This is a genomic window from Lysinibacillus sphaericus (genome assembly GCF_006864135.1).
In the GTDB taxonomy this organism is placed as follows: Bacteria; Bacillota; Bacilli; order Bacillales_A; family Planococcaceae; genus Lysinibacillus.
In genome coordinates, this window is record NZ_SADV01000004.1 from 173,015 (window position 1) to 230,685 (window position 57,671).

The 57,671-nt window shown below is 35.5% G+C and carries 55 protein-coding genes, 1 riboswitch and 1 other annotated feature (1 of these 57 cut by a window edge); of the genes, 43 read left to right on the forward strand and 12 right to left on the reverse strand.

Annotation, left to right across the window (positions count from 1 at the left end; translation table 11 throughout):
• The 8 genes from queC to C7Y47_RS06940 form a co-directional block, all read left to right on the forward strand.
• Positions 1-608, forward strand: the 3' portion of a protein-coding gene (gene queC / locus C7Y47_RS06900; protein WP_142508096.1) for a 7-cyano-7-deazaguanine synthase QueC. The gene continues 55 nt to the left of window position 1, outside the view; only the last 608 of its 663 coding nucleotides appear in the window; the start codon falls outside the window, past its left edge; its stop codon occupies positions 606-608.
• A gap of 3 nt (positions 609-611) precedes the next feature.
• Complete coding sequence (gene queD, locus C7Y47_RS06905; RefSeq protein ID WP_142508097.1) at positions 612-1,085, forward strand: 6-carboxytetrahydropterin synthase QueD; 474 nt, start codon at positions 612-614, stop codon at positions 1,083-1,085.
• On the forward strand, positions 1,078-1,806 hold the full coding sequence (gene queE / locus C7Y47_RS06910; protein WP_142508098.1) for a 7-carboxy-7-deazaguanine synthase QueE: 729 nt from the start codon (positions 1,078-1,080) through the stop codon (positions 1,804-1,806). The genes queD and queE overlap by 8 nt, the downstream gene beginning before the upstream one ends.
• Positions 1,807-2,262: 456 nt before the next feature.
• Positions 2,263-2,766, forward strand: coding sequence for a hypothetical protein (locus tag C7Y47_RS06915; protein ID WP_255505052.1), 504 nt, complete (start codon positions 2,263-2,265; stop codon positions 2,764-2,766).
• Positions 2,747-3,478: a 6-carboxyhexanoate--CoA ligase gene (gene bioW, locus C7Y47_RS06920; RefSeq protein WP_142508099.1), complete on the forward strand. Its 732-nt coding sequence runs from the start codon at positions 2,747-2,749 to the stop codon at positions 3,476-3,478. The genes C7Y47_RS06915 and bioW overlap by 20 nt, the downstream gene beginning before the upstream one ends.
• Before the next feature lie 3 nt (positions 3,479-3,481).
• Positions 3,482-4,651: an 8-amino-7-oxononanoate synthase gene (bioF, locus tag C7Y47_RS06925; RefSeq protein ID WP_142508100.1), complete on the forward strand. Its 1,170-nt coding sequence runs from the start codon at positions 3,482-3,484 to the stop codon at positions 4,649-4,651.
• A gap of 825 nt (positions 4,652-5,476) precedes the next feature.
• The gene (locus tag C7Y47_RS06935; protein ID WP_142508101.1) at positions 5,477-6,034 is read left to right on the forward strand and encodes an RNA polymerase sigma factor; all 558 of its coding nucleotides are present in this window, start codon (positions 5,477-5,479) and stop codon (positions 6,032-6,034) included.
• A complete protein-coding gene (locus C7Y47_RS06940) occupies positions 6,000-7,430 on the forward strand; it encodes a DUF4367 domain-containing protein (protein WP_142508102.1) in 1,431 nt (476 codons plus the stop codon). Before C7Y47_RS06935 ends, C7Y47_RS06940 begins: the two co-directional genes overlap by 35 nt.
• 130 nt (positions 7,431-7,560) lie before the next feature.
• Here the strand turns inward: C7Y47_RS06940 and C7Y47_RS06945 are convergent, their stop codons facing one another.
• From C7Y47_RS06945 to C7Y47_RS06955, 3 genes are all read right to left on the reverse strand, one after another.
• On the reverse strand, positions 7,561-8,415 hold the full coding sequence (locus tag C7Y47_RS06945) for a transglutaminase family protein (RefSeq protein ID WP_142508103.1): 855 nt from the start codon (positions 8,413-8,415) through the stop codon (positions 7,561-7,563).
• 61 nt (positions 8,416-8,476) lie between these two features.
• Positions 8,477-9,442 carry an alpha-E domain-containing protein gene (locus C7Y47_RS06950; protein ID WP_142508104.1) on the reverse strand — a complete coding sequence of 322 codons (966 nt, stop codon included), beginning with the start codon at positions 9,440-9,442 and terminating at the stop codon, positions 8,477-8,479.
• Complete coding sequence (locus tag C7Y47_RS06955; protein ID WP_142508105.1) at positions 9,396-10,886, reverse strand: circularly permuted type 2 ATP-grasp protein; 1,491 nt, start codon at positions 10,884-10,886, stop codon at positions 9,396-9,398. The genes C7Y47_RS06950 and C7Y47_RS06955 overlap by 47 nt, the downstream gene beginning before the upstream one ends.
• Before the next feature lie 173 nt (positions 10,887-11,059).
• Here C7Y47_RS06955 and C7Y47_RS06960 point away from each other — a divergent pair, with 173 nt between their 5' ends.
• Both C7Y47_RS06960 and C7Y47_RS06965 read left to right on the forward strand, forming a co-directional pair.
• Complete coding sequence (locus C7Y47_RS06960) at positions 11,060-11,473, forward strand: hypothetical protein (RefSeq protein WP_142508106.1); 414 nt, start codon at positions 11,060-11,062, stop codon at positions 11,471-11,473.
• 348 nt (positions 11,474-11,821) lie between these two features.
• A complete protein-coding gene (locus C7Y47_RS06965) occupies positions 11,822-12,799 on the forward strand; it encodes a tyrosine recombinase XerC (RefSeq protein WP_142508107.1) in 978 nt (325 codons plus the stop codon).
• A gap of 57 nt (positions 12,800-12,856) precedes the next feature.
• Here C7Y47_RS06965 and C7Y47_RS06970 read toward each other — a convergent pair whose 3' ends face one another.
• Positions 12,857-13,726, reverse strand: a complete 870-nt coding sequence (locus tag C7Y47_RS06970; RefSeq protein WP_142508108.1) for a LysR family transcriptional regulator — start codon at positions 13,724-13,726, stop codon at positions 12,857-12,859.
• Between the two features lie 216 nt (positions 13,727-13,942).
• Between C7Y47_RS06970 and C7Y47_RS06975 the strand changes: the two genes are divergently transcribed.
• The 12 genes from C7Y47_RS06975 (at position 13,943) to C7Y47_RS07030 (ending at position 29,650) form a co-directional block, all read left to right on the forward strand.
• Entirely contained in the window at positions 13,943-15,052 is a 1,110-nt protein-coding gene (locus tag C7Y47_RS06975; RefSeq protein WP_142508109.1) for a Gfo/Idh/MocA family protein, read from the forward strand.
• Positions 15,053-15,120: 68 nt separating this feature from the next.
• Positions 15,121-15,633 (forward strand): DinB family protein, encoded by a 513-nt coding sequence (locus C7Y47_RS06980; protein WP_142508110.1) that lies wholly within the window; start codon positions 15,121-15,123, stop codon positions 15,631-15,633.
• A gap of 654 nt (positions 15,634-16,287) precedes the next feature.
• A complete protein-coding gene (locus C7Y47_RS06985; RefSeq protein ID WP_049665318.1) occupies positions 16,288-16,437 on the forward strand; it encodes a hypothetical protein in 150 nt (49 codons plus the stop codon).
• Between the two features lie 260 nt (positions 16,438-16,697).
• A complete protein-coding gene (locus tag C7Y47_RS06990; RefSeq protein WP_142508111.1) occupies positions 16,698-16,868 on the forward strand; it encodes a transcriptional regulator in 171 nt (56 codons plus the stop codon).
• A gap of 386 nt (positions 16,869-17,254) precedes the next feature.
• A complete protein-coding gene (locus C7Y47_RS06995) occupies positions 17,255-18,955 on the forward strand; it encodes a putative bifunctional diguanylate cyclase/phosphodiesterase (RefSeq protein ID WP_142508112.1) in 1,701 nt (566 codons plus the stop codon).
• 365 nt (positions 18,956-19,320) lie between these two features.
• Positions 19,321-20,166, forward strand: a complete 846-nt coding sequence (locus C7Y47_RS07000; protein WP_142508113.1) for a GIY-YIG nuclease family protein — start codon at positions 19,321-19,323, stop codon at positions 20,164-20,166.
• Positions 20,167-20,333: 167 nt separating this feature from the next.
• Positions 20,334-20,552, forward strand: a binding site (T-box leader).
• A gap of 63 nt (positions 20,553-20,615) precedes the next feature.
• Positions 20,616-22,052: a proline--tRNA ligase gene (gene proS / locus C7Y47_RS07005; protein WP_142508114.1), complete on the forward strand. Its 1,437-nt coding sequence runs from the start codon at positions 20,616-20,618 to the stop codon at positions 22,050-22,052.
• 779 nt (positions 22,053-22,831) lie between these two features.
• Positions 22,832-24,136, forward strand: a complete 1,305-nt coding sequence (locus tag C7Y47_RS07010; RefSeq protein ID WP_142508115.1) for a PQQ-binding-like beta-propeller repeat protein — start codon at positions 22,832-22,834, stop codon at positions 24,134-24,136.
• Positions 24,137-24,662: 526 nt separating this feature from the next.
• Positions 24,663-24,989, forward strand: a complete 327-nt coding sequence (locus C7Y47_RS07015) for an ArsR/SmtB family transcription factor (protein ID WP_142508116.1) — start codon at positions 24,663-24,665, stop codon at positions 24,987-24,989.
• Positions 24,986-25,402: an SRPBCC family protein gene (locus C7Y47_RS07020; protein ID WP_142508117.1), complete on the forward strand. Its 417-nt coding sequence runs from the start codon at positions 24,986-24,988 to the stop codon at positions 25,400-25,402. The genes C7Y47_RS07015 and C7Y47_RS07020 overlap by 4 nt, the downstream gene beginning before the upstream one ends.
• A 268-nt stretch (positions 25,403-25,670) precedes the next feature.
• On the forward strand, positions 25,671-28,841 hold the full coding sequence (locus C7Y47_RS07025; RefSeq protein ID WP_142508118.1) for an ATP-binding cassette domain-containing protein: 3,171 nt from the start codon (positions 25,671-25,673) through the stop codon (positions 28,839-28,841).
• Positions 28,842-28,960: 119 nt separating this feature from the next.
• On the forward strand, positions 28,961-29,650 hold the full coding sequence (locus C7Y47_RS07030) for a diphthine--ammonia ligase (RefSeq protein WP_142508119.1): 690 nt from the start codon (positions 28,961-28,963) through the stop codon (positions 29,648-29,650).
• A gap of 428 nt (positions 29,651-30,078) precedes the next feature.
• Here C7Y47_RS07030 and C7Y47_RS07035 read toward each other — a convergent pair whose 3' ends face one another.
• Both C7Y47_RS07035 and C7Y47_RS25510 read right to left on the reverse strand, forming a co-directional pair.
• Positions 30,079-30,195, reverse strand: coding sequence for a YjcZ family sporulation protein (locus C7Y47_RS07035; RefSeq protein WP_132362314.1), 117 nt, complete (start codon positions 30,193-30,195; stop codon positions 30,079-30,081).
• A 41-nt stretch (positions 30,196-30,236) separates the two neighbouring features.
• Positions 30,237-30,365 carry a hypothetical protein gene (locus C7Y47_RS25510; protein ID WP_255505053.1) on the reverse strand — a complete coding sequence of 43 codons (129 nt, stop codon included), beginning with the start codon at positions 30,363-30,365 and terminating at the stop codon, positions 30,237-30,239.
• Between the two features lie 292 nt (positions 30,366-30,657).
• Here C7Y47_RS25510 and C7Y47_RS07045 point away from each other — a divergent pair, with 292 nt between their 5' ends.
• Positions 30,658-32,466: a M3 family oligoendopeptidase gene (locus C7Y47_RS07045; protein WP_142508120.1), complete on the forward strand. Its 1,809-nt coding sequence runs from the start codon at positions 30,658-30,660 to the stop codon at positions 32,464-32,466.
• A gap of 573 nt (positions 32,467-33,039) precedes the next feature.
• Here C7Y47_RS07045 and C7Y47_RS25515 read toward each other — a convergent pair.
• Positions 33,040-33,243, reverse strand: a complete 204-nt coding sequence (locus C7Y47_RS25515; protein ID WP_255505054.1) for a hypothetical protein — start codon at positions 33,241-33,243, stop codon at positions 33,040-33,042.
• Between the two features lie 18 nt (positions 33,244-33,261).
• Positions 33,262-33,393: a hypothetical protein gene (locus C7Y47_RS25520; RefSeq protein WP_255505056.1), complete on the reverse strand. Its 132-nt coding sequence runs from the start codon at positions 33,391-33,393 to the stop codon at positions 33,262-33,264.
• A gap of 236 nt (positions 33,394-33,629) precedes the next feature.
• Between C7Y47_RS25520 and C7Y47_RS07055 the strand changes: the two genes are divergently transcribed.
• From C7Y47_RS07055 to C7Y47_RS07085, 7 genes are all read left to right on the forward strand, one after another.
• Complete coding sequence (locus C7Y47_RS07055; protein ID WP_142508121.1) at positions 33,630-33,938, forward strand: VOC family protein; 309 nt, start codon at positions 33,630-33,632, stop codon at positions 33,936-33,938.
• 100 nt (positions 33,939-34,038) lie between these two features.
• Entirely contained in the window at positions 34,039-35,034 is a 996-nt protein-coding gene (locus C7Y47_RS07060) for a hypothetical protein (protein WP_142508122.1), read from the forward strand.
• Positions 35,035-35,184: 150 nt separating this feature from the next.
• Positions 35,185-35,377, forward strand: a riboswitch (cobalamin riboswitch).
• 148 nt (positions 35,378-35,525) lie between these two features.
• A complete protein-coding gene (gene nikA / locus C7Y47_RS07065; protein WP_255505057.1) occupies positions 35,526-37,139 on the forward strand; it encodes a nickel ABC transporter substrate-binding protein in 1,614 nt (537 codons plus the stop codon).
• Between the two features lie 71 nt (positions 37,140-37,210).
• On the forward strand, positions 37,211-38,164 hold the full coding sequence (gene nikB, locus C7Y47_RS07070) for a nickel ABC transporter permease (protein ID WP_255505058.1): 954 nt from the start codon (positions 37,211-37,213) through the stop codon (positions 38,162-38,164).
• Position 38,165: 1 nt separating this feature from the next.
• Positions 38,166-38,978 (forward strand): ABC transporter permease subunit, encoded by an 813-nt coding sequence (locus C7Y47_RS07075; RefSeq protein ID WP_255505059.1) that lies wholly within the window; start codon positions 38,166-38,168, stop codon positions 38,976-38,978.
• Between the two features lie 10 nt (positions 38,979-38,988).
• Positions 38,989-39,762 carry an ABC transporter ATP-binding protein gene (locus tag C7Y47_RS07080; protein WP_142508123.1) on the forward strand — a complete coding sequence of 258 codons (774 nt, stop codon included), beginning with the start codon at positions 38,989-38,991 and terminating at the stop codon, positions 39,760-39,762.
• A 12-nt stretch (positions 39,763-39,774) separates the two neighbouring features.
• Positions 39,775-40,575: an ABC transporter ATP-binding protein gene (locus C7Y47_RS07085; protein ID WP_142508124.1), complete on the forward strand. Its 801-nt coding sequence runs from the start codon at positions 39,775-39,777 to the stop codon at positions 40,573-40,575.
• A gap of 251 nt (positions 40,576-40,826) precedes the next feature.
• Here the strand turns inward: C7Y47_RS07085 and C7Y47_RS07090 are convergent, their stop codons facing one another.
• A complete protein-coding gene (locus C7Y47_RS07090; RefSeq protein WP_142508125.1) occupies positions 40,827-41,741 on the reverse strand; it encodes a C40 family peptidase in 915 nt (304 codons plus the stop codon).
• 488 nt (positions 41,742-42,229) lie between these two features.
• On the opposite strand from C7Y47_RS07090, the gene C7Y47_RS07095 reads away from it, so the two are divergent.
• From C7Y47_RS07095 to C7Y47_RS07105, 3 genes are read left to right on the forward strand one after another with little or no spacing between them, the layout of a single operon-like run.
• Positions 42,230-42,595 (forward strand): DUF2089 domain-containing protein, encoded by a 366-nt coding sequence (locus tag C7Y47_RS07095; RefSeq protein ID WP_018393054.1) that lies wholly within the window; start codon positions 42,230-42,232, stop codon positions 42,593-42,595.
• A gap of 13 nt (positions 42,596-42,608) precedes the next feature.
• The gene (locus tag C7Y47_RS07100; protein ID WP_142508126.1) at positions 42,609-42,998 is read left to right on the forward strand and encodes an SHOCT-like domain-containing protein; all 390 of its coding nucleotides are present in this window, start codon (positions 42,609-42,611) and stop codon (positions 42,996-42,998) included.
• Positions 42,999-43,008: 10 nt separating this feature from the next.
• Positions 43,009-43,290, forward strand: coding sequence for a hypothetical protein (locus C7Y47_RS07105; RefSeq protein ID WP_142508127.1), 282 nt, complete (start codon positions 43,009-43,011; stop codon positions 43,288-43,290).
• Between the two features lie 816 nt (positions 43,291-44,106).
• Here C7Y47_RS07105 and C7Y47_RS07110 read toward each other — a convergent pair.
• On the reverse strand, positions 44,107-45,036 hold the full coding sequence (locus tag C7Y47_RS07110) for a hypothetical protein (RefSeq protein ID WP_142508128.1): 930 nt from the start codon (positions 45,034-45,036) through the stop codon (positions 44,107-44,109).
• 91 nt (positions 45,037-45,127) lie between these two features.
• Here C7Y47_RS07110 and C7Y47_RS07115 point away from each other — a divergent pair, with 91 nt between their 5' ends.
• The 5 genes from C7Y47_RS07115 to C7Y47_RS07135 all read left to right on the forward strand — a co-directional run bounded on the left by C7Y47_RS07115 (position 45,128) and on the right by C7Y47_RS07135 (position 50,507).
• Positions 45,128-45,370, forward strand: a complete 243-nt coding sequence (locus C7Y47_RS07115) for a hypothetical protein (RefSeq protein ID WP_142508129.1) — start codon at positions 45,128-45,130, stop codon at positions 45,368-45,370.
• Between the two features lie 62 nt (positions 45,371-45,432).
• The gene (locus tag C7Y47_RS25525) at positions 45,433-45,756 is read left to right on the forward strand and encodes an HTH domain-containing protein (protein ID WP_255505060.1); all 324 of its coding nucleotides are present in this window, start codon (positions 45,433-45,435) and stop codon (positions 45,754-45,756) included.
• Positions 45,757-46,013: 257 nt separating this feature from the next.
• A complete protein-coding gene (locus tag C7Y47_RS07125) occupies positions 46,014-47,675 on the forward strand; it encodes a hypothetical protein (protein ID WP_142508130.1) in 1,662 nt (553 codons plus the stop codon).
• A 608-nt stretch (positions 47,676-48,283) separates the two neighbouring features.
• Positions 48,284-49,189 carry a cation diffusion facilitator family transporter gene (locus C7Y47_RS07130; RefSeq protein WP_142508131.1) on the forward strand — a complete coding sequence of 302 codons (906 nt, stop codon included), beginning with the start codon at positions 48,284-48,286 and terminating at the stop codon, positions 49,187-49,189.
• Between the two features lie 961 nt (positions 49,190-50,150).
• Positions 50,151-50,507 carry a hypothetical protein gene (locus C7Y47_RS07135; protein WP_142508132.1) on the forward strand — a complete coding sequence of 119 codons (357 nt, stop codon included), beginning with the start codon at positions 50,151-50,153 and terminating at the stop codon, positions 50,505-50,507.
• 432 nt (positions 50,508-50,939) lie between these two features.
• On the opposite strand, the gene C7Y47_RS07140 is transcribed toward C7Y47_RS07135, so the two are convergent.
• Both C7Y47_RS07140 and C7Y47_RS07145 read right to left on the reverse strand, forming a co-directional pair.
• The gene (locus tag C7Y47_RS07140; protein WP_255505068.1) at positions 50,940-52,364 is read right to left on the reverse strand and encodes a VanZ family protein; all 1,425 of its coding nucleotides are present in this window, start codon (positions 52,362-52,364) and stop codon (positions 50,940-50,942) included.
• Between the two features lie 456 nt (positions 52,365-52,820).
• Positions 52,821-53,732 (reverse strand): DNA glycosylase, encoded by a 912-nt coding sequence (locus C7Y47_RS07145; protein WP_142508134.1) that lies wholly within the window; start codon positions 53,730-53,732, stop codon positions 52,821-52,823.
• 167 nt (positions 53,733-53,899) lie between these two features.
• On the opposite strand from C7Y47_RS07145, the gene C7Y47_RS07150 reads away from it, so the two are divergent.
• The 5 genes from C7Y47_RS07150 (at position 53,900) to C7Y47_RS07170 (ending at position 57,489) form a co-directional block, all read left to right on the forward strand.
• Positions 53,900-54,613, forward strand: coding sequence for a 2OG-Fe(II) oxygenase (locus C7Y47_RS07150; RefSeq protein WP_142508135.1), 714 nt, complete (start codon positions 53,900-53,902; stop codon positions 54,611-54,613).
• Positions 54,614-54,699: 86 nt separating this feature from the next.
• Positions 54,700-55,338: a bifunctional transcriptional activator/DNA repair enzyme AdaA gene (locus C7Y47_RS07155; protein WP_142508136.1), complete on the forward strand. Its 639-nt coding sequence runs from the start codon at positions 54,700-54,702 to the stop codon at positions 55,336-55,338.
• Positions 55,322-55,855: a methylated-DNA--[protein]-cysteine S-methyltransferase gene (adaB, locus tag C7Y47_RS07160; RefSeq protein WP_142508137.1), complete on the forward strand. Its 534-nt coding sequence runs from the start codon at positions 55,322-55,324 to the stop codon at positions 55,853-55,855. Before C7Y47_RS07155 ends, adaB begins: the two co-directional genes overlap by 17 nt.
• A gap of 220 nt (positions 55,856-56,075) precedes the next feature.
• Positions 56,076-56,894, forward strand: coding sequence for an SPL family radical SAM protein (locus tag C7Y47_RS07165; protein WP_142508138.1), 819 nt, complete (start codon positions 56,076-56,078; stop codon positions 56,892-56,894).
• Positions 56,895-57,285: 391 nt separating this feature from the next.
• Complete coding sequence (locus tag C7Y47_RS07170) at positions 57,286-57,489, forward strand: DUF6366 family protein (protein ID WP_142508139.1); 204 nt, start codon at positions 57,286-57,288, stop codon at positions 57,487-57,489.
• The last annotated feature ends 182 nt before the right edge of the window (positions 57,490-57,671 follow it).

The window sequence follows — 57,671 nt, forward strand, 5'->3', positions numbered from 1 at the left end:
GTTTGTTCTGGGCAAAAGAACGTTTTGAAGAAGTTGAGGCTGTTACTTTTGATTATGGTCAAAGGCATCGTCTTGAAATTGAATGTGCGAAGGAGATAGCAGGGGAGCTCGGTGTCAAGCATCACATTCTTGATATGTCACTCCTGAATCAGCTTGCTCCGAATGCATTGACGCGACAAGACATAAAGGTAGAAGACGGAGAAAATGGTGAGCTTCCATCGACCTTTGTACCTGGCCGAAATCTTCTTTTTCTTTCATTTGCGGGCGTTTTGGCGAGCCAAGTAGGAGCTAAGCATATTGTAACTGGCGTTTGTGAAACGGATTTTAGTGGATATCCGGATTGCCGAGACGTTTTTATTAAATCCTTGAATGTAACGTTAAATTTATCGATGGATGATTCCTTTGTGATTGATACACCGTTGATGTGGCTGAATAAGGCACAGACATGGGAGCTTGCCGATCAGTTTGGGGCACTTGAATTTATTCGGGAAAGAACGCTGACTTGCTATAATGGTGTAATAGCAGATGGCTGCTGTGGTGAATGCCCGGCATGTAAACTGCGAAATAAAGGGCTTGATGAGTATTTGAGCTTCAGGAAGGAGTCTTAAGGCATGTCAGAATATATAATCGTCGATAAACTCCAAAAAATAGATGAAGATATTCAAAGAAATCAATTGAACTATCATGCAAAGCGTGTACTCATAAGCAAAGAATTTACTTTCGATGCGGCTCATCATTTACACAATTATGAGGGGAAATGTAAAAACCTGCACGGTCATACGTATCGCGTAGTATTAGGACTGAGTGGATACACAGATGAACGCGGTTTGGTGATTGATTTTGGCGATATAAAAGCAATATGGAAACAAAAAATAGAAATTCATTTGGATCACCGTTATTTAAATGAAACGCTTCCACCCATGAATACGACGGCAGAGAACATTGTTGTTTGGATTTATGAAAAGTTGACTGAGGCCTTGCTTGATGAACAAAGGTATAACAGTACGCGTGTAGAGTTTATCAGACTATATGAAACTCCGACAAGCTATGCCGAAGCTAGACGGGAGTGGATGGAAGTTGAGTAAGGTACCTGTTATCGAGATTTTTGGACCGACGATTCAAGGCGAGGGAATGGTCGTTGGCCAGAAGACTATGTTTGTGAGAACTGCAGGCTGTGATTATTCCTGTTCTTGGTGTGATTCATCATTTACGTGGGATGGTAGCGGAAAGCATCTTATTGTCCAAATGACAGCAGAAGAGATTTGGTCTGAGTTGAAACGCCTTGGAGGCAGTGGTTTTTCATTTGTCACGATTTCAGGCGGCAATCCTGCACTCCATCAAAATTTGGAAGAACTTATTGCGATTTTAAAAGAAAATGACATAAAGGTCGGGGTGGAAACACAGGGAAGTAGGTGGCAAAAATGGATGTATGAGATTGATGAACTGACAATCTCACCAAAGCCACCTAGTTCTGGAATGACCACAGACTATTCGGTGCTCTCTGATATCTTCGAAAAGCTTAAAAATCGAAATAGTAATCACCATATATCTCTCAAAATAGTCGTATTTAATCAAGAGGATTACGATTATGCTAAACAAATTCACCATCGATATCCAATGATTCCTTTTTATCTCCAAGTCGGTAATGATGATCTCACGACGACTGACAATTCACGATTAATTATTCATTTATTGGATAAATATCATGCACTGATTGATAAAGTTATTAATGATGAGGAATTCAGAGATGTCAAAGTACTACCACAGTTGCATGCCCTTGTTTGGGGGAATAAAAGAGGTGTATAGATAGTGTGTCATTACAAGAAATTGTATGGTGTTATCATTATTCATTAGGCTTCCATCAGATACGTGGTGTGAAAGTATAGGCTAATTTGTTTTATTAAAAGTCAAATTATAAGCCGAAACTATTTTAAATAGTGAATTCTTATTTAATGTCACACTTTTAGAAATTAAAAGGATAGAAGAGCTTAAATAAATTCGCGCTCTATCTATCCTTTTTTACCACAGATATGACCCTATTTACTACAACAATTAAATCAATCGAATGTTGCAGTAATTTAAAATAAATCCTCTTAGTGATAAATAACAAAACCGAATTTTCACAAATAATAAAAATTCCTACCATTTTAGCTACTTTCCTATCTACATTTGTGTTAACTTATTATTAATATAGGTTAACTCAAATAGAGAGAATAGGAGGCAATGACATCAAGTATTTAAAAAGTAAGATGGAGGAATAAAATGATCCGAAAGTTTTCTACATATGATTTTGCCCAGATTTCATTGCTAGCTTGTCTTATTATCGTTACAGGCATGTTTAAAATGCCAACAGGTTTTCCTGGGTCTGACTTTCAATTATCAGCACCTATTGCAGTTGCGATTGCAGCTGTATTTGGATTTAAGCGATATTTTCTAGCGGGGATCATTGCAAGTATAATCTTATTTTTACTAGGTATACACTCGATCTTAAATGTGGAGATCTCATTCATTTTTCGATTGACTGTAGGCCTACTTATTGTTTTATTTGGGACTTCAATTCCGGTACTTGTTTTGGTAGGCCCAATCGGAACAACGATTGCTAGATTTGGTTTGGCTTTTACGTTAGGAACTCCATTGTTACCGTTATTAGTTTTGGCTATTCCAGGCATGGTAATCACAGCTGTTAGTGTTTATCCCATTACGAAAATGTTACAGACAATAAATAGGAAAGTAGCAGGTAATAATCATGTTAAAAACGTGTTATAGCATTCGAATGCGTGCGGCAGAAAGAAGCCCTAAACTAGGGGAAAAGCATATATCTGGTGGTGAACGGATAGGTAGTAAATCTCAGATAGAGCCAATTGTAAAGCAGTTATTGAACAAAGCAAGTAATCATTCGCGTGGAGATGCTGACTTTATACAAATTACCGTTGAAAAAATTGCGCATGATCGGATACAGTATTTGCCACCCTTAGAAATTACGACAGTTGAGGCCGATTCAATTGAAAAAGCCCATAGTGAAGCAAGAAAGATACTAACCTCCTTAGGTGTTTCGGAACATGCATTGAATGTTGCTTTTCACCAACTTGATAGTCATCAAAACCTCCGTGGGGCGATCATTCTAAATAGTAAAAGCGGCTTACGGCTTGACGATCGGGGGGAGAAGGGTGTTCGTGTATCACGAATCGATTGGCAAGACGCTAATGGGGAGCTGAATGAGCGCGTCCGTGAAGCGTTGGCTCTGGCGACGAAAGTGGCAAATTCTCCGTTTACAATTGCAGAATTATGTTGGTCTGATGATCCAGATTACGTGACTGGATATGTAAGTAATCGTGCCATTGGTTATGTCAGAATTACACCGTTAAAAAGGGAAGGCTGCGAGAGCGGAGGGCGCATTTATTTTGTGTCAGATGAAGTTGAACTAGAATCTTTTATAGACTATTTAGAAAGCGTACCGGTTCTCATTAGGAGGGATTAAAAAATGGATCATTGGTTTCAGCAGGAACTACAGTTAATAGAAGAGAAAGGATTGACAAGAAAGTTACGTTCGTTTTCAAATGGAAATGAGAGCGAGATCATCATGAATGGTAAGAAATTCTTGCTTTTTTCATCTAATAACTATTTAGGTCTTGCGACAGATTTTCGGTTAAGAAAGAAAGCATTTGAAGGTATTAGTAAATACGGTACAGGAGCAGGTGGTTCGAGATTAACAACCGGAAATTTCGTCATTCATGAACAGCTTGAATCTGAAATTGCGGATTTGAAAAAGACTGAAGCTGCCATTGTTTTCAGCAGTGGTTATTTAGCGAATATTGGTGTGATTTCGAGTGTGATGAAGGCTGGGGATATGATTTTTTCTGATGCTTGGAATCACGCGAGTATAATAGATGGTTGTCGACTTAGTACTGCAAAGACAATTGTTTATGAACATGCGGATATGGTAGATTTAGAGCATAAATTAAGGGGATCACTTGGAGATGGAAAGAAGTTTATTGTGACAGATGGCGTCTTTAGTATGGATGGTGATATTGCTCCACTTCCCGAAATAGTTGCACTAGCAAAGAAATACAATGCTTACATAATGATTGATGATGCGCATGCGACAGGTGTCTTAGGAAATGATGGCCGTGGTACTGCTGATTATTTTGGATTGAAAGATGAAATTGATTTGACAGTGGGCACGTTGAGTAAAGCGATTGGTGCAGAGGGTGGCTTTGTGGCGACGTCGTCCATTGCAAAGAACTATTTACTCAATAGCGCTAGATCTTTTATTTTCCAAACAGCTTTATCTCCAAGTGCGATTGAAGCGGCGCGAGAAGGAATTTCCATTATTCAACATGAGCCCGAACGAAGGGAACAATTGCTGAATAATGCTAAGTATTTACGTCAAAAATTGGTGGAATCGGGTTTTATAGTTAAGGGAGGAGAAACGCCAATTATATCTCTTCTTATTGGTGATGCCCATGAAGCTATGCAATTTTCTGAGAAACTAATGGATGAAGGTGTTTTTATTCCAGCGATTCGACCACCAACTGTGCCAAAAGGGTCAAGCCGGTTGCGGATTACAGTGATGGCTACACATACAATGGAGCAACTCAATGTAGTCATAAATAAAATTAAGGAAATAGGAAAAGAAATGGGTATTGTATAAAAAGACTTATTGAATCTAATAATTTTGAAAAAATGTTAAATGGTTAAATCATTGTTGGATTAATGAGAACTTTAGTTGACAGCATATAAATTTAAATTAACAGATCTTAATTAAACCCCTGAATTCTTCTCCTTAGCGTAGAAAAACAGGGGTTTTCATGTAAATTGTTACAAATGATTCAATGCTTTAACACTCATTTTAACTGTTAAATCATGCTCTCTACCTGCATAAACACCTTCAACAGGGCTTATGGCGGAATAATCACGGGCAATGCATAAAATAATGTGATTTTTTAATACTTCTACATTATTATTTGGATCGAGACCAATCCAGTAGATGCTTGAGACAAATTTGGTCTAAAAACGAAATATTACAATACAGATTTATTACACGTTCGTGCATTTGTGAAAGAAGATTTGATCAGCAGTTGCATGTAAAGCAATTCGTGAAATGCTACTAACTTTAGCGAAATAAGTAGCCAAGCATTCAAAGTGAAGACACTTTGAATGCTTGGTTTTTTAACTAATTTAATTATGTTTTAGAAAAAAGAATGGGTTTAAGAGGTAAATTAGTTGATATTAATATTATTTATTAGAGATAGTTCGTAAACTGCAACATTAACCAAGATCAAAACAAAATAATGATGGAAGTAGACACTATTGATTTGAAGCAGTCCTACTTTTAATTTCATAAATGTATCCTCATTAGTAACAGAAACTTTTAAACAGCTATTGTTATCCTTTTGACAACAAGTTTTCTAATAATTGGAGGTAGTGTCACAAAGTCTAGCGCCCATTCGTTATATAGAGTGAGAGGAGGAATTACATGAAAGGTACTAACAAAGATTATGAAAAGATGGAAGAACTATACGAATTGTATGAACAAAAAATTTATTATGCAGCCTTTTCTATTTTACATAATATTCAGCAGGCTGAAGATATAGTTCAAGAGACATTTATTACGCTCTATCATAATCTGGAGAAGATCCGCAGTTTGGATACTCCAGAGCTTAAACGCTACATATTGAGAATTGCGAAAAACAAAACGATTGATAGGTACCGGAAAAATAAACGACATAAAGTGTTTTTAGAAGAATATCAAAGAGAGTCGCCAGAAGTAATAGATGAAAATATTGAAGAGTGGGAGCAACGTTTAATGTCTGAGATTCAAATTGATACATTGCTAACAGAGTTAACTGAGTCTTACAGGCAGGTTTTTAAGTACAAAGTCTTCTATAACTTAACTTATCAGGAAATTTCAGAGGTAATGGAGCTTACTGAAGTCAATGTCCGTAAGCAATTTGAACGCGCTAGAAAACGATTACAGAATATTCTAGGAGGTATAGAAAATGAAGAATTCAAAGAACTCCAAAAATATGTATGACTTTGCTGAAAAAATTGCTTTAGACGATTTTGATAAACTAGATGATCAACATAAATTTTCAGATACTTACATGGACAAAAAAAATTTGTTTATGGAGGAAATTAAGATGAAAAGCAAACAGCCACAGCAAAAACGTAAAAAGAATCATATTTTAATCGCCGCTGCATGCTTAATGATTGGCATACCAACAACTGCTTTTGGTGCAGTAAAGGTCTATGATATGATTGTCCAAAAAGAAAATTATGAAGTAAATGTCTCTGTGTCAAATAATGACTCAAAAAAGAATAATAATTGGTATAAATTGAAAGTGAATTATTTGCCGGAAAATATGGTAGAAATCGAAAACGCTCCTATGAAATATTCATTTAAAGATAATTACGCAAAGGGTGGGTTTTCATTCTATCTTTGGAGAGTGGGCAGAAATTCCAATTTTCAAACTTTATACTCAAAAAGTTATGAAGAAATAGATATAAATGGTAAGAAAGCAGTGATTGTCAATAAAGACACTGGAAACAAAAGTTTAGCCTTTGACAGAGAGGTCTATCTTTTATTTGAAGAAGAAGGGATTATGGTGGATTGTACTATTGGAACCGATGTTAGTGAAGAACAAATGATGAAGGTCATGGAGAATATTTCACTTGAGCCAACATCAAAAGAAATGGCATCATTCACTGCCGATTTAGATGATGCTCTTTATAGTGAAGAGAATAAACCAACAAAATTTACCGTTATTCCATTGAGCAAAGACAGTAAACAACTATTTAGCGTAGGAGAAAAGGTTCCAGTAACCTTAGATCAAATAAGCAGATTAGATAACCTTGAATTTATTATAGAAAAAGTTGAAGTTTTTGATTCAATCAAAGATTTTAAACAAGATAACTTTAATGAAATGGGACTAGGAGTACTAGCCAACAATAAAGCTATAGATCAGAATAAGGAATTGTTACCGTATAGACGGGATGTATATAAAGTTGGAAATGGTAAAGATTCTATTAACGAATTAGTAGAGTCACAATTAATTAGTCCTAAATTTGTTTACCTGACAACAACAGTGAAAAATATTGGTAACCAGGCTATAGAAAAAATTTGTATGAATCCGGGCATACAGGTACTGAAATATAAAAATAATGCATGGAACTATGCTAAAGAAGATGGATTTGACGAAAAAAGTATTATGACGGGCGAGGTTGATTATCTAGCACCTCACGGAAATGGAAAATCCTTTTACTTTATTGACAGTATCCTACCCGGACAAACGATAAAAGTTAACTTAGGTTATTTTGTAGACGAAGATAAACTGGATTCAATCTTCCTAGATGCTTTCCATTACAGTGGGCATGGTGATACTATAGACATGAATGCGAAAGATCGTTGGTGGATTGATATTCGTAAGTAATAATCAAAGGAAATAGTTTTATGGGAATGAATATAAGAAATTATTTAAATAAGATGGACAGTTAAACAACAAAGGGCAATGCTAAATTCCATTAAAAAAAGTCGGATTCCTATAAGGAACCGACTTTTTTTTACAAATGATTCAATGCTTTGACGCTCACTTTAACTGTTAAATCATGTTTTCCACCTGAATAAACGCCTTCAACAGGGCTTATATCGGAATAATCACGGCCGATGCATAAAATAATGTGATTTTCTAACACTTCTACATTATTAGTTGGATCGAGACCAATCCAGCCGATTCCTGGTATCATGACTTCTACCCAAGCGTGGGTTGCAATATCACCGATTAAGGCAGAGTTTTCATCGACGTATAAATAACCGCTAACATAGCGTGCTGGAATTCCTTTAGCTCTTAGCACCGCAAGCATGACATGTGTGAAATCCTGGCAAACACCTCGCTTAAGGGAAAAGGCTTCGCTTGCAGTTGTCGTAACATCGGTTGCACCAGGAACGTATTCAAAAGTCGAGTATAAATATTGCATTAAATTTAATGAAAATAATACAGGATTTTCAGCATGACCAATTGCATGATAAACTTCCTCTAACTGATTTTCTGTCATAAACGTAAAATGTGTAAACTTTAAATAGGGCAAATAATGCTCATAAAACAGTTTCGAGTGAAAAATTGTCTGCATTTCTAGTGAATATTGAATGCGATGAATGAATGGTGCACGTTGAATGCTGACAATAGAGGTCGTTTGAATTTCTAGCTCTTGATGCTGCTCAGGTATATAAAATGTGCCAACCGTATTGCCCCATATATCTGTATGCTCACGCGTTAAAGATGAAGGAGTGATGGCAATTCGATAAGATAGTAAGCGCTGACGCTCATCGCCCCTTGGTTTTAAGCGGATTGTATTTAAGCTTTGATCGACTTCAGACTCATATTGAAAAATATTTGTATGTTGAATTTCAAATTTCATTGTGTCTGCTTCCTTTGGATTACTGACTTGCTTGTTGAAAGGGAGCTGTTGTTGATTCCTTTCAAGGTTGTACGCTGGGTTCATATAAATGATGAATTGTTGAAAATGTATTACCAAAATCAATACATTGACACAATCTTTCCTCCATTAACAAAATAGTTTCCTCTAAGGTAATATTCCATAAATCTACATTCATCACGGCAAATAATAAACTCTTTAATGAGGTATGAAGCTCTAAAAATCTAGCTGAAAGAGGGTCGCTTTCTAAACAGATAAAAGCTTCTTCTAATTTTTCTAAGCAAAACATCACTGAACGTGGGAAATGTTTATCCTGTAATAAATATTGAATAACATAAAGTAAATTGGTTTGGCGATGCTTGCGTAAATAAGACTCCGTCGCCTCCGATAAATCAAGTAAAAACGATCCGTCCGCTTCTTTTAAAGAGATGGCTATTTCCTTATGTTGCTCCAGTATAATTAAAGCCATACGAATCGTCTTTTCTACACGTTCTAACCATTTCCCAACTTGCATGAAATAAAACGGTAAATCTCGATCCATCGAGCCTTCGATAAACCCCGTTACCGTCAAAGAAGTCTTGCGAACATTTTGTAAAAAAGAGTTTAGATCAATTAGTGGAATTGGTCTTTCACGTTCTAACATGTCTTGCTGTAACGATAAATAAAAGGCATTTTGCAATTCCCAAAGCTCAATGGGTATGCTATCTCGAGTTATACGGGCGTTTTCTCGAACTGCACGTAAAGTAGCATGGAGGGCGTTGCAGTTATTATTAGAAAAGAGTAGATATTCGATAAGTGGATTGACTCGAATCGACTCATAAAAGGACAAGTATTCTTCCTTCGAGGCACAAATATTTAACACCGCTTCCCAATGATCGATGTATTCATTTTCTTTGCCAGATTGCTCCAACATATTTAACAGCTGTACTTGTAATATATGTGCATTCGTTTGTGATCGTTCACTATATCGTGCCATCCAGTATAGTGCATCGGCTACTCGACTTAGCATACTGCAATTCCTCCTTTAATATCCATGTATCTTTTGCTCCTCCACCCTGGGAAGAGTTCACGACTAAAGATCCTTCTTTTAATGCTACACGCGATAAACCTCCAGGAAGCACATAAGTATCCTCACCCTTCATGACATAAACACGCAAATCGACATGACAAGGATAAAATCTCCCATCCTGAAAAGCTGGTGCTCTAGACAGGCTAATTGTTGGTTGTGCAATGTATTGAACTGGGTTTTCCAATATTTTTTTTTTAAAAATAGCCATTTCTTCATCACTCGCATGCGGACCAATTAGCATATCATAGCCTCCTGATGCACTAACGTTTTTTATGACAAGCTCTCTCATATGCTCAAGAACCCAACCTCGCTGTCTATCATCAGCTAGATGATAAGTTTCCACATTACGTAAAATAGGTTCCTCTTTCAAATAATAGCGAATCATATCCGGTACATAGGCATACATCGCTTTATCATCAGCAACACCATTACCAACAGCATTTAAAATAGCAATATTTCCAGCCTTATAAGCAGTCATAATATGAGGAACTCCAAGTAAAGAATCCTCACGAAAAACAACAGGATCTAAGAAATCATCATCAATTCGACGATAAATAATATCAATTTGCTCTAGACCGTATATTGTCTTCTTATACACCTTATTATCTCGGACAACTAAATCTCGCCCTTCAACAAGCTGAATATTGAGCTGCTGTGCTAAAAAAACATGATCGTAATAGGCCGAATTATACATACCTGCTGTTAAGAGGACAGCTTTAGGTTCTCTATCTGGGTTCATAGAAGGTGGACGATGAGCAAGAAGTGCCTTCTTCATAAAGGCCATTTGTTTATCGAGTGACTGGATCGTATGTTTAGAAAAAAATTCAGGATACACTTCCTTCATCACAGATCGATTTTGAAAAACATAGGAAATCCCTGAAGGATTGCGTAAATTATCTTCTAACACGTAGTAAACGCCATGTTCATCACGAATCAAGTCTATGCCTGCTAAAAAAATATGATTATCAATAGGTACTTTTACACCAAGCATTTCTTTATAATAATACCGATTGTTTTCAATGAGTTGTTTCGGAATAAGCCCATCCTCAAAAATGGACTGTTCATGGTAAACATCATGTAAAAAACAATTTAATGCTTTCACACGCTGCTTCATACCAGCTTCTATTACTTCCCACTGTTCATATGGAATAATAATAGGTATAAAATCAAAGGGCATTGTCCGCTCTGTTCCACCTTGTGCACCATATACGGTAAATGTAATGCCTTGTTTAAGGAATGTTGATTGTGCTTGTTGATATTTTTCATCTAATTGTTCCTTAGTGAAAGCATGGAGCTTATGGTGGAAAGACCGATAATGAGGCTTCGGTTGATTACCTTCGAACATCTCATCAAAAAACATACCAGATTCATAGAACTTCATCATATGGATCGCCCTCCGAATTTAAGTAGTAGAGAAAACGTGTTACACTTAGTAAGAAACAATATCGCCTTAGCGACATTGTAGTAAATGGGTACCAATGAAAAGGCACCACATCCGCATTCATCTCATCACCTTTAGAGTAATGAAGATAAATACATATAAAAGGAGCAAATGAAATGACAATCATTAATTTAATGCAAGCGTATGAGCTAGACAAGCTTTCAAAATTAGATTTTACTGATGGGGAGATTTTACACACATTACAAACAGGGGATGTATCAGTTTGGCAGGAAAAAGTACCAAACTATGAATTTTCCGAAACAATGGCACTTTACCAAGAAGGGGAGCAAATTTTCATAGATGCTCTGCACGGTAACTACAGTATCAAATATGTAACTTTGCCAGGCATTAAACGCTTATTGTATATTCGTTTCCAATTAGAAGAAGGAAAGGATTATCAATTATTAGAAACGGGAATCCAGCATTTAACTTGTGATGAGGAAGTTATCGCTAAACTTCAACATATGCTATCAACAAACTGGTCTCTAGCCAAACAAGTAGATGGGACGTATAGTATTTTTGTAAAGTAACGGTTTTCATACCGAAATCGACGAAAATCCAAATAATTCCACGCGTGTTGTGAGAAGAATCGACACGTACAGTTACCCATCTTTTTATTTTTCGAATCGTCTCAGAGCATTTAACTCACTAGATTTAAATATTCATTTTTTTTGCTCTTTATACCTAAAAAATGAAACTTTCATAAAAACTTTTAAAATAGGTGATTTTCTTTCTAAAGAGAATCATCTTTTTTATTGTCCACAAAAGGAACATTTGTTCTGCGTTGTGAGAAAGAGCAATTTTTTCACTATAAAGTTCCCAAATTTATATTTGGGAACGTTTTTTCGTGGTAAAATAGAGAAAATAGAGGTGATTTTATGGAAAAGACGAAGCTTCCTAAAATAATGAGAGATTTCCTTGTTTATTTAACGACGATTAAAGGGAAGTCTCATCGCACAAGAAAAGAATATGAATACGATTTGACTTTATTCTTCCGATTCTACATAGCAGTTCAGCATGATCATGAACTATCAGATTTAACGAAAATCGATATTTCTAGTATTTCAATAGAAGAAATTCGTGAAATGACACTAGAGGATCTATATTTATTTATGGAATATTGCGAGGTGGAGCGAGGGAATTCAGCATCTGCGAGAGCGCGTAAAGTAGCAACGTTAAAATCATTTTTTAAATATCTAAAAGGGAAACGACGTCTACTAGAGGAAAATCCGGCAGATGAATTAGAAACGCCAAAAATAGGACGGAAAAAGCCTATCTATATGAATATGGAGGAAGCTACGCAATTTATCGATGGTATCCAGCCAAATCGTGCTTCACCGAGGAATTATTGTATGATGATGTTTTTCTTAAATTTAGGGATTCGTGTGACAGAGCTTTGTCAGCTAAATAGGTCATCTATACAAGGTCGCTATTTAACGGTTGTTGGTAAAGGGAATAAGGAGCGGACAGTATATTTGAATGATAGCTGTATCCAGGCACTTGCAGACTATGAAAATGGTAGAAAGACGGCATATAAAGGAGGGGGTGAAGAGCCTCTTTTCGTCTCACAAAAGGGAACTCGCTTCACTCGGCAAACCGTTGCAAAAATCGTTAAACAAATTAATCAGCAATCAGGACTTCAAAAAGAACGCCTGACACCACATAAGTTACGGCATACATCTGCGACAATGATGTATAAATCAGGGGCAGATATTCGAAGTCTCCAGCATATACTTGGCCATTCAAGTGTTGCAACGACACAAATCTATACGCATATTGAAGATGAAGAGCTACAACATGTACTCGAAAATAATCCTTTCAATATTGTTCGAACTAAAGAACATTACATTGAATAAAATAGGCAACTAAAAAAGCCGATTATCCTTACTTGTAGGAGTCGGCTTTTAGTTCTATTATCTGTTGTTAGCTTCCATGCCATTAATAGCGTTTGTTAGCTCAATAAACTGTCTTTCAATTGGCGTAAATTCGTGATGTAAACGAGTAATTAAATATAAATCAACGAATCTAAAGGTTGATGGTACTTCTAAGTATTGTTCAATGTTGTATCGACTTGCTATACGTTTAGAAACTAGAGTAATTCCCATGCCCATCATGGCAAATTGTAACAAAGTTTCTTGGTCTCCCACTTCAATTAATTCTCCCTGCGTAATAGCTAAATTCTTACAAATATCTCGCAATATTGAAAGATACAAACAGTTATCAGATAGCACAAGTAAGTTTTTTTCATATATATAATCCTCGAAGTTTGTACTTTGATCAATACCTTGACCTATGATAACCATTTCTTCAAAAGCAACTTTTTTATACTTTATATGCTTATTTTTTAATGTACCAATTGTATAGGCTAGATCAATTTTCCCTTGCAGAATTTGATTTTCTATATACGCTGTTGAACCTGTTTTTAAGGTTACCGATAAATTAGGGTATGTTTGATAAAGCTTATTTAAAGCTTGTGATACTTGAGTTCCTCCCATTGAAATCATCGTACCAACTCGTAGTTTTTCTTCATGTTTTTTCATCATATTTTCTGTTTCTTCCCAAAAAAACAATATTTTCTTAAATTGATGATATAATTTTTCTCCATCTTTTGTTAGTGTTACACCTTTAGAATTTCTCATAAATAATTGTTGATTATAATGATTTTCTATTTTTTTAATTTTTGCCGTCATATTTGATTGTAGGTGATTCAATTTAGCGGCAGCAGCTGATATACTTTTCAATTCTGCAACTGACACAAATGCTTTCATGTTTTCAATATCCATTTCTATTCACATCCATCAAAAAAAGTGATAGGACCATCATTAATAAACATTTAAAATGATGTCTTGTTGTCATTATACTTTGTATTAGGATATAGAGAAACTTATTAATGGAGTTTGTCATTCCTAACTAGTCTTTATTTTGAGGGGGAGTCTTAGTAGCTGTCGCTTCGATTTCGCTACAAATATATTACTACCAGTTAATAGGAGGTATAGTTAATGAAAAATAAAATTATCAATGTAGGGATTATAGGTGGATCTTTGAATAATCAATGGGCAAGTCAAACACATATCCCAGCTCTAAAGAACAATCCTTTCTACAACATAACAGCAATTGGAACTTCCAATATTGTTACTGCTGAAAAAAGTGCTAAAATTCTGAATGCACCTCATGCTTTTACAAACTATAAGGAATTAGCACAATCGAAAGATGTTGACTTAGTAGTTGTAAGTATCAAAGTCCCTCATCATTATGATGCTGTACTAGCAGTATTAGAAGAAAATAAACATATTTATTGTGAATGGCCACTAGCTATTCATACGCATCAAGCAGAAAAAATGGCTCAATTAGCAGAAGAAAGACATATTCATCACGCGATTGGACTACAAGGTAGGCAATCTCCAGAAGTTAACTATGTAAAACAAGCCATTCACCAGGGGGATATTGGTAAGGTTATTTCCTGTACTATGCAAGTTGCAACACAAGGAAAAGGTGGCATAACAGATGAAAAAGGTCGTTATCTATTAGACGAAGATAATGGAGCCACTCTTCTTTCTATTAACGGCGGGCATTCACTAGATGTACTCTGTTATATTTTAGGTGATTTTAAAGAACTATCTGCTACAATGAATGTCCACTATACCGAAGCGTTCGTACAAGAAACAGGTCAATCAATAGAAAAAAATACAGCTGATCAAATATTGATACAGGGGACGCTCGTAAATGATACTTCAGCATCTGTACATATCCAAGGAGGGGTTTATCCTGCTTTTCAATTAGAAATTAGGGGCAAAAAGGGAGCATTTCGCTTAACACAGAAAAATTCCTATGGCCATGTCCAATTTGGGAACCTTATCATTGAAAAAATGATTCATCCAAATAATTTGTTTAACGCTAAAGATATTTTAATGGAAGAAGTAAAAATATCAGAACAAAACAATGACGCGATCAGCTATGTGAATCAAGCTTATACGATGTTGGCAAAAGATATTGTGGAGAGCAGCAAGCATATTCCCGATTTTAAAGACGCTGTCAAACTGCATCGATTGTTAGATGTAGTTCGAAAATCCGCTAAGACTGGTAAACGAATATTCATAAAGCAGCCATAAAAGAATATTTCACATAGTATAAAACATATACAGAAAAGGGAGTAAAAAAAGAAGTGGAGGAGATACCTATGAATCAATTAATAAATGATCATCTATGTGAAACAAGAAACAACTTAGTCGAGGAAATACAATTATTAAGTGATAGTCAATTCAATGCTAAGCCTGATGCAAATTGTTGGAGTATCGCCCAAGTTTGCCATCACTTATCTTTAACGGAGGAGTCTTTTATAAAAGTAATTGCATGGGGTTTAAAACAAGAGAATAGTCAGCAAACAGAACGTAAAAATATTCACCTTATTTTAGATAGAACAACGAAAGTTCCAGCACCAGATTTCCTTGAACCAACAAAAGACTTTGTGACAGTTCAGCAAATCATGACGTTACTGGACGATTCTAGAAAGAAATTTACAACTTTCCTTGATACAATTGAAGATCCATCCCTATTAACAGAAAAAATCTTTAAACATCCATTTCTGGGCGAATTAGCCCTTGATCAATGGATAGAACTAGTTTATATTCATGAACAACGACATATTGAACAAATAAAAGAAATCAAAGCACTCATCAAAGTTGAGCATTAACGAACTTATTGGAGACTGAATACAAAGAATGATAAAAAAAGCACAACATTATGTAAAAGAATTTATAATTGAAATTTTAAATTCAATCGTATTTGAAGTAATTGGGAACATCTTAATTTTTATTCCTAGAATGATTATTAGATTATTAGTCTAATTTCTCATGGGCAACAAAAGAGATTGATAGATAGACATAAAAAGAAGGAAGGGGCAAAGAGCTTTCCTTCTTTTTTTATGCTGCAATTTACCATTTTTAAACAGTGGAATTATGAAGCTCTTCGAAAGTAACGTCAGAAGCTGTAAAAAGTAAACCTGTTGTCCTCAATATCACTCAAAAAGAGAAAGGCCCAAAATCAGGAACCACTGACCCAATTGAGATTGATGAAGAGATAACGTCTTAGTTGAAAGTAAATCATTTATATGGAGATGTTCCATTTAAAATATCTTCGATTAAAGGTAAAGGTAGAATTACTTCCTTGAATTAATATGTGAAATGAGCGAGAGCCATTGTTTTGATCAATTTTTTTCAAAACAATGGCTTGTGATATGTTTTTAATCAAACTATTTAGAAATACTTGACGAAATAAACCATCTGTTATATATTAAATAAAAATAAAAACAACTGTTATAAAACAGTTTGGTTTAGGAGGAATTCTAATGTCAAAGTATCGTGATGGTTATGAATTTTATTGTGAGATGTGTGAGCGCTATGGTCTTGAGCCAATTTCATTCCGCTACTATTTGCTACAGTTATCACAGCAACAACTTTCAGCTTATAATATGCAAGCCAAACAATTAGGAATTTGAAAGGTTTGTAATTAAAGGATGTGGTTATAACGGAAGCCGACGTGAATATTTTATGAAATGCCCAGCCATACTAATTTAAATGGACTGGGCTTTTGTGCATTTGAAAGAAATATCAGAAAATTCATTGACGTGGCAAAACGTCTGTTATATATTATAATTAAAAATGCAATTCTGTTATATAACAAGATATGTCGATCAATTATCACAAGAACAATTAGAATATTATAATGAAACTGTACAATTGAAAGGAAGTTATTAGTATGACAGATTATCGAAAAGGCTATGATTTTTACCGACAAGTGTGCGAGAAACATGGTTTAGAGCCAATAAATTTTCACTATTATATATTAAACTTATCTCAGGAACAATTAGATGCCTACAATGAACGAGCTAAAACATTGGGAGGTCAAATACAATATGAAATCTCTTAGCTTATAAAAATGCCTCACTGTCTTTATGTGACAGTAAGGCATTTTGACTTCATATCATAAATGAAGCAATTATTCAAGTGTAGTAAAATTACAGAAGATTCATATATTATAAAGATAACTAGGCTAAACATAACATATGAATAGCACTAAGGTAATTAAAGTAATCAAAAACTATCGTATTAAGTAAGTGAAAAGACCTTATTATTAGGGGCTATTTTATTGAAAACCATCAAATGTAGATTTGAATGGTTTGATATTTGGGTTGAATTAACTGCTTTTCTAAGACTATAATATAATTACATAAAAAGGGCGATATCCCATAACCTTATACCCCGTGGAAATATAAAATAAAAGTACCAAACCCCTCTAATGAACGGAGAATGAAAATGATGAATATCACGCCTGATAGTATCAATCAAGTTAACTATAGTCTGAAAGAATTACAAGATATTTTTTCAGTAATGAATAGTTCAATCATTGTAGCAATTACAGATCGAACTGGGAAAATAACGTTTGTTAATGATCATTTTTGCAAAATATCTAAATACACCCGTGAAGAATTATTAGGGCAGGATCACCGTTTACTCAATTCAGGTTTCCATCCAAGATCCTTCTTTAGAGAGATGTGGAAAACTATAGGCAAGGGTGAGATGTGGAATGCCGAGGTGTGTAATCGAGCGAAGGATGGCAGCCTTTACTGGGTGAAGACAACGGTATTTCCTTTTCTTGATGACAATGGTAAACCGTATCAATATATTGCTATAAGGGTCGATATTACCGCACAAAAGGATATAAAAAAGATAACTCATATTGCTTATCATGATGAATTAACAGGACTTCCAAATCGTCGTAAGTTAGAACAACGTTTAGAAAATGAATTTCATCAATCTCGACGTACAGGAGAGAAGTTTGCGTTATTTTTCATTGATGTAAATCGTTTTAAAAACATTAACGATGGACTTGGTCATATCATCGGGGATATGTTCTTAGTAGAAATGGCGAATCGTCTACGCAACGTTGATTATACATCAAATTCTATTTACCGCCACAATAGTGATGAATTTGTTATTATACTAAACGACGTTGACTGTATTGAGGACAAGGCTGATGAAATAATTAGCGTCTTTAATGAGAGTTTTGTTGTTAATTCATATGAATTTTACGCAAGTATTAGTATTGGAATTAGTACTTTCCCAGATCATGCGAACTCTCCTGAGGAATTATTGAAAAATGCAGATATCGCCATGTATGCTGCAAAATCTTCACGGGGTAATCAATACCGCTTTTATCGTCCAAATATGGAGGAAATCAACGATAAATGGTTATTACTTGAAACAAAGTTACATCAAGCGTTAAAAAAAGATAGTTTAGAATTACATTATCAACCGAAAATCAATTTAAAAACGAATACAGTGATTGGCATGGAAGCATTGCTTCGCTGGCATGACCCTGAACTAGGTTATATGCCACCGGATCGCTTTATTCCATTTGCTGAGCAATGTGGGCTCATTAATGATATAGGGGTCTGGGTGTTAAGGAAAGCATCTGCCCAGGTACGCACTTGGAATGAAGTACATAATTCAAACTTACGTGTTGCCGTAAACATTTCTCCGATTCATATTAGTACATCAGGCTTTGTTGAAATGGTACATGAAGTTATAGCAGAAACAAAAATTGATCCGCAGTTTTTAGAAATTGAAATAACAGAAATGAGTATGCTGGATTATACCGAGGACTTAATTAATACAATTAAGCAATTAAGAGCACTTGGTATTACGATTTCATTAGATGATTTCGGGACTGGTTATTCATCGTTAAATTATTTAAAAACGTTCCCAGTAGATGTTTTGAAAATCGATCGTGCATTCGTCCGTGATATTGTGCCTGAAAAATCAGGCATAGCCATGATTTCAGCTATGATCTCTCTAGCGCATGCCTTAAATCTTCAAGTAGTAGCTGAAGGTGTCGAGGAAGAGGCAGAATTAAACGTACTACGTGAACATGGCTGCGAGTACGTACAAGGCTATTATTTCAGTAAGCCATTATCGGTAGAGGACTTTACACAATTGATAGTAAAAAGTAGATAGTTCTAGGCAGTGTCAATATGGAGGATTTTGTCTTTAGTTTGGACAAGATCCTCTAAGTGTTTATGTATATTGAATATGGTGGTGGGTTCGTATTACTTATTCTCGAAGAAATTCTAAAGGAAAGTTTAGAGTATCTCGATATTTCCTATATGCGGAGCTAACGTTAAAGTTTGGATCATCACCAAAACGTGTGGTTGATTTCCGTTCCGACTGGGCGCTTTCCTGGGGGCGTCCAGTCGGAACGGAAATCAACTATTTACATAGTAGACGTTTTAACAAAAGTCATCCACAACTTTTGGTGATGAACCTAAGGTTTTGAATTTTGCCTATGCTAAAATTTCATTTTCTATAAAGGAGATAATAACATGGTCCATTTCTATTTATCTGATTTGTTAAAACGTTGCAACTATAAATTGAATAAAACATTACTTATTCGTCATTCGCTAAAACATGAGCGTTTCATCAATGCATATCGAGATGGTTTTTTACGTGAATATACGCAAAAACAGCCACCTCATTTTTTCGATGCCTTTGATCATATCATTGTCTTTTCCTCAGATGAAGGGACGACATCGAAATACTTAACATCGTATGAAGTAAGACATGGAGAGCAACCAAATGTTTCCCCATACTGTTCGCCATTTTTGCTAGAGCCTTATAAAGATGATATCATGCATCCTTTATTTGAAATTTCAAATGATCCTTTACGTACATATGAAAGTAAATTATTTATAGAATGGGGTAAAGCCGCTGTGAAATGGTATCAAAAAGGGACAAATGAGAAAATCATTACACAGCTTGTAAATACGAGTCAATTTGTCTTTCCTGGATACGAAAACGTCCTATTAACATTTAATGAGTTAAAACAAATCATCGATGACCCTCAAACATATGCAGATTGGCACATTGCCTTAAGTTCAATCAATGCGATTTACGCAATTACAGATTGTTCTAACGGTAAAATTTATATCGGATCCTCATACAATAAAAATGGTTTACTTGGACGGTGGTCAGATTATGCCACAACGATCCATGGAGGTAATGAAGCATTTAAGCAGTTACTTGCGAAAAATACAACAGCAAATTTACAATTCCAATATACAGTTTTAAAAGTGCTACCAAAAGATATAACAGCATTAGAAGCAATCGAAATTGAAAGTAGCTTTAAACGAAAGTTACAAACCATCCCTTTCGGCTATAATCGCAATTAACGGAGCAACAAATAATGAATTACAAATCAATTGCTAAAAAATACTATGTAATTGTGCTTGCTAGATGTAATTTCGTCTATAAGTAAAGTAAATTTTCTAATATTTCCCGAAAAATAATCGTTTTAATATTTGAAATTATTGAACTGTTTTGCTAAAGTTATATAAAATATAAATTGTTGATGTGGCCAAGTAAGTAAGAATAGTGAAACAGAGAATATAGCAATTGCTGAGAGCTATATCACCGCTTCTTATCTGAACCCTACCACGGAGATGTTATGTAAACATAACCGAGTCGTTTTCGTTACAAAACGTTAGAGGGTTTTAAGGTTTTCTTAAAACTAAATCAAGGTGGTACCACGTTTAGTCTGCACAAAGACGTCCTTATTTGTAGGACAGCTTTGTGCTTTTTATTTTTTAGTGGCTAAAGTTGCAAAAATGGAGGAGAGAATATGACAACACAACAAAATGATTTTTCGAAATGGTACATCGAGACAATCCAAAAGGCAGACTTAATGGATTATACACCAGTACGTGGCTGTATCGCATTCAAACCAGACGGCTATGAAATTTGGGAGTATATTCAGAAAGAAATGGACCGTCGTTTTAAAGAGACAGGTCATCGTAATGCTTATTTCCCGATGTTAATCCCTGAATCCTTCTTCCAAAAAGAAAAAGATCATATCGAAGGTTTCTCACCTGAGCTTCCTTGGGTAACAGAAGCAGCAGGCGAGAAATTAGAAGAACGTTTAGCACTTCGTCCAACTTCTGAAACGATGATTGGACATCTCTATTCGAATTGGATCAAAAGCTACCGTGATTTGCCGGTCTTAATTAATCAATGGGCAAATGTTTTTCGTTGGGAGAAAAAAACGCTTCCGTTCATTCGGACATCTGAATTTTTGTGGCAAGAGGGCCATACAGCCCATATTGATGAAGAAGATGCACGTCAAGAAACAATGCAAATGTTAACGATCTATAAGGAAGTAGTAGAGGGTTTACTTGCCATTCCTGTCTATGATGGACAAAAAACACCTTCAGAACGTTTTGCAGGGGCAGTCGATACATTTTCTATTGAAGCAATGATGAAAAATGGGAAGGCCGTACAAGCTGGTACCTCTCACTATTTAGGGACAAAGTTCGCTGAAGCTTTTGATATTAAATATTTAAACAAAGCTAATCAGCATGAATACGTACACACAACATCTTGGGGCACTTCCACACGTTTAATAGGTTCAGTAATTATGGTTCATGGTGATGAGCAGGGGCTTATTTTACCGCCACGAATCGCACCAACTCAAGTTGTCTTAATTCCTGTAGGACCATGGAAAAAGAACCCTGAAATTATAGAGAAACTAGATGACCTTTTTGCAGCCCTTAAAAAGAAGGGAATTCGAGTGCGTCTAGATGATTCGGACCAATCACCAGGCTACAAATTTAATGAATGGGAATTAAAAGGTGTACCAATTCGAATTGAATTAGGACCACGTGATTTAGAGAACAACCAGGCATTGTTAAAAGCACGAGATGAAGATGACAAGCAATCCATTGACCTGAATAACATTGTTGCAGCAATTGAGGCAGAGTTAACAACAATGCAAACTCGTTTATTCGATAAAGCACGTAAATTCCGGGATGAAAACGCTCATATAAATATCGATACACTGAAGGATTTACAGCAGCATATTAACACTTCCAAAGAAAATGGATCTATTTCTGGGTGGATTCTTGCTGGATGGTGCGGAGATGATGCATGCGAGGAAAAAGTGAAAGAAGAGACAAAATATACTTCTCGTAACATTCCGTTTCATCCACCAACTACGAAATCTACTTGTATTTGTTGTGGAAATGAAGCAAAGCATACAGTTTGGTTTGCTCAGGCGTATTAAATAGTTGTCAAATTTGCTTCCAAACACAAGTATTCAACTATTGGAAATATGTCCATATTTCTAATCCATTATCTGACATCTTTTCTAACTCTTATTGTTTCGTTCTAACTGTTTCGATTTCGTCTGAACGATAGGCTGTTTTTTTATTTCATTGATGAAGGTGGTCATATCTTCGACAAATATTATTTGCACGTGAATGGCTCGTCATACAACTTCTTGCTATTAGCCAAGAACCATTGTAACTTTCACTATCCTTTCGCTACAGGAAAATTAGTTACAATTAGATGTTTCTACGACGAGTAATCGATTGTCACTATCCTCGTCATAAAGGAGATGTCTCAAAATAGCTTTTCAGACATCTCTTTTTGTATTTTAGACTAGTTTGAATAGGAATGTTTGTTCTATAATAGATTTAACTTGAATCTAGACATTACAGTTTCCACAAGAATTTATGAAAAATCGTTCAATTATTGAACAACTTTGAAAGCAAGTTTGAAGGCAATCCCTATTTCCGATTAACAATGGAATGTCTTAAAAATGAAAAAGTATAGCCACTAAAGCTTATAGATGGAGATATGGAGTACTTGCTACAAATTCGATTTTCGTTTTATTGATTTCAACAAGGAACGTAGAGCAGTGGTGAACAGAAAATGAAAGCTTATGCTCCTTAGTACTAGGGGCATCTAACTCCAGTAGTGCGGATAGTTGGTTTCGGTTTAGATGCTTGAGGAAACCGTAAAACATGATAAGGTCAGTTAACAAATAAGGAGACTAATACAATGACAAATGATACTTTACAATTATCCCAGAAATGGCGAGAAGAGGGGTTACGTTATGCAAGTGAAATTAATGCCTACGTGCGCAGAGGATTAGAAACTAACTGGGAGGCACCAGGAGAGGAGCCAATTGAAGATTCACGCGGACAATTAGCTTCGCAAGTTTACCAGTTTATTAAACAGGCAAATAGAACAAAGGAACAGGAAACGCTCCGTGAACAGTTTCCAGCTGCTTCTTGGCCATTTCAGGAAACGCACAGCCAACTGATGCGAGCTGTTTATCCAATTGCATTTCTCCATGATGGTGCATTACTTGTTGCAGCGCAAAATGAAGATTTTTCACGAACTGTCTATGTGATGGATAAACAGGAAGCAAACCGTATCGAGCACATACAAGCAGCAAGTTGTTCTGCGGATGGGCGCGACATTGCTTTGATGGATGAGCTAGGAGTTCGTATCGTACGCGAGCCCGATCGAGAGTTGAACGGCACTTTGCTGGCTACATACAAATGGGCGACAATCATCGACCAATTGCACGAAAAATACCCCGATATTGAGACCTTGCAGCCAGAAAGCTATCGAAGCGCAGATGTCATTCCATTCGCTGATGGCACGAAGTTGTTGGTGGTATCGCATGATGGCATTTATTTGATTGAGGAAACTGATGCCCTCTTGTTGCACCCGTCAGTGGAAAATATAAGGGAGTGGGCAGAGGAAGAGGATGACTTCACAGCAAGTTTAGCGATGCCACATGGAGCTGTTTCGCGAAGCAGCAGATGGCTGGCTTATGGAAGTCAAGACAGCGATCATATGTTGTTAGATATGGAAAAGTATGTTATGCATTCGTTTGAACCGATGTCGAGTTATCCGCATTACAGCTTGTTCAGTGCCGATAATGAGCATGTTTGGTTCAATGCATGTCATTTTTATAATGGATGTACACTTGGTATTTCACTCCATGATCTTAAACCGGACAATAATGAAGAGCCCCTTTCAATAGATGAAAGTATGCGTGTATATGCCGGTGTTGCAGTGCAAGGGGGCAACATTTTGGGTGACGCATATGGTTATTTACGAATGATTGATTTGGAGGGGAATGAACTTTGGCGTTACTTCGTATCTGGGACAATCAGTGGCATGGCATTAAACTCTGATGAGACAATATTGCTTGTCGGTACATACAATGGAATGCTACATATACTTGATTTAACAAGTACAGAGCCAAGTCCGTTTGAGATTAGCACAAGTTCAATACGTGAATCGAACCGCTGGATCATCTGGGATACTCAGCAACCACTGTACTGGTAGTTTTTATAGGCAGATTCTTTAAGGTTTATTTTATCAACATGAATGTATGAAAAAAGCTTTTACATATCAAGACGAAAAATCAAATAAAATTTGGACAATTGATTATTCTTCTTGTATCACTTTTCCGGAAATGCAACAGGCATACTAAAGTGACAAGGCGAAAATAATACTAAATGGAATAAAGGCTATAATAAAGGAATAGAAGTATCTACTTTCATGTCCGTAAACGCGGACGTCAAAGTGGGTACTTCTTTTTCAAGTAGAGGTAGTTTAAATAGGGACAAAAGAATTACTAATATGTCCAGGCCTATTTTTAAGATTTGAATTTAATACATCAAATTTTTTAAAAAAGCATCCTGAAATACAAGTACACGGTGGAGGAGAAGCTCAGCAAATTATATATTAGTATTATTGATTAGAGAATAAAACGAATGGAAGTATCCCAAAATAAAAATTGACTGGACACTAAATGGTGTCGTATAATTAAGACACCATTTAGTGTCCAATTTAAAAGGGAGAGGAGATTTTGAGCGAGAAAAATCAAGACCGTGATGTTTATGCTGCTATTGCTGACCCAACAAGACGTCAATTAATACGCTTGCTGGCGGATGCGGAAGAATTACCTCTTCACGAATTAACGTCTCATTTTCAAATGGGGCGTACAGCAGTTTCTAAGCATTTGGCGATCCTTAAAGATGCTGATCTCGTAATTGCTCGTAGGGTTGGTAGGGAAACGAGATATCGATTGAATGCCAAACCATTGCAAGAAATTCAAGATTGGGTATCATATTACGAAGGATTCTGGAAAGAAAGAATGGCTAGATTAAATCTTTTATTGGAGGAAGAAAAATGAAAGCAGATGTATCTTTAGATTATCAATTTACAAGTTCAATCGAGAAAGTTTGGAACGCATTAACGGATTCAGACACTCTTGAAAAATGGATCTGGAAAAATGACTTTAAACCAATCGTAGGGCATAAATTTCAATTCCGAGCTGAGCCAAATGAATGGTGGGATGGAATTGTCAATTGTGAGGTGCTCAAAGTAGAAGAACCTCATACATTATCTTATACTTGGGCAAGTGCCGGAGAAACAACTACTGTGACATGGACGTTGACAGAAGGTACAGATGGCACTACACATTTACATCTTGATCAAAGCGGATTCAGTGAAGCAACAAAAGCTCGTCAAGGAGCAATCGAAGGAGCTAAATACGCTTGGGTTAACAATGGTAATCAGCTCGAAAAAGTGTTAGCAGAACTGTAAACTATTTCTCCATTATGATACCTGCTTTTCTAAATCAAAAGCAGGTATCATATAAGAAATGAATAAAATAAACTGTTCTTCAACAATCGGACGCTTTCGGAACATAGAAAGCGTCATTTTTTTAACTTCTTTCAGCCTTTGCTGAAAGAAGTTAAAGCCTCCGGACGCAATTATGCCGAGGCATAATTGATTGGATGTCATAAACATAACAAATGCAGTTGAAGTTGTGCTAACATGACAATACTAAATGGAATGGAGAGAATATCCGATGAAAATAAATCAATTAATTGCTAACAATATAAACCGCTTAGATGTCAACTTGTCGGAAGATCAATCTTTAGGAATTGCTGGATTGTCGGGCTCTGGTAAAACTACATTTTGCCAAACAATTGGTGAAGAATCTAAGAAGCGTCTTGTTTCTTTATTGCCAAAGGCAGAATATCAGTATTTGTTTCCTACTATTATGGAAACGAATTTCAGTGCCATCAAGATGGAAGAAATGCCTTTAGTCCTTTTTCTCGGGAAATCATCCATTTCTGCCAATCCACGTTCGACAGTTGGTACTCATACAGGTGTTTTTAAAGAGATACGTGAAAAGTTGGCAGATAAGTTTGATCTTTCTCCTGAAGTTTTTTCCTTTAATAATGCACTGGGTTGGTGTCCTGCTTGTAAAGGGCGTGGTACGACTAAAAATGTCGAATGTAAAAAGTGTAAGGGCAAGCGCTATAATCCGGAAGTTGAGCAATATAAGTTTGAATTATGGAATCAACCACATAGTATTTCCGATATAAACAATTTAAGTATAGAAGCGATTTATTCCCTTTCAGAGGAATTGGCGATTAGCGAAGAAAGACAACGTATTCTTACAAATATTATCCATATGAATATTGGCTACTTAACGTTAAATCGAATTATGGGTACCTTGTCTGGTGGAGAATTAACTCGACTGTACTTGGCAGAATTTATGGCAGCTAGTGAAAGTACGGTCATTATTATAGATGAAATTTCTGTTGGTCTTGATCATCAAACGCTGTTGAAAATTTTAGAGCAAATTAAACAATTGGGCTATAAAAACCAAATTTGGCTTATTGATCATTCTGACACAGTGCTCGATACAGCGGATGAGCAGCTGTTCTTTGGACCTGGCAGTGGGAAATACGGCGGTAAAATTGTCGAAGTATCACCACGTCCAGAACCAGTCTATTGGGAACGAAATCAGGCAATGCCTACAGACTATTATCAATTTCATGATCTTTACTGTCGTAATATTGAAATGGCTAACATTCAGATTCCAAAAAATAGACTCGTAACAGTTACAGGTGAATCTGGCTGTGGGAAATCAACCCTTGTCAATGAGTGCATCTCTAAGGACTTCCTAAAACGATATCCAAAAGATAAACTAGTCATGGTAGGACAAGACCGCAACCAATCAATTACTAGCCGATCAACGGTTGCAACGTTTCTTGATATTAAAAAGAAAATGACGAAATACAGTGATGACATTGACGATATTTTCCAACGTTCCATTGAAGACATTATCGAGGAGCTTCCACATGAAGACATCGCTCATAAACGTTTAAGTTTACTAATCAAACTTGGGCTCGGTTACTTGACGTTGGAAAGAAAAACACAATCTTTATCGACAGGGGAATTCCAATGTGTTCATTTAGTGTCTGAGCTATTTTCGAACGCAAGAAATCCCCATACGCTTTTTATTTTTGACGAGCCTTCAAAAGGCTTATCACAAAATATTTTAAACCAATTTATTGATAGTGTTAGGGACATTCTCAAAGACGAATCCGTTTCTATCATGATGATTGAACATAATGCTTATATGATTGAGAGCTCTGATTTTATCGTTGATTTTGGAAAAAGACAGCAGGAGCCAGTTCAACACCTTGATGTTGTCGGCCATGATGATTATTTTAGTCAACTTAACAGTACAGATAGTGATGTTTCATTGCATATCTCTTCAACACTTGCTTCAAAAAGTGGCATCCATTACTTAGAAGACAATCATATTAGCTATTTTAAAAATGCCGAAAACATTTATAAAGGCGGTATTTTAAAAAGCTTGTCATCAATGGCCCGTTTAATTTATGGTGAGTATGAATCAGCAACAATCGCACCAGTCGTCGCCATCGATCTAGAAAGACACTTATATAGTCAGTATAGTTTTTTATATGAAATCGGTGGATTAATTAACCATATCGTGGCTGCACATCCGACGAATAAAGATACGAGAAGCTTCGATTTCTTTAGTCAAGAAAACCATTGTCCTAGCTGTTCTGGACGCCTGCAAATAGAAAAATTTGATTTCAATATCGTCATGCAAGACAAAACAGTGTCGTTCTGGGATGGCTTATTACATCCAGACGTGATGGAAGTATTAAAATATTATCAATATCCGAAATTACAATTCCTTTTTGATGAGCTCAAGAATGAACTGGGTCAAGATATTAGTAAAAGCTACAATGAAATGACAGAGGAAGAAAGACATACATTCCTCTATGGTTATTGGGAAAAATCATTTTATGATAAAGCTAGTAAGTCCTCAAAAAAATGGGAAGGTTTTAATTTTATCCTTGGACGTTATATCGTTATTTCGAAATCAATCATTAAAGAGCAAATGAAAGAATCAAAAGAAATGATTGCCTGTCCAATTTGTCAAGGAGCGGTGCTAAACCATAAGAAAAAACTAACGTTTGGCGACACTGATATTCGCGAGATAATACATCAACCTATCGAACAGGTCATAAAAACAGTAGGGAACTTACCAGAGCTTGAAAAACTAAAAGCAATTGTAGGCGGCGATATGACTCTTACGGAAGATGTCTCCTTACTTCCTAGAGAAATACAAGTATCGTTAAAAATGCTTGAATTAGATCTAGCAAGCTTTGCTGGTTATGAAATAGTACTAAATAATGTTTTACCGTTTTGTGGCAAAATTAAAGACAATATCGATGCAATCAGCAGCAAAAATTTAATAACAATTTGTGATTTTGCCAACATTGACGAAACGAGAGAAACCATCATTGATAAGTATTTCACAAATGGAAAATACAAAAAACTAACGTACGTCTATGAAGCATTTGGCTACAAAAAAATTGTGACACAAATGAATAAAATTAAAGCAAGTCATAAATGTCCATTCTGTAATGGGAAGAAAGTCATTTCAGAAGATAATCTCCATGATGGCGTCTATAAATTATCCGTACCATGTGTTAGTTGCTCTGCAAGTGGTATCAATGATGAAGGACGTAAGGAAATTGTCGATGGTGTAGACGTGCAAACATGGTTAACTGGCAAAGTAAGTGACGTTGTGGAAGAAAGCTTACGAACAGAGGCTGTTGCAGATATTCCAATTTTTAACCGTATTCGCGAGTTGAATAAACGAGATATGATGGCAATTTACCAATGCCTAGAGCAAAACAATTAGATTAACGAAAGTTACTTCAGATAGACTCATTTGCAATAATAAAATTGCAAATGAGTTTTTATGATATTCTGAAGATGAGCTTCTAAAAAGTCATTAGAAATTAAAGGGGAAAGATATGTATGACCGAATTAAAGGATTGGAAAAATAATGCTCGAGGGCAGGAATTCATCGCCTCTTTTAGCGGTGGAAAGGATAGTGTCTTAGCTTTATATAAAGCAATGAAGGTTGGAGAAGCGCTTGGATTAATCGTCATGTTGGAGGAAGAAGGAGAACGATCCAGATCCCACGGAATGCCTCCGGAACTCATACGTGCTCAAGCGAAATCTATAGGTTTACCTGTTTTTACTGCAGCAGCCAGCTGGACAGAATACGAAAAAGTATTTATGCGCCTTTTAGAAAAAGCTAAAAATCAAGGGGCAGAAGTGTTAGTAACAGGAGACTTAGATATGCCTGAACATGGCTGCTGGCATGACAAGGTTACGAAAAATGCTGGGTTAAAGCTAGGCATGCCTTTATGGGAGATGGATCATCGTGATGCTGTTGAAGAGTTCATAAACCTAGGATTTGTTACAATTATTGTAACTGTTAATTTATCTTTGGGTATGCACGAGGAAGATTTAGGGCGGACGTTAACCTATGAATACATAAAGGAGCTTGAAGCTCGGGGTATTGACCCTTGCGGAGAAGGTGGAGAGTTCCATACTACAGTATTAGATGGGCCAATTTTCAAACACCCCATTCCAGTTCGTAAATGTGCTGTTATTAAAAACGGTGAATATGCGTTTTTACCTTTAGAACTAGATCAATAACTAAATTTTATAGATAAGTGAACAAGAGTATAGTTGTAAATAGCGTAATAAATATTTCTCTTTAAATACGGTGAATAACATGGGGTATCATCTATCTATTTGAGGGATCGTTTTATTTTTGGACTAACTATATGTAGATTAGTTTGTCGGTATCCTACGTGTTATGGACATATTTACATATATGAAGTAGTATGCGATTTCTCCAGCACTTGTGCACGTTATTAATTGAATAAAACACGTATATAAAGTGTTTTTTACTATCTCCAAAGCGACACTTAGTGCCTCTCCAGATGCGACTGAATAATATACTTTTCTTTATAAAATATATAAAGGGTCACCGGAGGATAATGACCCTTTTTAAATATTCGAAGGGAAAGGATAACCTTATATTATCCTAAAAATTATGGGATAGATGGCGGTATTGGCTATTAATAGAATCCGATGAAGCTAGTGCCGACAATAATCAATAGAATGAATAGTACAACGATTAGCGCAAATGCTGAACCAGTACCATAACCACTACCGCTACCGCAATATTCAGACATAGTTATTACCTCCTTTCTACAATCTATAATATGAATAGTTGTTAAAAGGAACTGCGATATTTATCTACTCCTTGAATATAAATTTTAAAAAAACTTCCCATAGCAGTTGTTCTGTCAATTTTATCTTGCAGAAATACAATACGAATATCCTTTGCTTCAAAATCTTCCACGATTTCAACTAAACGCAAAGTACTTCGACAATTACATCAAATTGAAGTGATAACGACTGATCTTGCGTATTAACACGCGCATACCTGAATTTCAAATCTTCCTTTCTTTAAACCTTAACGATGTCAAAAAGGGAACTTAACGTATAATTTGGGTATATTTTTGATTATATTAGTAAATTAACAATACTTAAACAATTGCGCAAATAACACTCACTAATGTTCCATGATGTGATAAGATGGGAATGTACGTTTGATTATTGCTGAATAGTTAAAATTTAAGGGGGAGAAATGATTGGGCGAAACAAAGTATAGGCAAGTATGGAACTTAGATAGTTTGTTCCAAGGTGGAAGTAAATCATCACAATTACATGAACATATAAGATATTTAGAACAAGAAATTTCTAAATTTGAAGAAAAAGCAAATTCCTTTAATGTTCCACAAAAAATAAATGAATCAATTAATATTGCGGTTTTAGTTGAATACATAGGAGATATTCGAACTAATATATCTCAAGCAAATTCTTTTATAACTTGCCTTCTTGCTCAAAGTCCAAAAGATCAGGAGGCTATAATTCTCCAAGGAATCATTACGACAATAAATACTCGTTTTGAATCGGCATTGAAAAAAGTACAAAATACTCTGTTAAAAATTGATTATCATTTGTGGCAGGGTCTACTGAATACTGATGTTTTAGCAAACTTTAAGTTTATACTGAATGAATGGCGTAAAGATGGTAAGACAACCCTTTCAGATGGAGAACAAAATTTAGTTTCAGACCTCATGGTAGATGGATATCATGCTTGGGGGCAATTTTATAGTTCTTTTATAAATAATTTTACGATTAAAGTTCAAATAAATGGAGAACAAAAAAATGTATCCGTCGGTCAAGCTATCAACTTACGTTCACATCCTAATGAAGATGTTCGTAAAGAATCCCATTATGCTTTAGAAGATACGTGGAAAGAGAATGAAGAACTATTTGCGAAAATATTAAATCATATTGCAGGCTTTCGATTACAAGTTTACAAGAAGTGTGGCTTAGATAATGTAATACAAGAATCTTTAATTAAAAACCGTATGAAGGAGGAAACGCTTCATGCGATGTGGTCTGTCGTTAAGAAATTTAAAAAACCCTTCACTGACTACCTAAATCAAAAAGCAAAAATAAATGGCTATAAAAAGATGCAATCATTTAACTTTTGGGCACCAATTACAACAGAAAAACAAAAAATTGAATATGAAGATGCTGTTAATTTTATTTTGGAGCATTTTAGTGAATTCGGAACAGAATTGAAAAATTTCTCTAAAAAGGCATTTAGTGAAGGATGGATAGAAGCTGAAGATCGTGCAAATAAGTCCGCTGTTGCATTTTGTTCAGGTTTTCCACTTTCGAAAGAATCAAGAATTTTCATGACATTTGGCGGTACAATTACAGATGTATTAACACTTGCTCATGAATTAGGACATGCCTTCCATAATGATGCAATGAAATCTATTAATGGCGTGAATAAACAATATCCAATGAGCATTGCTGAAACTGCTTCAACGTTTTCAGAGATGATTATATTAGATGCGGCAATGCAAAAAGCTGAATCTACTAATGAAAAATTATTTTTGCTTGATGAGAAATTAAAGCGTAGTGTCATGAATTTTATGAATATTCATTCTCGGTTTTTATTTGAAAAGAAATTTTATGAAGAACGTAAAGAAGGAATTGTTTCATCATCACGCTTAAACGAAATTATGCAAGAAGCAATAGATGAAGGCTATGATGGTTCTCTTGATAATCCTTCACTGCATTCATGGATATGGACACCACATTATTATATGACACAATCTCCTTTTTATAATTTTCCATATTCATTCGGATATTTGTTTGCATTGAGTTTATTTGCAAAGGCAAAAGAAGAAGGTAAAGAATTCGAAAGATGTTATTTAGATTTGCTTCGCGATTCAGGGAGTATGTGCACAGAAGATTTAGTAATGAAACATTTAGGTGAAGATATCACTTCGGAAGCTTTTTGGAAAAAAGGAATAGAATTATGCATTAAAGATGTGGATGAATTTATCAAATTAAGTAGTGAGTGTATCATTATTTAAAGATGACGAACTTTAATGATAAAAACCAACCGCCATTTGTAAGTGGACTTTCCCAGTAGCCTTATTGAATATGGTGAAACATCATCCATGGAGCTCATAGGGAAGTGAACGAGGAAACAGGCTTGTAAAAGCTAACGGTATTACAGCAAATAGAGGCTAACTTCGTAGCAGAAAATGTACATTCAATCATTATTTAAAAGGTGAACCATTCATATTTTATTAATGTGGGTTACCATTTGGGGTTTCGCCAACCAAATGATATATATCGCATGTTTAGCGAATTTCAACAAAATGAAAGCCAATTTCTTGTACGCTAAGAAGTTGGCTTTGTTTGTGCAATTTTAATAAAAAAAGATTGCTTTTGCTCCTCTATATTTCACTAAAGCCCGCGTTAGCTAAAAATTAGGATTGAAATTAATTAGGCTTAATGTATTTTCCTGTGGAAGCATTAAAGCCCACTGCATTCATTTTTGTTTGGTCACTATTCCAACCTATTACTAATAGAAGTCTTTTCTAAGCATAAAATTATACCCTTTAGCCCAATCTTTTTACCAGGATAAATACCGCCGATTTTTAGAGCTTTTTGAAGCCCTTTACATCATTTGTATGATCTATTTTTCCGTCATGAATAGTTACTAAATAAACCTTATTAGTATCTGGTACTCCAAATAAAATATTCCAATGCTTTCTTTTACCGTTACTTCCAATTGACTTATCAGGCTTATCTAAACCTATATTAATTGCCCATAATAATTGAGCATTTTTATTCCATTTCAACTTGGTGGATTTGCTAATTCAATCACTTGTTTTATTGATAATTCTTGCTTCAAATGTATCTTTAGTTAATTGTAGAGAACTAGCAGATACTATCTCAACAGCATCCACTGGAACTAATAAAAGTAAAACAACAAAAATAATTCTTTTCATTTTCTCAAGCCCTTTTTAGGTGTATTGTTTCCAAACCTTTATCAAATATTGTGCGTCGTTAGTAAAAAACATTTGTCGAACATTTCTAATGGCAAAAAGGGATATATTGGATTTTGTGGAATACTATTAAACAACCTAAAATTTTTAATCAGGAGTGAGGGAATTGTAAGTTACTCAAGTGCAAAAGTCGTTGTTCAGTAGAATTAGCTATCTCTATTTACCAGCTAATAATATCGATGAAACAATTTAAGCTTAAAACACCAAAGTTTCAAGATGATATTAGCTTTGTAGCGGTATTAACACCGCCAGAAGGTTATGTTGTATTACTCCTTGTAGAAACAAAGGATCATACAACAGCAGATTTTTTACGCGATGGTTTGCTGTATCAAACTTTTACGTTGAATTGTCCAGACCTAGATTATACACATACCTCATTAAAGAATAGTGGCGTAGAAGTTAGTGAAATTATTTGGCGTGGAGAAAATGCTAAATACTTTGTTTTTACCGACCCATCAGGTAATCTCTCACTATTCCTATCGGTTTAAAGTTTGCGTTTCAATTTATATAAGAAGATCGAGGAGAAGATATATTTGTTGTTTGATCACCTAAATGGGTTTGAAAATTGATAAATAGAGTGGTGATAAAGTGGACAATGCAAATCAAAATAAGCCAATTCTTTATGCTGTTTTCGAGAATGATATTCAATTGCCGATTTTGGATATTACACATCCCCTTTTCAACGCAAGTATTGATGAACAGGCGTATCATTTGAGCTGTCTCAAGTCAGCCAAGAGCATTGAATCATTAAAAAAGATGCCTGGCTTTATCCGCAACATCTTTGTGAAAATGTCGAATGTTGACAATTCCTATCTTAGCGGCATGCGTACTTTGCTGTACAAACTTGGCCCCGACTTAACCAAAGAGATAAAATTAGGTTTCCGGGACAAGTGGGCGGTGAAGCAAACTTCTTTCATGGGACTCCGGATCAGGCTGAGGGATCTTTGCCGGCGCCAGTCGGAAATTTTGCTCCCCCAGCTCAAGCAATTCCCTGAACGGAACCTTTGTTTCTTCAATATCGCTGGGGGAGCCGCTACCGACAGTATTAACACCCTAATTCTCATTCAAGAATCGGAGCCAGAATTATTAAAGGAACGCAAGATTGAAATCAATATTTTAGATATCGATACTTACGGCCCCAATTTTGCCAAACGATGCATCGACGTTTTGAAGAAGCCAGGGGAACGCTTTCAAGACCTGGACATTACCCTCAATATTATTCATTATGACTGGAGTCAACCAGAGGCATTATTAAAGATGTGTTTAGAACGTTTCGACTGGATTCAGCTCTGTTCATCGGAGGGCGGTCTATTTGAGTATGGTTCAGATTCAGATATCATTGAAAATCTAAACCATTTCTTTACTAACTCTCCGGAGGATGCTAGGGTCACGGGTTCATTAATTTTCGACCGAGCGCATGTAAATCCGGGATACTTGGGATTTACAGAGTTTGTTGGCGTGCAAATCCAATATCTTGGGCTAGAGGGATTGCAGCGGATTTTAAGCCAAACCTCGTGGGTTTTGGAAGAATCGCATGAAATTGATACGATCTATCTTCTGTTTTCATTAAAGAAGCGTGACTAAAAATAAAAAGTAGTTACACGAGGCCAGGGTTAAGATACCTGGCCTTGTTATGTTAGTCATAATATATAACATTTTTATTATATTCAGAAAATGAAATTGACGTGAACATTAGAGCATGTTATGTTTAAACCTGTTATGTTTAATACTAATTTCATAGCAACCATTACAAGTTTGAGTGAAATAAACTTTCATTCAATTAAAAGGAAAATGGGTGTAAATCCCATGCTGTCCCGCAGCTGTAAATGAGGAGTTTTGTTTCGATAACCACTGAGTAATTACTTGGGAAGGTGAAGCAAAATCATGATTCATGAGCCAGAATGCCTGCTTGTAAAGAGATTCATTGATGATCTACGAAAGATAGGGAGATGGATAGAGGCTTACTTATAGTAAGTTATTCTGTCCTTATTCTTTTGGAATAAGGTTTTTTTATGCCTTCTTTCAATCTTTAGATTCTTCATTTAGTGCACCACAAACAAAGAAGGAGACAGAAAATGAGATTGACAAAGTATTTACTTCCTTTCACGCTTATTTTGATGTTCAGTTTACTCACTGGCTGTACAAGCAATGAAAAGGGAGAGACAGCATCGAAACAACAGACAAACGAAAAAATGATAACGATTGGGTGGCCATTAGATGTAGGTCCATTAAATCCCCATACATATTTACCAAATCAAATGACAGCACAAGCAATGGTCTATGAATCATTGGTTGAATATAACGACGACGGGACAATTACACCGAAATTAGCGGAAAGTTGGGACATCTCTAATGATAAAACTGCTTATACTTTTCATTTAAGAAAAGATGTTAAGTATTCAGACGGAACAGCTTTTAATGCAGATAATGTAATACGAAACTTTGATGCCGTTTTAGCAAATCGTGATATGCATTCATGGATGGGAATGGTTAACCATATAAAAGAGGTTGTGAAAGTGGATGAATTTACAATTCGTTTGCAAATGGATAAACCGTATTATCCTGTTTTAAACGAACTTGCCTTTGTAAGACCTTTCCGTTTTTTAGGTGATAATGGATTCCCTAAAGGTGATGCGACCCAAGATGCAATTAAAGCGCCAATTGGGACAGGCCCATGGGTTTTAACAGATTACAAAAAGGATGAGTACGCTCTATTCAGTCGCAACGAAAACTACTGGGGGGAAAAACCTCTTGTAGAACAAATAAAAGTAAAAATCATCCCTGATTCAGAATCTATTTCATTGGCCTTTGAAAACGAAGAATTAGATTTAATATATGGTCGAGGCATTATTAGTTTAGATAATTATACGTATTTAAAAGATAGTGGTAAATATAAAACTGCTACATCTGAACCTTTGTCTACAAAAGCGCTACTGTTCAATACACAGTCTGGCCCGTTAGCAGAATTGAAGGTTCGCCAAGCGATTCAATATGCAATCAATAAGGAACAAATGGTTGATAGTATTACACATGGTACAGAAAAGGTTGCCAATACACTATTTTGGGATGCTATTCCATATGCCAATATTGATTTAGCGCCAATTTTATATAATCCCAAAAAAGCGCAACAATTGTTAGAGGAAGCGGGATGGAAGCTTCAGAAGGGTGAAAAAATTCGCTCTAAAAACGGACAGCCACTAACATTAGATTTAATCTACATTGCTACAGATGCGATTCAAAAGCCAATGGCGGAGCTAATGCAAGGTGAACTAGCAAAAATAGGGGTACAGTTGAATTTAGAAGGCGCAGATGTGATGGTAGGTCTGCAAAAATTAATGGATAATCAGGTTGATATTAATTTCTGGCGTACAAATGGACCACCAACAGATCCACATAGCTTTGCTAATGAATCAGCTACACCAAACGCTAATGGTGTCTATGAAGCAAAATTAGGCTTACCAAATGCCAAAGAAATCGATACTAAAATTCATCAATTATTAGTAGGTACAGATGAAAAAGAGCGCGTGCAACTTTATACGGATATTTTAACAAAGTTCCATGACCAAGCACTATTCTATCCTATATCTTACGAAACAAATAACGTGATTTATCAGCCATATATGAAAGATTTTGCTCCACGTGCATCTGAATATGATATTCCATATGCACAAATGGAAAAAGAAAAATAACTGTAAAAGAGAGAGTATGTCGATCAAAGACAGCTCTCTCTTTATCATAGGATTGATTAGGAAGTGACAGCATGTATGAATCAACATGGATGTTTTGTTTAAAAAGAATTTTGACATTGCCTTTTGTATTATTGGGCGTATCGATCCTGACCTTTGTATTTATTCGTTTCGTTCCAGTAGAGCCTGCTGAGGTCATTCTTAGATTGGCAAGAGTTGCGCCAACAGCGGAAGCCATTCAAGCATTGCGTGAAGAACTTGGAACTGACAAACCTTTTCTTATTCAATATTTGTTATGGATAAAAGGCGTTTTACATTTAGATTTTGGTACATCTTTTGTTAGTAAATTACCAGTAGCGCATGAGCTATTCGCAAAATTACCAGCAACTATCGAATTAGCTGTTGCTGCATTTGTGTTGATTTTAGGAATAAGTATGCCATTAGGGATCATAAGTGCCTTGTATAAGCATTCCATCATCGATAAAATAATTAGACTATTGACTATCATGAGTGTATCGATTCCAACATTTTGGTTAGGTTTTTTACTACTATATGTATTTAGTCTGAAATTAGGAATCTTCCCGACAAATGGAAAGGGCACACTAGCACATCTAGCTTTACCCGCACTCGCACTAGCTTTACCAACAATTGGATTATTCGTTCAATTTATCCGTACAACCATCATTGAAGAATTACAACAGCATTATGTTCAATATGCACAGCTAAGGGGATTAAAAAACTCAGTGATCCTCGTACGTCATGTTTTAAGAAATGCTGTTATTCCGTTGACTACTGTATTAGGTATGACACTTGGTAATTTACTTGGTGGTGCAGTAATTGTGGAGCAGGTTTTTAGTTGGCCTGGACTCGGAAGGTTTTTAATAGAATCCATTATTAACAGGGATTACCCGGTTGTACAATGCTATGTATTGATTATTGCTGTCATCTATGTGCTTGCAAATTTATGCACAGATGTGTTGCATCGGCTATTGGATCCTCATCTGATGATGAAGGACAGGAGAGATTGAAGTGAGTCTATTACATAAAAAACGTGCAAATGTTAAAAGATTATTTAGTCTAACGATACTGCTGGTCATTGGCTTGTTGGGACTGTTTGCGCCAATTTTAATGCCCCATGACCCTTTAGCGGTCGATATATCAAAGAAATTTTTAGGTCCAACATGGGACTATCCATTAGGTACAGACCATCTAGGAAGATGTGTTTTCTCACGATTGCTTTTAGGTATTCGCTATTCTTTAGGATCTGCGCTCGTCATCCAAATAGTAGCCATTCTTTTAGCGATCTTACTAGGTGCATTTGTTGCGCTAAAAAGAGGGATGATAGATTATCTATTTATTCGAATTTGTGATATTTTATTAGCTTTTCCTACACTTGTCCTAGCATTTGGACTTTTAGGTTTATTAGGGCCTAGCTTAAAAAATGTGTTAATCGCACTTATTTTTACGCAATTTATTTATTATTCAAGATTGATAAGAAGTTTGTTTATTGGGATGAATGAAAAAGATTTTATTCAAGCAGCAAAAATCAGTGGTACTTCAGGAATCAAATTAATCATACGCCATTATATCCCCAATTTACTGCCTCCTATCGTAACAATTGTCGTATTAGATATAGGAAAGGTTATTTTAGAAATCGCAGGTTTTTCTTTTATTGGACTTGGCGTGCAAGCCCCCATCCCTGAATGGGGAATGATGGTGAATGAAGGAAAACAATATATCCGTCAACATCCTGAATTAATGCTTTATCCTGGACTTGCCATCGTTTTTGTTGTGCTATTATTGAATTATTTGGCAAGTAGTTTCAAAAAGCTTGACCAATAAAGGGGGATTTATGGAGAAAGTTTTAGAAGTGCAAGACTTAACGGTAAAAATCGGTGAGAAAAATATCGTAAGCTCTATTAATTTGACAGCCTATAAAGGGCGTGTCTTAGGGATTATAGGGGAAAGTGGTAGTGGAAAGACGATGCTGTGCCACGCCATCATGCAATCATTACCGGCTTCGGCGCGAATTACGCAAGGCCAAATTATCTACCAACAAGAAAATTTATTGAATGTATCAGCCACTAAATTGCGAACGTATCGTGGAAGGCATCTGTCGATGATTATGCAAAATCCGTCTATCGCTTTTGATCGTATTCAAACAATCGAAAGCCATTTTCGCGAATCATTAAAAGCTCACTTTGTAATGACTAAAAAAGAAATGAGACAGATTGCCCTTGATGCTATGTATAAAGTCAATTTACCTAATCCAGAACAGCTTTTGCACTATTATCCTTTCCAATTAAGTGGCGGAATGTTACAACGAATTATGATTGCTTTGTCATTGGCGATACAAGCTTCTGTCTATATTGCAGATGAGCCAACGACAGCCCTTGACACAGTCAATCAAAAACAAGTATTAACACTATTTCATCGTATTCGCTCGGAAACGGAAGCCGCTATTATTCTTGTAACGCACGATATTGGTGTAATTGCTGAACTAGCTGACGATGTGGCTGTGATGTATCAAGGAGAAATAATTGAGCACACGGATGTCTATAATTTTTTTGATGCACCTCAGCATCCCTATACAAAAAAACTTTTACAATCAAGAATTATGTTTTAGAGGTGAAAAAATATGTCGCTGCTAGAAGTGAACAATATAGAGATGCATTATGGTCACAAACCATTCATGTTCAAACAAAGACGGAAAGACCCTGTATTACAAGAGGTGACATTTTCGCTTCAGGAGGGTGAATGTTTAGGAATCGTCGGTCAAAGTGGTTCAGGCAAAAGTACTTTAGGCCGCATTATTTTAGGAATTGAACGACCAACAAAAGGTGAGGTTCTATTTCAAGGTATTAATCTTTACGAAGCAACAAGTAAGCATAAAAAAAAAATACGTAGAGATTTACAGGCAGTCTTTCAAAATAGCTTTCATTCATTTAATCCGAAGCAAACGATTTTTGAGATAATAGAAGAACCCCTCCTTAATTTCGAACGTTTCAGTAAAACAGATAGACAACATAAAGTAAAGGAATTACTAGATTGCGTGGAGTTAGAAAGTACAATTGCTCAAAACTATCCTTCACAACTTAGTGGTGGGCAACAGCAACGTGTCAACCTCGCAAGAGCTCTTGCTTTAAATCCAAAATTGATTGTCTTAGATGAAGCCATTAGTAGTCTTGATATGATCTTGCAGAAGCATATTATACAATTACTACAAACACTTCAAAAAGACAGGCAACTTGCTTACATTTTCATTTCTCATGACTTACAAGCAACACGTTTTATGTCAGACCGAATCCTCGTGATGCAACACGGTCAGCTAGTTGAGGAGATTGGGAAAGATGGAGCATACAAGCATCCCGCATCTCTAGAACTATACAATGCTATTTTGCCATCGCATCCTCGAGAACGAACTATCAAAAATACGTAAACTATTACGGTAGCAACTATTCGCATACTTGCCGCCATTTTTGGGTCAAGTGATGCCTTATTGTTTTATGAAAATCTTAGCCATCATCGCATTTATCTAAATGCAGCAAATTTTTTAAGTCAGTACAATTGTACTGGCTTTTTTTTATACGCTAGCGCTTGGAAGTGTGGGGGAGTGTGAAATGATAGTGCCTGCAAATAAAAGAACGCAAAAAGGCATCTCATCCATAGATGAAACACCTTTACTTGAAGTTATTGAGCTAATCGTTGGAGGAAGGTATCTAATTGTACGAGTGTGACATTGTCTTCCACGCCGAACATATTGTTACCTTTACCAATTGTGATTTTATTGGAAGAGAGAATGGCTACATAATTGTTAGCCCAATGCGAACTTGGAACATCAACAAATTGTAACGCTGTTCCTTGTTGTTTTAAATGGAATGCTTCCACTAAAACTTTCGATAATTGACCACGTGTTATAGGAGAACCTGCATTGAATTTTCCGTTTACATCACCCGTAAAAACGCCGAGTTTTTTTAGTGCTTCCGCAGCACCTGCATATTTAGACGATGGGCTTACATCAGGAAAACTTGAATTGCTATTACTAGTATCTAAATGTAATTGATTTGCTAGTTTAAGAGCTACCTCTCCACGCGATGCATATACGCTAAAGTCAACTTCAGTGCCTTTTACTTCTCCCAAATCATTTTCAGTGAAGTTTGCAATACGTTTTGCCCCTACGTAACGAGATCCCCAGTAATAAGGATCATTAATTTTATCGATTTTAACCCCAGAACTTGTAGTAGCTGAAATAAAATTGCTGTCACCTATGTATATGCCAACATGGGAAACACCGCTTCCCGAAGTATTAAAAAATACAAGATCCCCAGTCTTCAACTGATTTTTAGCAATCGAAGTACCTTGCTGATATTGAGCTGTAGATGTACGTTGTAGTGAAATCCCTAACTTAGAAAAAACAATTTGTGTATATGCTGAACAGTCTACACCTGTCTTAATATCTGTTCCTCCATATTGATAAGGAACACCTATATATGCTTTTGCTGTACTTGTTAAATCTGCTATCGTTGCCGCTTGTGCATCATGCACACCCACACCTGTGAAGAACATAAACGATGCGAAAATCGGTAATAACCATCTTTTCTTCAATTAAACCTACTCCTTTCAAAAAGCTTTCGCAATTGAATAAAGTAAGAATAGCATGAAACAGGCATGAGTTATTTTTCATTAATATTACCGATTCCCCTTAAACAGCAAAATTGAAACCTTAATTTTAATTGTGTAAAACTTCTGCAACAATCATGGGCAATTTTACTAAAAATAGTTAGAATAATTGGATGAAAAGGAGTTAAAGTGTTTATTTGGATGTTTATAACAGTTAATAAACTAAAAATGAAAAACTGTATTATTGCTATCAAAATAGAAATATAACGTCTGCGCCTAGAACAACCTTACCCGGTGGCCATTCTTTAGGGGAAGAAGGGAATAAAATAATAAAGGAAAGAAGATGAATGTTCAATAATATTAAATAACGAATTAACATTATTGATTTAATGTATTGTAAAAATTAATTTTATGATTCACATTTTTAATTATTTGTTATATAATCAAATCAACTAAAAGGAAAGGACTTCATTATGGCTTATAAAGTAATCACAAATTGTCCTGTTTGCAGTAAAACGTTGAAAATTACAAAGTTACAGTGCTCTCATTGTCACACGACGATTGAAAATGAGTTTGAATTATCTAAGCTGGCATCCTTATCAAAGGATCAGCTTCATTTTGTGGAAGTATTTTTAACATGCAGAGGGAATATCAAAGAAGTTGAAAAGGAACTAGGGATTTCGTATCCAACAGTCCGAGGAAAGCTAACAGACATCATTTCATCCCTTGGATATGTGCAGAAGAAGAAAAATGAAGTAGACGAGAAAAAAGTTGTCACTATGTTGGAAAATGGCGAAATCACACCAGAAGAAGCCATCAAACTCTTAAAAGAAGAATAAGGAGGAATTTACTATGAAAGAGGAAATCTCAAGAGTGTTAACAATGGTTCAAGAAGGTAAGATTGATGCAGAGAAGGCATCGGAACTAATTCAAGTATTAAAAGAGAAAGCAGAAACGGATGACAACCTTTTAGAAAAACCGACTAAATACTTAGATAAGACTTTAAAAATTCGCGTTGTATCAGCCGAAAATGATAACGTGACGGTCAATTTACCTTTAAAGCTTGTCAAGGTTGTATTAATGGCTGGACACAGTATCGCAGCGAGTATTCCTCAATCGGAAAAATACGTTAAAGATATAGACATAAACCTTATTATCGAAGCAATCGAAAATGAACTAGATGGCCAAATTGTTGATATTAAATCGGCTAACGGGGATACCGTTTCGGTCATTATTGAATAGTGATTTGCTTATGATGTATGTAAAAGTGAAAGCAAAAGACGTTCGGTTCACCATCCCGGTTCCATATGCTTTTTTAAACTTTGTTATTTCAATTTTGTCTTCAAAATTTGTTCAGCAAAAAGCAAACAAATGGACAAAAGAGCACTTCGAAAGAAAAAAGCTGGACTTTACCTTTCCGCGAATTGACAAAGAAGCGCTAAAGCCTATTGTCAAGGAACTGAAAAATTATAAAGGAATCGTGCTAGTTGATGTCAAAGCTAAAGACGGTACTGAGGTTAAGGTTAAATTATAATTACAATACACCGTTCCGTTCAACTGACTGGTATTTTGAAGATAAATATAATTTTCTCGCTTACATTACCGAGGAAAATGGACGAGATTTATTTTATTATTATTTGAATTGAATATAAGTAATAAAATAAATAAAAGAATTCTTTTGATGGCATGCGGTATTCAGAAATTTTGCATCAAAAGAATTTTTTTATTTCCATTTTTTTATATCTTTCCATCTGAGAAGGTCTAAATGAGTATCAATTGTTACTGTCGCTTCGCTTTCGCACAATAAACAATGCGTCTTGAATCAGTATTGTGCTTAAGTTAAAAAACGAGTAAAAACTGAAAACAGCCACCTCTTCGTCTAATGGGTTAGTGTTTACAGACAATAAAGTTGTATACTAGGAGGCGTTCTAAACTGCATGGAACAACCCACTCACAAAAAATAGTGACAATAAAGTCGTAGACTAAAGGATGCTAAAACCACGAATTCCCTTTTTCTATTCAACTAAAACGTGACAATATAGTTGTATACTTTAGTAAAGCCCCCAAATGCATTCGATTCAGTGCCAAGAGGGTTCGAGTGCAGTGAGGATTTGTCCCTGTTCGGTACCGCAAATTTAGATTGACAACCGCCACGTAGCGCCCACAGCACCGCAAAAAAAGAGCAGACACATTTGTCTACTCTTTTTCAACGCTCTCCAGCCAAGAAGAATCGTCGCAGGTAAATCGAGATCGGATTTACCTTTTTAAATTATTTAATGAGTTACTATAAAAATTCATTTTTTATTCTTTCTAGATATAAAATCATTTTATAACATTTTCACATCATTTCTTAATTAAAGAATTGAGTGCACGCATACATACCTGTAACACCTGTAATTTCAGCTGCTAAACTACGTAATGCTGATCCACCCACACGTAATTTTTCTTCCCAAGATGTAGCACCCGCAATTAATTTTGCAGTTTCTTTAAAACCACCTAAAGCTTGAACATACTTTTTCACTTTGAGAATTTTAGCTGCTACAAATAAATTTGAACCAACAAACCATACCAAAGCTGCACTACATGCTCCTATTGCGACCCAATCTGGATCTGCCAATACAGGAAATGCAGTATTTTCATTAAAATTCACGGTTTGAATTAAAGTATTATCAACTACTTCATAATTAGTCGGGACATCTGCACCATTAGCATCAACTGCCCAAGCTTTACCAAAAACACTTTGAACAATATTATTTTCATCTACAATAAAGACTTCTTCTGTATCTAACTCACTTCCAGGAACATCTCCAAAATAATCTGCAGAAGAAATAACCTTGTGTCCTTCCGGTAAATCCAACTCAAATTTATATTCCTTTGGTGCACTCGAATCTTTAATATTCACAACACTTCTAACACCAAACTCCGTCGGTTGTAAAATCAAATCTACTGGACCGTCATTTTTATACTCATAGCTCCCTGATTCTGTAATTATAGGTTTACTTAAATTCATATTATTCGGGACACCGATTTTTAAATCTTCTCCGGTTTCCTTATTTTTCACAAGAATCCCATCATCAAACTGACTAGGTAGATTTACAATATTAAAATCATTTTCCGCAACACCATTTTCGTTAGCTTTAATTAAATCATTAGTACCTGTGATTTCTTCTGTCATTATAGCCGCTGAAGGAACCAATGAATCTGCATTTGCACTCCCTAAAGTTGCACTCAATAAAAGAAAAGTTGCAAATAAACTAGTTAATTTCTTCGTTAATTTCATACCACACACCCCCATTTATGTTATAATATACCATGTTAGACTAAAGTGACAGATAAATCAAATGATTTCGAAAAAAGAGAGGGTGAATCATATGTCCAACAAATATAATAAATATGTAAGCTTTATTACTGTAATAACAATCCTTGTACTACTTTTATTAACTACTAATAAAATAAAACAAGAGGTGTTTTTACTCTTATTTATACCTCTAGCTATAGCAATGCTAATCTTTGGATTTTTAGAGCTTAAAAAAATTTTGAAAAATAAAAAAAATATCGATTTACATGCATCAGAAATAAAAAACGAATTAAAAAATAGAATTAAAACTAAGTAGTTTGTGCGCTTCATTATAAAAAAGAGTAGCGAAAGCTAATATGGTACCTGTAGTTAGGACACTTGAAAAAAGAGTGTTTTAACTACGGGTATTTTTTTATATACTTTCAAATTCAAGATACAGGGATAGGGGACAATAGGAGTAAGATAACATTTTCAACTAAAGAGATAAAAATACTTCAAAAGAATCCTAATGTAAAACGTGTTAGCGAAAGAGCTATTACATATACTGATGCTTTTAAAAATAAATTTATGGATGAGTATCTCTCGGGTAAACTCCCTCGACAAATTTTTATGGAGAACAACTTTGATGTGGATGTTATAGGGATGAAACGACTCGAACAATCAGCTTATAGGTGGGAAAAGCCTATGAAAAGAATGGATTAATTGGGCTCACAAATTCATGGGAAATGGATTCTGGCAGACCATTAAAACGAGAACTGACGCCATCTAATCACCTGTGACAGTATTAGTTAGAACTCACAAGTATACATCTTTATTGTAACTGAAAGTTCTTTAGTTAATTTCTCAAAATTAATATTTATGTAAACTAGTTATGGTCGAAAAATTGTTTTTCTCATTCTACACTGGTATAATTTAGGTGACTTTTATTTTGAAGAATCGTTACATTTTGGAGGGAAAATTTGTTTAAAAGAAAAATCTGGAGTAGCATTTTATGTTTCGTGTTAGTCGTCATGATGTTGATTACATGGTCATTAAAAGAAGATGAAAATAAAGAAATTGAACCCAAAGAGAGCGTTTCACTAGAATTACCAAACTCCGCACAATTACATTTGGAAGCCAGTGGTTTACTACTGCAAAAAACCAATAGTTCAAATAAATCATATATTCGTTCAACAGATCAAACAACTATTTATAATTTATTTGAAGATGGGGAAAACATGGGTTCCATCAAGGTCACTGTTCGAGAAATCGATAATGGGGATTTCTTCATTTTCACTCAATTACAAAACAAAAGTAGTAAAGGTTATAGTGCTTCAATATCGTACCCCATAAGCGGAAATATAAAGTATAATTTGACAGATTTCGAACGCCAGGAAATTCAACATGAGCACGATCATGTATACGGTGTAGATCCAACCACCTATCCTATCGGCCTGTTAACAGTAAAGGAACACGAAAACTTAGTGACCAATATGATGATAAGCCGAAACTACATATCGAAAGAACTAAAAACCAACTATGAGAACGGGGACAAGAGTGTCGTCCGGGAATTGACGAGTGAAAATAAGGACTTGAAATTAATGCATGATGATAATGGCCTTACTGTAACGCTTCCACTTCAATCAGTTGGAAATGATGTATCTGAAAACTGGTTGTTACTATCTAAAGAGCCTCTATTTAAAAAAGAAGAAGCGCGCGATGAATGGATTAGCCAAAGTACTAAACAATACAAAGAAACGAACAAATGGTATACAGCAGAAGGGCCGTATTCAAAACTTCCATGGTCGATCGAACCGGAAACAAAATTAGGATATGGACGAAACCTAGTGAGGGTCCAAGATAAAAAAGCGTTAAATTACTATGAAACTACACAGGAGCGATACTTCTACGATTTGCTACTAAATTCTGTTGCGAACTTATTTATTTTTCAAGGAGATAACAAAGGGTTATGGGAAACGGAGTATACGAGTACGTGGTTGAAAAAAGATTACGGAATCCAAGCTCCCTATACCGATACTAGGCATAACGAGAATGTCGCGCTATTCCTAAAAAAAACAGGGGACATGCTTGACATCAAAGAACTCAAAAACTCGACGATCACCTATGCAGACTTTTTGGTCGATCAGACGAAAAATGGCAACATAATCGAAGTTCCCGAAGGTGGTTACCTTGTGACCGATTATTATTCTCCCCAGCAGACAAAGAAGACACATACATCTTTAAATCATGCTTTAGGAGAAATGAATTTCCTACTAGAATCCTATCAACAAACAAAGGAAGAATCCTATTTAGACGTAGCCAGAAATATGAGACGGGGTATTGAAAACATCGGAGAAAAATGGTTACGAGAGAATGGTGATGTCTGGTATCAAGTGAATGGTGATTTCACTTTTGACGGAACTGATTATCCTCTCTTGACGTTAGGAGATTTACTGAAGTCTCAACAATCTTGGGAAGCTGTTGGAGAAAAACGAAGTGAAATGTTTGATCAACTCATTCGCTCAAAAGCACAATATCTCGTGGAAAGTAAACAGGAAATTCTTCGACCGGTAGCGGACCTTCTCATCAACCAAGAATTTGGGTATATCATCGAAGGATACAATAATATTCCTAAGTTTTAATAAACCTCATTATGTAAGAAGCAAAGAAGCTATTTTGATTATCTTTTTCAAAATAACTTCTTTCCATTTAACCAGCCACCATTTGACAGTGTTTACACCAGCGACGTGTCCGCTGTGCATAGAAACAAGCTGCTATGCACAGCATAATGCCCCGAAATAAGAAGCATGTATAAATGATCCTCCAATTAACAACAATGTACACGCTACAAAGGCGATGAAAAGCACAAGCAAGCGTGGCAATTTCTCACCCCAGGGTTGAATCAATGCTAGAGCAAGAACCGCTGCTACCCGACGCTTAAAAATACAATATATACCAATTGCAAAACCTAACGTAAAAGTTTGCAATTACACGTTAATAAAGAATCCATTTGAAAGATATTCCGAAAGAGAAAAGAACAGTAAATACGAGTTGTTAAATTTGGTCTGAGGCAACTTATTTTTATGATCTAAATTTATTTAGTAATGGTAAAAAAGGTTGTTGTAGACCCACTCGATATTCGTCTGATATCATAGTTGAGTAGTAATTGAATGAAGTAGGTTAAGGGTATTTGAGGAGAATTTCTTCCTTCATTTTTTAGTTTTAAGACTCTTAATCGGAGGAGAAATAAATGGTTAGTGAGAGAGAACAAATTAGCAAAAAAGTTGCATGGATTGCACTTGTATCCAACCTAATGCTAATGATAGGTAAAATCTTCTTTGGTCTTTTTGGAGGTAGTGAGGCTGTATTTGCAGACGGAATCCACTCTGGGGCAGATGTAGTAGCTTCGATTGCTGTGCTAGCAGTTGTAGGTATCTCTAATAAACCACCCGATAAGGATCATCCCTTTGGGCACGGTAAGGCAGAGGTGATTAGTGAAGCGATCGTTGGCATTATTTTAATATTAGTTTCACTCTATATATTCGTAGAAGCAATGTTAGCATTTTTTGATAAACCCGGTGTACCACAGTACAGTGCATTGATTGTAGCTATAATTTCTTACATAGCGAAAGAAATATTATATAGATACTCCATAAAACAGGGGAAAAAGTGGAATAGTAAGGCTATAATAGCGATTGCTTATGATCATAAAGGTGATATTATTGCTTCCCTTGCAGCATTTATAGGAGTCCTCTTAGCGATTTTAGGAAATGCAATTGGATGGACATATTTGTTATACGCGGACGCAATCGCAAGTGCTTTAGTAGCTTATTTTATTTTTAGAATCGCAATGGAATTAGTTAGACCTTCTGTTGATATTTTAATGGAAAAAAGCGTGGATCAGTATCTTTTAGACGGTTATGAAGCCACTATTCATGAATTTTATCAAGTAAAACGAATAGACAAAATCCGTGCTAGAGAACACGGTCACTATAAGATTCTAGACGTTCGACTTTCACTTAATCATGATTTAACAATTAAACAAGGCCATGATATAGCTCGTGATATAAAAAATGAAATATTAAATAAATACCCAGATGTAGGGGAAGTCCTTATTCATATAAATCCTTACTATATAGAACCTGATCAAAACTAATTTACAAAAAAGTGCTAATAATAAAGTATCTGAATGCTATCGATGAAATAGCTAAGGAGCATACTGACGAAATCCAATAATAATAAATTACAATATAAAAATAATTACTTAAAGAGCATGTTTTTTACTACATAAAGTAAAGAACATGCTCTTTTTACTCTATTACCTCTTCCATAATCGTCGATATATCCCCATATATTTACTTCTGCACTCTGTAAAAAACATCTTCTTATTCTACTAAGTCAACATCAAAGAGCAACAATCTATATTAAACAATCATTGAGAAAGATCCTTTGAAAAAAGAGGATTGAAGTAATATATAGGTTAGTAAGAAGAAGGTTATCGCCTTCATTTAAACTTATTGTATTTAAGCGCAGAGAGTCGCTGCAGCAAGGGCTTTGATTTCATATCCACACATTATAAATAATATTAGCTTCAGGAAAACAGGTTCCAGATGGATAAATTTGATTTAATCTTAAACAACTTTGAAAGGATGCCAGAAGCGGGATTAAATGCGGGTGAAGGGGCAATATCCGTTCTTTTTCCCATTTCCATCTATTCGAATCGCTAAATCTTCTTGTATCCATGTTAAAGAAAACGAGTTCAGATCGTCTCAGACTTGAAGTTTAATATTGTCATAACTCTTCAAATTATCGGATGGTGCTCCTAATTTATCGTTCAAAAAGGGATTATTCGTATAATTTGTGGTAATTACTATTTAAAGTATATTTACCCAATATCTGAAACATATGTAATACATACATTAGTTGCAATCATTGTGTTAACTTTCTAGTTTGGGATTTTAAATGAGGAATCCTTGACATAAAAATAAAGAAACGAAGTTATTTATCTAAATTACAGTAAAGAGAACATTTAGATGACCATATATCGGGAAGGGTGATGATCAATTATTGGAGTAGACATTAAGAAAATTTTATTGCTGGTTGGAAGTCTTGTATTAATGATGCTACTTGCTGCTTGTGCAAATGAAAAAAAACCAAGTCAGTCAGAATTTAAAAAACAATATTTTGAAGGAAAAAGTGATAATTGGTATGTAAAAATGGTAAGCGAAATGGATAGCAATAGGCGCTATATCATCTGTTATATTGGACAAGAAAATAAACCATTAAATTTTAAATACGAAATATATGAATCTTCTCACAACCCAACATTTGGCGATGGCGAATTTAAAAACCAAGAGGAATTTGAAATTCATGTAAAGTGCGGCGGTCCGTGTGATGCCCTTCCTAATAATGTACCTATTCTAATTCAATGGGAAGGAGAAGAAGAAAAAGTAGTAATTCGTAATAAAAAATAGAAAGTTGTCGGTAACATCGATCAACCCTAAAAATTATTTTCCATTACATTGAATCTCGGCAGACATACAAGTTAGACTATCTACCAAACTGATGGAACGAATGCTCTACAAGCGTATGATATTGAAAATCCAGCAGTTTGGACTACATAGAACAGCTATACAAACAAGTACGTTTCCATCTCTTACTATGGTGGGTATAGATAAGATGGAGTGAGATATAAATCTGCACCTTATTTTGTATATGAGGTACAGATTTATAATAATATTTTAGATTAATTAGCGGTTCTCGTTTACGTTAAATTCTAGTGTGCTGTCACACGCTTGTATTCAAGCCAAAGGATGCTTTGACAATGCCGTGACAAGCTTTAATAGAATATTGTAAAAGCCCTAGAGGAAACATAAGAAAAGGGCTTATATGTAAATGCTTCATAATTACGACCGTCTTGCTTGAATTAAGGTAAACCAATCATTTCCATTATACTTTCCAGAAACTCTATATATTGGCTGATAGAAATCTTTCGTATCATACATATAAGAAAGCTCGATTAATTCTATAGCAAGTTGATCTCCTTTTTTTATAACGAGATCTTCCTCATTCACCAATGCATTATATTTTATTTGGGGAAATTCCCCGTTTTTTATTCGCTCATACACTTCTGCAGGAGACAGTATGTTCACTTCTCGTTTAAATTGATTCATATGGATATTATATGCTAACGAAGAAACACTGCCATCTTGTTTAAGATCAAGCATTATATCTCCAGTCCAATAATCAGCGTTCAAATTAGTACTATCTTTAAGATTCCATGCAAATTCTCCAGTATCCAATACAGTCATTTCAGCGTCTTGGGGTAGTATATCAAAGTCGTCCATCATTGCCTTTGCCGTGTCAAGCAATGACTCTTGCCCCGATAAAGTAGTTTGCCCTGGCGTATAATTTTTGTCCTTTAATGACCAGTATCCCTCTGAACCAACAAACAACGTGTATTGGGAACCTGCTTTATTCTCTAATAGAATCTCACGATCACCTCTAGTAATATGTTCATCCAACACTGATAATCCTAATTTCTGTTGCAATAGGTCCTCAACTTCATTATTTTTAATGACTTTCTTATATACTGGGGCAACTGTCGGTAATGTGCTTAATTCCAGTGAAGTTGATATTTGTACATCTGACATATTCGATTTTGTATAAGCGTTTATTGCTAAATGACCAAACTCCTGTTGGGCGTAGACAATATTCATCCCAACAAAAATCAAACCCATCAATAGCGGTATGGCAAGGTTTCCGACTAGACTTTTTATTTTTACTTTTTTGTGATGAACGATGGAAGCCCCTAGTCTGTAAAATTGGTATCCCATAATACCACCAAGTGAGTTGTTCATTAAATCATCAAGCTCAAAAATTCCGGCTCCTGAAAGTGTCTGATACGTTTCTATAGATAACGTAGCACTTATAACAATAAGAAGAAGCCACTTAAATTTTTTGAATTTAGAGCTAATTAAAGGTAAAAAAATGCCTAGAGGAACAAACATCAAAATATTAAAAATACAATTTTGAAGATCACGTAAAGAGTATTTTTTCCATGCATCAATATAACCACTAAACGGCTGAAGGTTCATCTGCAGGAAATGGGAAGTGCCACGACCAAAAACAGTTAACTCCAACACAAAAATAATATATCCGATGAAGACTGCACCAAGAACAAGTTTCTTTATACGAATTTGTTTTTTTCGATCTGACGGCTGTTTTCGATAATAAAAAAAATAATATAGTGAGATCAGTATGAACTCAATTCCAATAATTATTAATACAGGCAACATTAAATACCGAATATTATTAAAAATATCTGTCATTCCCAAAGTGAAACTCTCCTAACTGATTTAATCTGATATTTTGCGGTTCTACACGAAAAAAGAGACCATCTAATAATTGATTACTTCCATTAGCTTAAATTGAGGTAATATTGTCGGCCTTTCTAATTGTAAATGGAAATTATTAATATTTAGATAGGTTATTTATGAAGAAATTCTTAAGGAACTTGCTATGCTTTAAATCATAAAGAAAGGAAAGACTAGGGGGCTCAAATAACGAAAGGAACAGCTACAGGCGTTGAACAAGTGACAGCAATAACCAAACCATCTAACAGCTCTATGGATGAAGTAGGAAATAAAGCAAAATTGTTAAAGACAACAATTTATATTTTGGTAATATTCCAGGAAAAAATAGAAAGGAATCACCGTTGTAAGATGATTCCTTTCGAAATAAACTAATTAACTTGATGGAGACATTCCGGTTTAAGTGATAATTATTCAGTATAGGACACGCCATAAATAAAAGGTAGCGTATGATTCCCAGTTTTTCCATGGAAACGATATTTCTAAGATTTCATCTTTCGTCGGCTTTCGGTCCATATTACGTAAAATTTTTATCGAATTAATAAGACCCACATCATCGATTGGGAAAGCTGTCTGGAACCTGAGGCAGCGCATGAGAACATAATTGGCTGTCCAAGGGCCGATTCCTCTTATTTTAATTAAGCTCTTCTCAGCATCTTTGAAGTTCATTTTCATTAATGTTTCCCTCGATAATTCTCCACTTGCCATTAATTTGGCAATTCCAATAATATATTCACTTTTTTTCACCGTCATTTTAATATCTGCTAGGTCGGTAGGTGTTAACTGTGCAATTCGTTCGTACGATGGGAACACCCAATACTTTTTACCATTCCATTCGATTGAATCGCCAAATCCTTCTACAAATTGCCTCTTTAAGGCGTACGCGAAGGCTAAGTTAATTTGTTGCCCTAAAACTCCCCAACATAAAGCTTCAAATAAATCAGGAATGCCTATAACTCGCATTCCATAGAATTTTTGGGCGGGCATTTTAAGTAATGGGTCTGCCTTTGCCATTTCATAAAATGGCGTTAAATCGTTATCAAGATCAAACCATTCATGAATATATTTGACAATCTCTTCCCGCTGCAACTTGTCAATAGGTCTACAATCATTTAGGAATTGAACAACCATTTGTTTATGATTGATTACGCTGATCTGTACTAAGGACCGAATTTCTCCAATGGCAATAACTTTTGTAATTTTATCGTTCTCTATGTCATACATACATTCATTTTTTTCCCTTGTTAAATAGCCTAGGTTAGCATTCATGTCGAAATTTCCAGGTAATGTGATTACAATATCATCATTGATTTCATGCCATATCATTTTTCCATTCTCCTCATCTTATTACGATTTTCAATTGTAATTTTACTTTATCACATAATAATCTTACTTAATTTCGTTATCTTGCTATTACATTCTAAACACCTTATTTTTTTCTATTTATGAGGTTATAGTGTTATTTATCAAGAATGCTAAAGGAGTGGATAACAATGGTCCAAGATATAAAAACACGCGTCGAGAACTTAAATTGGGATTCAATTCAAAATGAATTAGATGAGCAAGGGTTTGCAAAGCTTCCAGCGATTTTAACAAAAGAGGAATGTGAATTGTTCATAGCAATGTATTATGAGGAAGAGTCATACAGAACGACAATCAATATGACGAGATATCGCTTTGGGAATGGGGAGTACAAATATTTTTCCTATCCATTACCTGAAATCATCCAACGTTTAAGAGAGTCCTTTTATCTAGAATTGACCAAAACAGCTAATCGATGGTTGGGTTATTTAAAGAAAACCGAACAGTTTCCAGATCATCTTCAAGATTTTTTGAACACCTGTGAAGAATATGAACAAACGAGACCGACACCTTTACTATTAAAGTATGAAACAGGCGGGTTTAATTGTTTGCATCAAGATTTATATGGCGACATATTTTTCCCGTTTCAAGTAGTATTTGTATTAAATCAACGAGATAAAGACTATTATGGTGGAGAATCGCTAATAGTGGAACAAATTCCTCGTGCGCAGAGTAGGGGACATGTCATTACTTTAGAACAAGGCAGTGCACTGATTTTTCCTACTAACTACAGACCTGTTTTAGGTAAAAAAGGATATTATAAAAATACGGTTCGTCACGGTGTAAGCACAGTTACTTTTGGAGAACGATACGGTCTTGGAATCATTTTTCACGACTCTAAATAAATTAAATTTCAATATCTTGCTATTCTATTCCTAGAATTGTCCATTCTGAATTTAAAGGGAGTATATTGAAAGGGGAGGTGAGGTAAATGCCGGATAGAATTTATAACGGACATAAAGAAAACCATGGTTATAGAATTTTAAATGATGTAGAAATGATAACAGATGAAAAGTGGCAAGCAATACTAAATAATGATGCAGCGTACAATCATCAATTTTTCTATGCTGTAAAGTCGACAGGGATATTCTGTAAACCATCCTGTAAATCTCGCGTTCCGAAAAAAGAAAATGTATGCATTTTTTCAAACGCAGAACAAGCCCTCCGCGCAAATTTTCGCCCTTGTAAACGGTGCAAGCCTACTAATGAAAATCTACCTGATAGCGAGTGGGTTAATTTAATTACTGAATACATTGATAAAAATTTCACAGAAAAATTAACGCTAGAATCGTTAGCAACTATTTGTCACGGGAGTCCGTATCATATGCATCGAACATTTAAAAAGATTAAAGGCGTTACGCCGGTTGAGTATATACAACAAGTGAGAGTATACGCTGCTAAAAAGTATTTAATTCAGACAAATAAAGCGATTGGAGATATCGCCATATGTGTGGGTATGGCTAACGCGGCTTATTTTATTACTTTATTTAAAAAGAAAACTGGACAGACACCAGCACAATTTCGTCAAATGAGTAAAATGGGGGAAAAGTACAATGGAAACAAAGAATAAACCAACCCTTTATTGGTCTTTACTTAAGTTTAAGAATTGGCATTTTTATATTGCTTCAACTTCAAAGGGGCTTGCGTTTGTAGGTTCACCGAACAAACCATTCGAGGAATTGTTCGAATGGGCTAAGAAACGCTTTCCAGGAAGTCCTCTTGTTGACGACGATGAAAAGCTTGAACCTTATGTCGTTGAAATCACTCAGTATTTAGAGGGCAAGCGCAAAACCTTTACTGTTCCATTTGAGTACGTAGGTACGCCATTTCAGCTAGCAGTCTGGAATGCCCTTTGTGAAATTCCTTATGGACGGACGACATCCTATTCCGACATTGCAAATAATATAAATAAGCCAGCAGCTGTTCGTGCTGTAGGCGCGGCTATTGGGGCTAATCCGGTATTAATTACTGTACCGTGCCATCGTGTAATAGGAAAAAATGGCTCATTAACTGGCTATCGGGGCGGTTTAGAAATGAAGACACTGCTCCTGGATCTAGAAAAGCGAGCTTCATCTAGCAATGAGTAATTATTGCCGTTTAACTTGATTCAGCAGAAGTCCCCCACTTCTATAAATGGAGGGATGAATACGAAGATACATATAAATCAGAGGGGGGCCAAACTCCCTGCTGATTCAAGTTAAGCCTCCGGCGGGTGTCACAAATTTGAAGGGAGTTAATTGCGCAAGCGCAATTCAAAATTTGGACGCAATTACGCCGAGGCGTAATTGATTGAATGGAGGTTCCGTCATGAAAAGTGAATTATTTTATAAAAGTCCGAAAACCATTCTGAATAAAGGGACTGGCTTTCTTTCTGGATATACTCATTCCCTAAATCCTTATACAGGCTGTTCATTTGGGTGTTCCTATTGTTATGTACGCGAAATGCCTGTAGCTCTTTTTCGAGAAGGGGAATGGGGAAATTGGGTCGATGTTAAAAACGGAGCTGCGAATTTATTAAAAAAGGAGCTCCAACGCGCCAAATCTAAAGGGAATGTAACCATTTTTATGTCATCAAGTACAGATCCATATCAACCAATTGAGTATCAGGAAAAAGTGACGCGATCTTTACTAGAAGTTATGGTAGAAGATCCCCCTGACTTCCTATTAGTACAGACTAGAAGCCCACTGGTAAGTCGAGATATCGATTTACTGCAACATTTTAAAGATAAAGTTCGGGTAAGTATGACAGTAGAGACAGATAGGGAAGATATTCGTAAACATTTTTCGCCCTATGCTCCTCCTATTCCGGCAAGGCTTAAAACACTCCAACAGCTTGCTAAATTCGGTATTCCTACACAGGTTGCCATCGCTCCCGTATTACCAAGTAGCGAGGGATTTGCAGAAATATTACGTCCATTGGTTAACCGAGTATGTATTGATGATTATTTTATGGGGGACGGCAGTGGTGGTAAACGCACACACAGGATGGGCTTACAAGCGTTATATAGAAATCTGGAAATGGAAGAATGGTATCATCCATCCGTCTATCAAATGATTTATAAACGAATGCGGCAGTATTTTTCGGAAGATGAACTTTTCATTAGCCAGAAGGGATTCGAACCTTAGCAGTAAGTAGTACCTGCATGGTTACGACTCATCATGAGCAGGAAGAATTAACAGAAGAGAAGAAAGCCTATTTTGCACAAGAATGTGAGCAAATATTAACCAAGTTAGGAGATCTCTAATTAGACGAGGAATAGTAAAAACCATTATAAAATAGATATATATATAGATTTGTATCTCGCAAGAAAAAGGGGTAATTCTGTTCCATGGACAGCCATAAAATTGGCTATCCCATCTAAGCACGTTCGAAAATTAGAGCGCTTAACAGGCATAAAATCTGTAAAGGTTTTTTTCGGGTTTCAAATAAAAAAATGGAAGGTAGATAATCCTTAATTAACACTTTTAAAACCATATGTGTTATAAATAAGCTAATAATTTTTTGGAGGTGTATCACATGGATTCAAAGGAAACACCAGAAGAAAAAAGAGAACGTTTAAGACAAAGTGAACTTAAAAATAATCCTACTGGTTCTTTAAATGATGGAATTAATAGAGGAATTGGCGGTAATTTAACTGGTATGGGTTGGAAAGAGTCGATTGCATTAATTTTATTGTTATTTATCGGATATATCGTATATAAGTTATTTTTTAGTCAATAGTATTTGGAAAATTCATATTTTTTATATTGATCAGTCAATCTGGAGAAAACAGACTAAATTTGGCATTTTTAAAATATTCCATGTCTCCCGTAAAAAACGGATGGCAGCTTTTATTTTATGCTGTGAGAGCGATCGAAATGGGTAACGGTACGTGTTACTGAATCTAGATGCTCTCACAGCGT

Excerpts from the sequence above, each read along its gene's own strand:
- C7Y47_RS07140 (WP_255505068.1), bottom strand. The coding sequence starts at position 52,364 with ATGACAGATATTTTTAATAATATTCGGTATTTAATGTTGCCTGTATTA.
- C7Y47_RS07155 (WP_142508136.1), top strand. The coding sequence starts at position 54,700 with ATGCCGGATAGAATTTATAACGGACATAAAGAAAACCATGGTTATAGA.
- bioW (WP_142508099.1), top strand. The coding sequence starts at position 2,747 with ATGTTAAAAACGTGTTATAGCATTCGAATGCGTGCGGCAGAAAGAAGC.
- C7Y47_RS07020 (WP_142508117.1), top strand. The coding sequence starts at position 24,986 with ATGAAAGCAGATGTATCTTTAGATTATCAATTTACAAGTTCAATCGAG.
- C7Y47_RS06915 (WP_255505052.1), top strand. The coding sequence starts at position 2,263 with ATGATCCGAAAGTTTTCTACATATGATTTTGCCCAGATTTCATTGCTA.
- C7Y47_RS07055 (WP_142508121.1), top strand. The coding sequence starts at position 33,630 with ATGAAACAATTTAAGCTTAAAACACCAAAGTTTCAAGATGATATTAGC.
- C7Y47_RS07025 (WP_142508118.1), top strand. The coding sequence starts at position 25,671 with ATGAAAATAAATCAATTAATTGCTAACAATATAAACCGCTTAGATGTC.
- C7Y47_RS07165 (WP_142508138.1), top strand. The coding sequence starts at position 56,076 with ATGAAAAGTGAATTATTTTATAAAAGTCCGAAAACCATTCTGAATAAA.
- C7Y47_RS06940 (WP_142508102.1), top strand. The coding sequence starts at position 6,000 with ATGAAGAATTCAAAGAACTCCAAAAATATGTATGACTTTGCTGAAAAA.
- nikB (WP_255505058.1), top strand. The coding sequence starts at position 37,211 with ATGTATGAATCAACATGGATGTTTTGTTTAAAAAGAATTTTGACATTG.
- C7Y47_RS06960 (WP_142508106.1), top strand. The coding sequence starts at position 11,060 with ATGACAATCATTAATTTAATGCAAGCGTATGAGCTAGACAAGCTTTCA.
- C7Y47_RS06990 (WP_142508111.1), top strand. The coding sequence starts at position 16,698 with ATGACAGATTATCGAAAAGGCTATGATTTTTACCGACAAGTGTGCGAG.
- adaB (WP_142508137.1), top strand. The coding sequence starts at position 55,322 with ATGGAAACAAAGAATAAACCAACCCTTTATTGGTCTTTACTTAAGTTT.
- C7Y47_RS06955 (WP_142508105.1), bottom strand. The coding sequence starts at position 10,886 with ATGATGAAGTTCTATGAATCTGGTATGTTTTTTGATGAGATGTTCGAA.
- C7Y47_RS07010 (WP_142508115.1), top strand. The coding sequence starts at position 22,832 with ATGACAAATGATACTTTACAATTATCCCAGAAATGGCGAGAAGAGGGG.
- C7Y47_RS07105 (WP_142508127.1), top strand. The coding sequence starts at position 43,009 with ATGATGTATGTAAAAGTGAAAGCAAAAGACGTTCGGTTCACCATCCCG.
- C7Y47_RS07030 (WP_142508119.1), top strand. The coding sequence starts at position 28,961 with ATGACCGAATTAAAGGATTGGAAAAATAATGCTCGAGGGCAGGAATTC.
- C7Y47_RS06975 (WP_142508109.1), top strand. The coding sequence starts at position 13,943 with ATGAAAAATAAAATTATCAATGTAGGGATTATAGGTGGATCTTTGAAT.
- bioF (WP_142508100.1), top strand. The coding sequence starts at position 3,482 with ATGGATCATTGGTTTCAGCAGGAACTACAGTTAATAGAAGAGAAAGGA.
- C7Y47_RS07110 (WP_142508128.1), bottom strand. The coding sequence starts at position 45,036 with ATGAAATTAACGAAGAAATTAACTAGTTTATTTGCAACTTTTCTTTTA.
- C7Y47_RS06950 (WP_142508104.1), bottom strand. The coding sequence starts at position 9,442 with ATGCTAAGTCGAGTAGCCGATGCACTATACTGGATGGCACGATATAGT.
- C7Y47_RS06995 (WP_142508112.1), top strand. The coding sequence starts at position 17,255 with ATGATGAATATCACGCCTGATAGTATCAATCAAGTTAACTATAGTCTG.
- C7Y47_RS07150 (WP_142508135.1), top strand. The coding sequence starts at position 53,900 with ATGGTCCAAGATATAAAAACACGCGTCGAGAACTTAAATTGGGATTCA.
- C7Y47_RS07000 (WP_142508113.1), top strand. The coding sequence starts at position 19,321 with ATGGTCCATTTCTATTTATCTGATTTGTTAAAACGTTGCAACTATAAA.
- C7Y47_RS07080 (WP_142508123.1), top strand. The coding sequence starts at position 38,989 with ATGGAGAAAGTTTTAGAAGTGCAAGACTTAACGGTAAAAATCGGTGAG.
- C7Y47_RS07095 (WP_018393054.1), top strand. The coding sequence starts at position 42,230 with ATGGCTTATAAAGTAATCACAAATTGTCCTGTTTGCAGTAAAACGTTG.
- nikA (WP_255505057.1), top strand. The coding sequence starts at position 35,526 with ATGAGATTGACAAAGTATTTACTTCCTTTCACGCTTATTTTGATGTTC.
- C7Y47_RS06945 (WP_142508103.1), bottom strand. The coding sequence starts at position 8,415 with ATGAAATTTGAAATTCAACATACAAATATTTTTCAATATGAGTCTGAA.
- C7Y47_RS25520 (WP_255505056.1), bottom strand. The coding sequence starts at position 33,393 with ATGAAAAGAATTATTTTTGTTGTTTTACTTTTATTAGTTCCAGTGGAT.
- C7Y47_RS07035 (WP_132362314.1), bottom strand. The coding sequence starts at position 30,195 with ATGTCTGAATATTGCGGTAGCGGTAGTGGTTATGGTACTGGTTCAGCA.
- C7Y47_RS07100 (WP_142508126.1), top strand. The coding sequence starts at position 42,609 with ATGAAAGAGGAAATCTCAAGAGTGTTAACAATGGTTCAAGAAGGTAAG.
- C7Y47_RS06985 (WP_049665318.1), top strand. The coding sequence starts at position 16,288 with ATGTCAAAGTATCGTGATGGTTATGAATTTTATTGTGAGATGTGTGAG.
- C7Y47_RS07085 (WP_142508124.1), top strand. The coding sequence starts at position 39,775 with ATGTCGCTGCTAGAAGTGAACAATATAGAGATGCATTATGGTCACAAA.
- queD (WP_142508097.1), top strand. The coding sequence starts at position 612 with ATGTCAGAATATATAATCGTCGATAAACTCCAAAAAATAGATGAAGAT.
- C7Y47_RS07130 (WP_142508131.1), top strand. The coding sequence starts at position 48,284 with ATGGTTAGTGAGAGAGAACAAATTAGCAAAAAAGTTGCATGGATTGCA.
- C7Y47_RS07170 (WP_142508139.1), top strand. The coding sequence starts at position 57,286 with ATGGATTCAAAGGAAACACCAGAAGAAAAAAGAGAACGTTTAAGACAA.
- C7Y47_RS07115 (WP_142508129.1), top strand. The coding sequence starts at position 45,128 with ATGTCCAACAAATATAATAAATATGTAAGCTTTATTACTGTAATAACA.
- C7Y47_RS06965 (WP_142508107.1), top strand. The coding sequence starts at position 11,822 with ATGGAAAAGACGAAGCTTCCTAAAATAATGAGAGATTTCCTTGTTTAT.
- C7Y47_RS07135 (WP_142508132.1), top strand. The coding sequence starts at position 50,151 with ATGATGCTACTTGCTGCTTGTGCAAATGAAAAAAAACCAAGTCAGTCA.
- C7Y47_RS06980 (WP_142508110.1), top strand. The coding sequence starts at position 15,121 with ATGAATCAATTAATAAATGATCATCTATGTGAAACAAGAAACAACTTA.
- C7Y47_RS06935 (WP_142508101.1), top strand. The coding sequence starts at position 5,477 with ATGAAAGGTACTAACAAAGATTATGAAAAGATGGAAGAACTATACGAA.
- C7Y47_RS07145 (WP_142508134.1), bottom strand. The coding sequence starts at position 53,732 with ATGATATGGCATGAAATCAATGATGATATTGTAATCACATTACCTGGA.
- C7Y47_RS06970 (WP_142508108.1), bottom strand. The coding sequence starts at position 13,726 with ATGGATATTGAAAACATGAAAGCATTTGTGTCAGTTGCAGAATTGAAA.
- proS (WP_142508114.1), top strand. The coding sequence starts at position 20,616 with ATGACAACACAACAAAATGATTTTTCGAAATGGTACATCGAGACAATC.